Consider the following 56,268-nt stretch of genomic DNA (forward strand, 5'->3'; position numbering starts at 1 on the left):
ACCGATGCCACGTGCTTTTTCCAGAAGCACATCAGCGGCCAGTTGCCCGAGGGTCTGGAACGCGACGGCGAACACCTGCTGATCCGCTCTGTCGAGGGCGTGCTCGCGCTGGTGCAGCGCGGCGTGATCGAATTCCATACTTGGGGTGGCCGGGCTCCCCATCCCGATGAGCCCGACCGCATCACCATCGACCTCGATCCGGGCCCGGACGTGCCGTGGAAGGCTGTGGCCGAAGGCGCGCAACTGGCGCGCGGGCTGATGCGGGAAATCGGCCTCGCGCCGTTTCTCAAGACCACCGGCGGCAAAGGCCTGCACCTGGTCGCACCGATCCGTCCGACCCAGCCCTGGGAAACCGTCAAGGGCCTGGCGCACGCCCTGGCCGACGAGCTGGCCCGGGTCATTCCGGAACGCTTCACGTCCAATATGTCCAAGGCGCGCCGCCGGGGACGCATCTTCGTCGACTACTTGCGCAACGGCAATGGCGCCACGGCCATTGCGGCGTATTCCGCCCGGGCGCGCGCCGGCGCCCCGGTGTCCATGCCGGTCGGTTGGGATGCCCTGGAATCGGGCCGCGACCTGCGCGGCGCGGCCTACAACATCCGCAACGCGATGGACCTTGCACAGGAGTTGGGCGACCCATGGCGCGGCTACGAGGCCGCGCGCAGGACGGTGGGGCCGCGCATGCTGAAGAAGCTGGGGCGATAAGGCGGCCGCATGGCTGCGCCGTCCACGGCCTGCCCGCCCGCGCTTGCCGCTACTTCTCCGGCACGATCAGGGCGGGCGCCTCGCGGGAGGCCGGCGACACCGCCGGTGCCTCGCCCTTCACGGGGGGCTGTAATTTATCCGGACCGGCCGGCGTGCCGCGCTGGAGCACGCGGCTCATGGCCAGGTGCTCCGCCACGGTCGGCAAGGACCGCACGGCGAAATCCCGCACTTGCGGATCCTCGGATTGCCGGGCCGCCGTCTCGAACAGGCGATTGGCGTTGACGTGCGCATCCACCGCGGCCTTCTTCACATACACGACGTCGAAATCGGGGCCCTTCCTGCCGCGCAGTGCTTCCAACGTGCCGCGGTCCGGCTCGGACGGGCGGTCGGGCAGCGTCACCTGTTTCTGCAAAGCCAGCGTCTTGATGTCGCCGTTCATGGCGCGATGCTGCTCCAGCATCTTCGCCGCGTAGGCCTTGATTTCGCTGCTGTCGGCGCGTTGTTGCGCCAGCTGCGCGGCTTCCATCTCGAACAGCCCGGCGCCGGCCGCCGCCTGCAGAAAGCGCGCGTCCGCTTCGGCCAGGCCCTGCGCGTACGCGGGCCCTGGGGCGGCCGCCAGCGCCAACAACAACACCGCCGCCGCGCCGCGCATCCATAAGGTCTTGCTCATACTGGTCTCCTGGCGCCGTCACTGCGCCGGCGCTGCGTACATCTCACCCCGCCAGCGACGGCGTGTCCGCGCGCCGCGGCGGGGTCAAGGGATCGAAATCCTCCCACTTGCCGTCCAGCCAGCGGCCCTGCGCCCGTTCGATGTCGCGGCCCCCGGCCTGGCTCAGCACCGTTCTCGCCAGCGCATCGCGCTCGGGAGACACATGCAGGGCCAGCATCACGCCGGCCTGGCGCAGATCCGGATGCACGTCCGGGGCTGGCGGCACGCCGGGCTGCGCGCGGCGTCCCCTGCCGATCACCCACAGGGCGCCGGCGAGCGCGCCCAGATAAGCGCCGACGCCGGCGGCGGCGATCACCAGCAGGATGGAAGCCGCCAGGCGCGCCGCGATCAAGCCGCCCAGGAGCGCGAAGAGCAGGCCCAGCGCCGACGCGCCGGCCACGGCGCCGAAGTGTCCGCCTCGCGCGTCGGGATCCGCCGCGCGATCCCCGCCTATCGGGAAGCGCGCGTGTTCGCCCGCCGTGTTGAGGTAGAAAGTATGGATGTCGTCTTCGGTGAATCCTTCCGCGAAAAGCCTGCGCGCGGCCTCGGCGGCTTGGTCGAAGGTGTCGAACCTGGCTGCGACAATCAAGGACATGGGGGATCTCCGGTGCATGGATGGCATACCGGAAGCCGCAGCAATTGCCATACCCGGGATCGGCACGCCGCTTGCCGCGAAGGTCGAAGCCCGCCACCAGGACAGCACCATGGCGATCCCGTCGCGCCCCGCCGGGCTGCCGTGGCTGGACTGGCCGCCCTACTTCCCGCCCGGGCGCTTTCCCGGGTACTGGCCCCCTTCCTCGTACTCCGGCCCTTTTTCGTTGGGCTTCCTGTCCGAGGCGCGCCCGGGAGGCGGCGGCTTGCCGAAGGCTGGCTTGTCCGCCCCGAACTGGCCGCTGCGGCGCGCGGCTTCGGCTTCGTCCTGCGGGGTATTGGCCTGCGATCCCGTGTCGGGTTTCTTGTCGTTGCTCATGCTCGTCTCCCGTTAGTTCCCGCGTGGAGGCCCCGGCCGCGGAGCAGGCTCGCCCGGCAGCACATAGCCAGCCGCGGCGTACTCTTCCAGGCGGTTGTATAGCGTCTTGGGGCTGATGCCCAGCATCGCCGCCGTCTGCTTTTTCACGCCGTTGCAGCGCTCCAGCGTGGCCAGGATGAGCCGCCGGTCGGCTTCCGCCAGGGTTTCGCCTACCGGCACACTCACCTGCCCGTCTTCCGCCGCGCCGGAAGGCGATATCTGCGGCACCAGCATGTCGGCGTCCAGCACGTCTGCGTCCGCCATGATGAAGGCGCGCCGCACGAAGTTCTTCAGTTCCCGCACGTTGCCCGGCCAGTCGTACTGTTTCAGCACCGCCAGCGCCCGCGGCGAAAAATCCTTGCGCTTGCCGGACTCCTGGTTCTGCGCGGCCAGGAAGCGCTGCGCCAGGAGCGCGATGTCGTCGCCGCGTTCGCGCAGCGGCGGCAATTCCACGGGGAAGACGCTCAGCCGGTAGTACAGGTCCTCGCGCAGCTTGCCTTCCCGCACCGCCTGCTCGGGATTGCGGTTGGTGGCGGCAATGATGCGGATATCGCAGGCAATCTCGCGGTTGGTGCCCACCCGCATGAACTGGCCCGTTTCCAGCACGCGCAACAGTTTTACCTGCAGATCCGGCGGCATCTCGGTCACTTCGTCCAGGAACAGGGTGCCGCCATCGGCGCGTTCGAAGTAGCCCTTGTGCTGGCGGTCGGCGCCCGTAAAGCTGCCGCGCTCGTGGCCGAACATCTCGCTTTCGATCAGGTTCGGCGAAATGGCCCCGCAATTGACCGCGATGAACGGCCGCTGCCGCCGCGGGCTGAGTTCATGGATGGCATGCGCCGCCAGTTCCTTGCCCGTGCCGCTTTCGCCGATCACCAGCGCGGTGACGCTGGTGGGCGCGACGCGCCCGATCTGGCGGTAGAGCTCGAGCATGCGCGCGGACGCGCCATACATCCTTCCGAAGCGCCCCGGCTCTTCGAACGGCGCGCCGGGCGTTTCCTCGCCCGCGCTGGCCGCGATGCGCGCAAGGATCTCGTTCAGGCGCTCCATGCAGATGGGTTTGACGAGATAGTCCGTAGCGCCCAGCCGCAATGCCTGCACGGCATTGTCCACGGTCCCGTGGCCGGTCATCACCACGACTTCCGCGCTGGCGGCCGCGGCGTTCTTGAAGATGTCCATGCCGCTGCCTTCCGGCAGGCGGACGTCGGTCAGGACCAGGTCGGGCACCTGCCGTTCGAGCTGGATCAACGCGTCCTTGATGCTTGCCGCCAACGCCACCGAAAAGCCGCGGTCGCGGCCGATCTCGGCCAGGGTCTCCCGTATCGCGGCGTCATCATCGACGATCAGCAGATGAGGCATGCTCTGCTCCTTGTTGGGCCACGGTTCAGCATAGCGGCTCGTGCGGCGGGGTAGGCAACTATTCGATGCTTTCCAACAATGTTTTCGAATACTTGCAACTCGTCGCATGCGATGCCTCGGGGTCCCGTACGATACTTTTACAGCTGCGGCCCGGCCGGGCCAAGGAATCAGCATGGCAAATCGCACCCTCAATACCGGACGCGACGCCGCACCCGCGCCCTTCACCGTCCTCATGGACGCCACCGGCCTGTCACCCGCGATGCAAAAGCTGGGCGCCCAGCTGAAGCTGGCGGCGGCGACGGATGCCAGCGTCTTCATCGTGGGTGAAAGCGGAACCGGCAAGGAAGTCGTCGCGCGCGCGATCCACGAGGCAAGCGAACGCAGCGACCAGCCGTTCGTGGCGGTGAATTGCGGCGCCATCAACGGCACGCTGGCGCACGCGGAACTGTTCGGCCATGAAAAAGGAAGTTTCACCGGCGCGGTTTCGCAGAACGCCGGGTACTTCGAATATGCCAGCGGCGGCACGCTGTTCCTCGACGAAGTGACCGAGATGACGCCGGATATGCAGGTCCATTTCCTGCGGGTGCTGGAAACCGGCACATACCAGCGCGTCGGCGGCTCCGACCTCCTGCGGGCCAACGTCCGCGTCATTTGCGCCAGCAACCGCGATCCGGCCGCGTCGGTTGCGGACGGCCGGCTGCGGCAGGACTTCCTGCATCGGCTTCTCGTCATCCCGCTGCGCGTGCCGCCGCTGCGCGAACGCGAGAACGACGCGCTGGTGCTGGCGCACCAGTTCCTGGATACCCTTAACCGCGAGAACGGCACCGGCAAGACGTTTGCCCCGCGCATGCTGGAGGCCATGGCCCTGCATGATTGGCCGGGCAATGTCCGCGAACTGCGCAATGCTGTGCAGCGCGCGTACATCATGGCGGATGACGAACTGGACGCCGTCATGCTTGCACGGGGACGTAGCGAACGGCGCGCCGAAATGCGCGAGGGCGCGCTGAACCTCCCTATCGGCACGCCATTGCTGCGGGCGCAACGCGAATTCATCCTCGCTACGCTGGCGCACTACGCGGGCGACAAGCGGATGGCCGCCGAAGCCCTGGGCGTGAGCCTGAAAACCCTCTACAACCGGCTGGACGCCTACGACAAAGACGCAACGGACGAGGCAGGCGGCTGAGCAATTCTTACCGCGCGCTTTGTAAGACCGGCGCAGCGCCACGCGCGCGCCTCCTGCCCCTGCCCGGCGGGGCCGATTGGCACGCTTCTTGCATGTATTCCCAGGGAGTGCGCCGCCAGCCGGCGGCCCTGTCCGGAGATTCGCTTGGGCTACCCTACGCAAGAATTGCGCCTGCGCCAGCAGATGACGCTGGCGCCCCGCCTGCAGCAGTCCGTCAAGCTGTTGCAGATGTCCGCGCTTGAATTCACCACCGCGGTCGAGCATGCGCTGGCGACCAATCCGTTCCTCGAAGACGCCGATGAACAGGATGCCGAACAGCCCGCCGCCGTGCTGTCTCCGATTCCCGATGCGCAGGCCCGCCATGAAGCGGCCCGGTCCGAAACGCCCGCGCCCGCCGCGGATAGCGAGGCGCCTCCGCCCGACGCGCCCACCTACTCTGGCGACTATCCCACCCGCGCGCCGGGCGATGGCGGCGCAGACCAGGCCCAATGGGCCTGTGCCTCGCTCTCGATGCGCCAGCTTCTGTCGCAGGAACTGGGCAATTATCCTCTCGGGCCGCGCGACCGCGTTCTGGCGGAATTCATCATCGATGCGCTGGACGACGACGGCTATCTGCGCACGCCGCTCTCCAGCCTGTGCGATGCCGCGCGCCCGGAACTGGACCCGGTCCCTGACGAGTCCGAATGGATGACCGCGCTGCACCTCGTGCAGCAATTGGATGCGCCCGGCCTGGCGGCGCGCGATCTGCCCGAATGCCTGACCTTGCAGCTTTCCGCCGCGGCCGGTGTGCCGCCCGAGATCCGTGCGCTGGCGCTGCGCATTGCGCGCGAACATCTGCAGCGGCTGGCAAAGCACGATTGCGCCGGGCTGCGGCGCGTGCTCGATTGCACGGAGGATGCCCTGCGCGCAGCCTGCGCGCTGATCCGCAGCCTGGACCCCAAGCCCGGCGGGCGCTACAGCGCCGATGCGCCCGTGTATGTGATTCCCGACGTGTTCGTGGACAAGTGGCAGGCGCGCTGGCGCGTGCTGCCCAACCGCAGCGCCATGCCACAGGCCCGGCTGCACCGCACCTATGCCGACCTGTTCCGGCGCGCGCGGCTGGACGACCGCAGCCCCATGGCCCAGGAACTGCAGGAAGCCCGCTGGCTGGTGCGCAACGTCGAGCAGCGCTACACCACCATACAACGCGTGGCCGAGGCGATCGTCAAGCGCCAGCAGACCTTCTTCGAATACGGCGACGTCGCTTTGCGGCCGCTGATGCTGCGCGAGGTGGCGGACGATCTGGATATGCATGAGTCCACCGTGTCCCGCGCCACCGTAGGCAAGTACATGGTGACACCCCGCGGTGTCTTCGAGTTCCGCCATTTCTTTTCGCGCGAACTGGCCACCGAATCGGGCGGTTCCTGCTCGGCGGCGGCGGTGCGCGCCTTGATCAAGGAAATGGTCGACGCCGAGGACCCGTCGATGCCGCTGTCGGATGTGGCGCTGACCCAGCAGCTTGCGGCCACGGGCATTCTGCTGGCGCGCCGCACGGTATCGAAATATCGCGGCCAATTGCGGGTGCCGCCCGCCGAACTGCGGCGGCAGCACTAGGGGGCCGGCCCAGGCTTGCCTTCCGCTTCCAGCATGCGCTGAACGCGCTCCCCCAACACATCGAGCGAGAACGGCTTGACGATCAACTCGATGCCGGGATCCAGGACGTCGCGGCCCCGCGCGGCATTCCCGGCGTAGCCCGTCATCAGCAGCACTTTCAAGCCGGGATAGGCCGCCCTCGCCGCGTCCGCCAGCTGCCGGCCGTTCATGCCGGGCAGGCCCACGTCCGTCACCAGCAAGTCGATGTCGCGCGTGGACAGCGCCAGTTCCAGCCCCGCCTGGCCGTCCGCGGCGGTAAGCACCTGCAGCCCCCGCTCCGCGAGGCATTCGTGCACCATGTCGCGCACGTTCGCGTCGTCTTCCACCACGACCACCACCGCCTGGCGCATCATGCCGCGCACGGGCTCCGCGGGCGGCTGATGCGCCGTCGCCTGTTCCATCGCGCCTTCGTAGCGAGGCAGGTACAACCTTACCTTGGTGCCCGCGTCCGGCGCGCTCTCCAGGGTAGCCACGCCTCCGGCCTGTTTGGCGAAACCGTAGATCATGGACAGCCCGAGACCCGTTCCCTCACCCTGCGGCTTTGTCGTGTAGAACGGATCGAACGCGTGGGCCAGGACGTCGGGCTCCATGCCGCAGCCCACGTCCGACACGCACACTTCGACGAACGCCCCGGGCGGCAAGTCCGTCACCAGGCGCAGGGACGGATCATCCGCCTGCGCGTTGCGCGCCGCGATGGTCAGCACCCCGCCCTCCGGCATGGCGTCGCGCGCGTTGATCACCAAGTTAAGCATCGCGCTTTCGAACTGATTCTTGTCGCAGCACACGGTCCACAGGCCGGACTCCAAGTCGAACGCCAGCCGGACCCGCTCTCCGGTGTAGCGGCGAAACAGGTCGGCCATGGACTGCAGCGCAGACGCTACGCTGAACGGCTTGGGATCGATCGGCTGGCGGCGCGAAAAGGTCAGCAGGCGCTGCGTCAGATGCGCCGCCCGATTCGCCGAATCCATCGCCACCGCGACAAAGCGCAGGGCCTGGCCGGGCGCGCCCGCCGCGAGCTTGCGCTCGATCAGGTAGAGAGCGCCGGAGACCCCCTGGAGCATGTTGTTGAAGTCATGCGCGATGCCGCCGGTCAGGCGCCCTACCGCCTCCATTTTCTGGGACTGCCGCAGGGCGTTCTCGGTTTCGCGCAAGGCCTCGGCCTGCGCCTTCAGATCGGTGTCGTCCCGGCCCGTCATGTACAGATTGTCTTGCGACGAGGACATGCTCCACGTCATCCAGCAATACCCGCCGTCACGCTTGAGCACCCGGTTCTCCAGATGCCGCACAACCTGCTGGGGCTCGTCGCTGGCGCCGCGCGTCCACGCCGCCAGCGTGGCGGCCAGGTCGTCCGGGTGTATCAATTCCGGCAGGCTCATCGTCAGGAACCGTTCCGGGCTCCAGCCCAGGATGGGCCGGACCGCAGGATTGACGCTCACGAAACGCCCCTTCCGGTCGACCACGGCCAGCAGTTCGGGCGACAGCCGCCAAATGCGGTCCCGTTCGGCGATCGCGGCCTCTACGCGCTGTTCCAGAATGCGCGCGTACTGCGAACGTTCGACCGCATTGCACATGTGCTCGGCCACGTCCTCGATGAAGGCGATGTCGCCATGCTTGAGCCGACTGCCTGCCTGCGGCCGCACCAAAATGGCGCCGCCCGGCCTTCCCCAGCGGCGCAACGGAACCACGATCGCCCACGGCCGGACATCGCCCTCGGCCTGGGCCAGGAAGGGTTGCAGATACGCGGTGCGTCCGCTGTCGAGGGCGGCATCGTACTCATCGCCAAGCCGCTCCAGCACCAGGGACGGTTCGCAATCCCGGTCCGCGCCGAAGTTCCAGCACATGGACAGCGCGGGCCGGGCGTCCTCGCTTGCCCTGTCCAGCACGGCGACCATTCCCAGCGCCAGGTGCTGGCCCAGCCCTTCGCAGGCGGCCTGCTCGATCGCCGCCTGCAGGTGCAATTCCCGCATCCGGTCGCCCAGCGCCGACAGGACGTTCTTGCGGTGCTGGCCTTCCCACAACTCGGCTTCCGCGATCTTGCGCGCCGTCACGTCCAGAAAGATCGTCATGATGCGGTCCGGCCCATCCTTGCGCACCCGCGCTTCGTACCAGGCCTCCTTGGGCGCCGGGGCGGTGAATTCGAACCTGGCCGGCTCGCCCGTCTCCACGACCCGAGCGAATGAATCCATGATCTGTCCGCGTACGCCCGGAATCATCTCGCGCAGGGTATGGCCAAGCGTATCCCCTTCCTTCATTCCGGTTTGCTGTTCGAAAGCCGGATTCACCTCCAGGAAGCGGAAGTCGACGATGCGGCCGTCCTCGTCGCGCAAGGCTTCGCTGAGAAAGAGCGCCTCCTGCATCCCTTCGAACATGCCGCGCCACCGCTCGTTGCTCTGGCGCAGCGCGGACTCGGTCAAGTGGCGTTCGATGGCCAGCGCAGCGCTGCGCGTCACCAGCGCAATCGCGTCGATATCGTGCGCCGAGGGGGAGCGGACGGTGCTGTAGTAGTTGGAGAAAACCCCCAGCAGCCTGCCGTCGGGCGCCTTGATCGGCGTGGACCAGCAAGCCCTCAGGCCATGCGCCAGCGCCAGGTCGCGCCATGGCTCCCAGTTGGGGCTGGACGCGATGTCTTCGACGTAGACCGGGCATCCGGTATGGGCCGCGGCTCCCCAGGACGCCACGGCAGGCCCGATAAATGCCCGGTCCACCGCCGCGTTATAGGCCTCCGGCAAGCTGGGCGCCGCGCCGTGCAGCAGGCACACGCCTGCCTCGTCCACCAGGGCGATCGAGGCCCGCAGTTCGACGCTGGACTGCGCTTCGATGGCGTGCAGCACATGCTCCAGGACCTGCGCCAACGGTACGCCGGCGGCAATGCGCTCCAACATGATGCGCTCGTCTTCCAGACGGGCCAGCGTATCCGTCCAGGGAAGCGCGACGCGGTCTCGCTTCGTCAGCATTTCGGCCCCCTTACCAGAACGACTGTATTGCGGGGGCCGGCCTCGTGCCGAAACGCTAGGTAACCTGACGCAACGTTTCCCGCTCCAGCCGCAGCGCGCTCAACGCCTCCGGCTTGTCGACCAGCACGCATTGCTTGCCGGTGCGGGCGCAGTGATCCTTCACGCGCCAGTAGGCGCCGTGGCTGACGCACCCCGTCTGGCAGATCACCAGGTCCGCTTCCACCAGGCTGGCCTCCAGCGCATCGGCATCCGCATCGCCGCCGCCGCTGTGGCCGAGATATCGGCCACCGGCCATTTCGACCATCTTGCGCGTCAGCGCGAGCGCCATGGCGTCCTCGCCCACGCACAACACCGATTTCCGGCGCAGCGCGATCGCCACGGGCGCCGGCGGCCGTCCGGACGGCTCGTTGCCGGGCGGTTCGGCTCCGCGCGCGCCGCCGCTACGCCCTTGCCAGGCCAGCCGTTCGCGCATCAGCGCCTGCACCCGCTCCATCAACTGCGTCACGGTGCGCGCCAGCGCGATGCGCTTGGGCAGCCCCGGAATGGAGACCTCCAGCGCCTTGCGGTCCTCGCGCGCCCAGGCCAGCGCCGTGTCGCGCACGATGACGGCGGCACGCAACTGCATCGCCTCTGTCTCCAGATAACGGATCCGCGCCGCCTGCGCGGCCAGCAGGCGGCTGCAATGTGATTGGGCCTGCCCGTAGGCGGCAAGCAGCGCGGCATGCTCGCGCCTCAGGTCGTGGCTGTCGGAGGAAGAAGGATGCATCGCGGCCCTCGAATCGGGAATGGAAACGGCGCGCCCCGCGCGCCTGGCCAACTGCAATAGTAAATGAGACTTACTATCTTTATTGCGATATCCCTACCCGCCGCATGGCACCGGGAAATCCACTAATGACGTCATCCGATCGCTTAAATATGATCGACAATCGGCACGCTGGCGCGCGCGTCAGGGATATTCCATGCCAAAGTCCACCGAACTCCTCCGCGACATCCACGAAACCAATCTGATGTACCTGCTGCTGTTGCAGCGCCTGGCGCGCGAGGGCAATACCCCGGCCCTGGGTGGTACGCCTGTCTCGGAACAGGCCTGCCGCTGGTTGGCCGGCCAAGGGCGCGAAGCGCTGGTCAAACTGGCGCAATCGAGCGTCCTGCTGGCACGGCTGGACCTGCCTCCGCACCTGCTGCTGTCCGCCTTGAGCCAAGGCCTGGATACCCCCCTCGCCGGCAGCCAGCCGGCCCCAGCCGCAGCCCCGGCCCGGTCTTGAGGCGGGCTCGCCGCCGCCATGCCTGCTGCTTCAATTCATGAAGCGCGCCCCACGGCCGCGGCGGCCGCGACGCGGCCCGTGCGCCAGTACAGCGCGGCGCTGATCGCCAGCGCCAACACCAGCAGCCCGCCCGTCATTTCCGCCACGCCGCGCCAGGCGCCGGCCGTCCAGAATTGGCCCCCCAGCGCGCCCAGGACACTCGATCCCACGTAGTACACCAGCAGGTAGAGCGAGGCCGCCAGCGCCTTGTAGCCGCGCGCCATCTGCCCTACCCAGCCGCTGGCCACCGCGTGGGCGGCGAAGAAGCCGAAAGTGAACACCACGATGCCCGCGATCAGGATGGGCAGCGACTCCGACAGTGTCAGCAGCAGCCCCGCGAGCGCCAGGCCCGTCGCCGCGCAAAGCATCGCGCCGCGGCCATGGCGATCCGCCAGCCGGCCGAAATAGGTCGACGCGAAAATCCCCACCAGATATACGACGAAGATGAAGCCGATGAAGGTCTGGCTCAAGGAAAACGGCGGCAACAGCAGGCGGAAGCCCACGTAGTTGTAGACGGTGACGAACGCGCCCATCAGCAGGCCGCCCAGGGCGAAGAGGCCGCAGAGCGGGCCGTTCTTCAGGTGGGCGCGGGCGCCGGCGCGCACGTCACCCCACACCCCTGCCCATCCCCTGCCCTGTTGCGGGACGAACCGGCGCGACGCGGGCAGCAGCCACACGAACAGCACGGCGGCCGCCATCCCCAGCACGCCCAGCGTGCCCAGCGCGGCGCGCCACCCGAAATGATCCGCCACCAGTCCGGTGATGACCCGCCCGGACAGGCCGCCAAAGGCGCTCCCGCTGATGTACAGCCCCATGGCGAATCCCAGGGTCTCGGGCTCGACCTCTTCCGCCAGGTAGGCCATGGCGACCGCCGGCACTCCGCCCATCGCCACGCCTTGCAGCGCGCGCAGCGCCAGCAGGCTGTGCCAGTCCGGCGCAAAGGCGGCCACCGTGCCCAGCACGGCGGAGGCGAACAGCGACAGCGCCATGACGCGCTTGCGCGGCAAAGATTGCGAAAAAAGGCCCACGAAGAAGATCGCCACCGCCAGCAAACCCGTGCACAGCGACAGGACCAGGCTGCTTTGCGCAGGTGACACGCCGAACGCGCCGGTGAAGAGCGGCATCAGCGGCTGCACGCAATACAACAGCGAAAAGGTGGAAAAGCCGGCCGCGAACAAGGCCCATTGGGCGCGGCGCAACCCGGGCGTGCCGCGGGCAGGGTAATGGGAGGAATCGGGGGAAGACGCAGCCGAAGGCACCGCCGGCGCGGCGGTTTCTGGCGAGGAACTGACTGGAGGGGTAGACATCTGAAATCTCGAAAGGCGCCGGGCAGCAGGCCTGTTCACACCGCAGGAGGCGTGGCAGAGGCCCTGACCCGCCCATTCAAGGTAGACTTTTCCGGTCCATATGTCCAATATATGAAACTGGTATCGACCATATTTAATAACGATAGCCCTCCATCGCCATGGAACTGCGCCACCTGCGTTACTTCACCGCTGTCGCGGAAGAGCTGCATTTCACCCGGGCCGCCACCAGGCTCGGCATCGGCCAGCCGCCCCTGAGCCAGCAGATCCAGCAGCTCGAGCGCGAAATCGGCACGCCGCTCTTCCTGCGGCTGCCGCGCGGCATCGCGTTGACCGAAGCGGGCACGCAATTCCTTGAAGACGCGCGCGCCATCCTGGCCAGCGCCGACCGCGCCGTGGACACTGCGCGCCGTCTGGGGCGCGGCGAACGCGGCGCAATCACCGTGGGTTTCACCGCCTCGGCCGTTTTCCATCCCTATCTGCCGCGCGCCATCCGCGCCTACCGCGACCGGTACCCGGGCGTGCGCGTCACCCTTACCGAAAGCAATACCATTTCCCTGCTGCGCGGCCTGCGGGCCGGCGACGTGGACGTGGCCTTCGTGCGCCCGCCCTACATGCTGGACCCGGAGTTCGAATCCGAACGCGTGCTGGACGAACCCATGCTGGTCGCCCTGCCCCCCGATCATCCCTTGAGCCGCAAGCGCGCCATACCGATGGCTGCGCTTGCGGACGAGGACTTCGTGCTGTATCCGCGGCCCATCGGCGCCGGCCTCTACGACGCCATCCAGTCCGCCTGCCAGCGGGCCGGATTCCTGCCGCGGGTGATTCAGGAAGCGCCGCAAATGGCGTCCATCGTGAGCCTGGTCGCCGCCGGGGTCGGCATATCCGTGGTGCCGGCCGCCATGCGGCACATGGGCGCGCAAGGCATCGAGTACCGGCCCATCAAGGGCGATGCCCCGCACGCGCTGCTGGACATGGCCTACCGCCGCCACGACCGGTCGATCGCCGCAGGCAACGCCGTGGACATGCTGCGCGAACTGGCGCATCCCGAGGCCTGATGCCCGCCGAGCGGCGCCCGGCAACGCCCTCCCGTATCGCCCTGTCGCGTTTGATACCTTCTGTAAACCTGCCGTCCGGACGGCAATGTACATTGGCGCGCTTGGCGAGCCGGCCCCGGTTCCGGCGGCGCCCCGACCCTCCAACCTGCCCTGAAAGGTGACCCTGTGCGACGTACCCTCCTGGCCTTGGCCCTTGCGACGATTCCCGGCCTGGGCGCGGCCGCCGGCCTGGCCTCTTCCATCGGCGCCGTGACCGTCTACCAGGACCGCGCCGTGGTGACCCGCGCCGCCAGCAGCGAATTGCCGGCCGGCGAACACGAGCTGGTGCTGGAAAAACTGCCCGCATCCCTGCAGGAGAACTCCCTGCAGGTGTCCGCCAAGAGCACCGGCCAGGCGACGCTGCTGGATGTGAAGGTGCGCGACGCCTATCAGGCCGACACCCCGAACGAACGCGTCAAGCAGCTGGAAGAACAGCTGCGCGGGCTGGAAGGCCGGCAGGCGCTGCTGGACGATGAAGCCACCGTGCTGGACAACCAGCGCGAGCTGGTGCTGATGATGCAGCGCGGCGCCACCGAACCCGCCAAGGATGGCGCGCGCCTGACGCTGGACGAGTTGAAAGCCATCCAGTCGCTGAGCGCGGACACGCTGTCCAAGACGCTCGCCGGCCTGCGCCGGGTCGCCGAGCAGAAGGCCGCCCTGGATCGCGACATCGCCGCGCTCCAGAACGAGCTGGGCCAGCTGCAGAACGCGCTCGGCCGCCGCACCAAGACAGTGACGCTGCGCGTGAACCTGGCCCGCGCGGGCAAGCTCGACCTGAACCTGTCCTACGCCGTCGCTGGCGCGCGCTGGACGCCCGCCTACGACGCGCGCCTGCGCTTGGCGGACCGCAGCGTGGAGCTGGGCTACTTCGGCGTCATCCGCCAGAACACGGGCGAAGACTGGAACAACGTCAAGCTCACGCTGTCCACCGCCCGGCCCGCGCTGGGCGGCGGCGCGCCCACGCTCCGGCCCTGGATCATCGACGTGGCGGCGCCGCCGCCTCCGCCCCGTCCCGCCGCCGCGCCCGTGGCCAAGATGCAGGCCGAAGTCGCGGCCGAACGCCGCGCGCGAAGCAGCCCGGCTTTCGCGGGCGGGGCGCTCGACGCGGCCCAACCCGAGCCCGAGGCCATCGCGGTGTCCACCGCCCAGGTGCAGAACGAAGCCACCAGCGCCTCGTTCCAGATCAAGAACCCCGCCACCCTGCTATCCGACAATGCCTCGCAGCGCGTGGCCATCACGACCGCCAAGCTGCCGGCCACGCTCCAGTACCAGGCCACGCCCGCGCTGCGCGAAGCGGTCTACCTGACCGCGCAGGCCAGCAACAACACGGACTTCCCTCTGCTGGCCGGCCCGCTGAATACGTTCCTGGACGACGCCTTCGTCGCCTCCAGCAACCTGAAGGCGGTAATGCCGGGCGAGAAGGTCGAACTGGCGATGGGCGCGGACGAGGGAATCTCGATCAAGCGCCAGCTGGTGAACCGCTACACCGAGAGCACGGGCTTTTCGGGCAGCGGCAAGCGCGTGACTTACGAGTACAAGATCACCGTGAAGAACAACAAGGCGACCAAGGAACAAGTGTCCTTCAAGGACCGCCTGCCCGTGTCGCGCAACGAGAAGATCGTGGTCAAGCTGCTGTCGCCCGCCGACCGCGAGATCAAGCGCGAAGACGACGGCAAGCTCGCCTGGGACTGGGAAATGGAGCCGGGCAAGTCCCGCGAAACCGTGTTGAAGTTCTCTGTCGAATATCCCGGCGACATCGAGGTGTCGGGCCTTTGAGGCCCGGCGCCTGGGCAACGCCTAGCTTGAGGCGGGCGCAAGCGCTAGCGCATCTGGAAGGCTTCCTGGTGGAAGAGTTCGCTCACCGGCATGCCGCGCCGGTGCAGCCCGTCCTTGAGCGCGTCCGCGAATCCCATCGGCCCGCAGAACCACACGCTGGGCCAGGGCGCGCCGGGCTTGTGGTCCGCCGCCAGTTCGGCCGCCGTCAGCGGCCGCTCGGTATCGCTATAGCGCACATGCAGCGTCACCTTCGGCACGCGGGCGCACAGCGCTTCGAGCCGCTCGGCGAACGGGGCATCATCGGCGTTGCGGGCGCAGTAGTACAGCGTGGCCAGCGGCGCGCTCTCGGGCTGCGACTGCAGCGATTCCATCCATGAAATGAAGGGCGTGACGCCGATGCCGGCGGCCACCCAGATCTGCGGGCGCCCGTCGCCGCGCTGGAAGTCGAAACAGCCGTAAGGCCCTTCGATCGTCACCGCCTGCCCCACCGCCAGGCTCTTCTGCAGGCGCCGCGTGTAGTCGCCCAGCGCCTTGATGGAAAACTCCACCCGTCCCGTGCCGTCATCCGCGCCCGACACCGTGAACGGATGCGCGCCTTCGCGGCGGTCGGCGGTCAGGAAGGCGAACTGCCCGGCGCGATGATGCCAGTTGCCCTCCACCCTGCAGGTCAGCGACAGGATGTCGTCCGAAAGCGGGTTGATGGACAGCACCTGGCCCTTGTAGCGCCGTCCGCGCCCAATGCTGCCGGTCAGCGCCATCAGGGCGCAGACGCCGCCCAGGGCCGTACAGGCACCCACCAGCCAGCCTGCCGGCTGCGACCACCAGGCCGCCGGCGTCAGCACCACACCGTGGAAGGCGACCACCAGGAAAATGACGGCGGAAATGCGGTGGACCTGGCGCCAGATGTGATACGGGAAGCGGCGCCAGAGCGTCAGTAGCACCAGGGCCGCCAGGATCCACACCGCCCATTCGCCGATGTCCTTGGCCGAGCCCCGGAACGCGTCGAGCAAGGCGGCCGTGCGCGGCGTCTTGGCCACGGGGTCGAACATGGCCAGCAGCACCGGCTTGCCTATCTTGATCAGGTAATGCGCCGCCGCCAGCACGGTGGCCAGGATGCCGCTCCATTTGTGCAGGCGGTACATCTGGTCCAGCCCATCAAGCCGCCTTTCCAGCCACATCGGGCGCACCGCCAGCAGCATGATCAGAGCCATCAGCGCATAGGCGCTCAGGCCCGTCAGCAGGATAAGCTGGTCGCGCGCGGTCCAGATATTGAGTTGCGCCGGCGGCTGGGCCCAGTAGGCGCCGGCCCACGCCAGCAGGGAAATCAATAGAACTGCCACCAGGATGCGTCGCATCGATTCATCACTCCATCTCGAACCGGCGGCCCCGCCAACTGGCCAGGCCGCCATGGATCAATGGTAGTTCCGCCGCGCATGGCGCTTGGCCGCGCCCGGCCGCCCGCTTGATCCGGGTCAATTTCCCGCGGAATCGAAACCGCCTGGAATCGCCCGGCAAGCGCCAGGATACCCGATGCCCCGGGCCCGGGTTCAGTGTTGGCGGCAGAAGTCGATGAAGGCGTCGGGCTCGAGCGGCACGGAAATGCCGTAGCCTTGCGCCACGTCGCAACCCAGCTCGCGCAGCAGCTGCACGTCGCGTTCGTGCTCGACGCCTTCGGCCACCACGCGGCGGCCGAGCACCCGCCCCATCTCGATCGCGGCGGCCACGACCGCGCGCGAAGCGGGCTCGCGGTGCATGTGCACGATGAAGTCGCGGTCTATCTTGAGCTCGGTGAACGGCATGGCCGAGAACAGGCGCATGGAAGCGATGCCCGCCCCGAAATCGTCCATCGCCAGTTCGAAGCCCCGCACCCGCAGCAGGTTCAGGACCGACGACAGGGCCAGCCAGTCGGTAACGGGCTCGTCCTCCGTCAGTTCGACCTTGACCAGCCGGGCCGGAAGCCCCGCCAGCCCGACGCGCTGTTCCAGCAGCCCCGGCAGGTCGCGCGTGCACAAGGTGGAGGCGGAGGCATTGATGGCGATGGGCACGGCGATGTCCTCGCCGTGCATGCGTTTAAGGACGTCGATCACGCGGTCCGTCACGCGGCTGAACAGCATGCGGTCCAGGCCCAGCCGGTGCGCGGCGGGCACGAAGTCCGCCGCCGAGATGATGCCCAGCTCCGGATGCTCCCAGCGCGACAGCGCCTCGGCCGCCAGCACGCGGCCCGTGGACAGGCTCATCTGCGGTTGCAGCACCACGCTCATGCCCGCGCCGGTGATCAGCGCGTGGCCGAGCGCCACCTCCATTACGTCGCGCCGCACGGCGTTCTGCCGCGGCGATGCCGCATCGTCTTCATCGACGCTGCGCAACGCGGCCTTGATCGCCTGCTGCATCGCCGTGCGCGATACCGGCTTGGACAGCGCCTGCGCGGAGGGGCACCCCGCCTGCAGGGCGAGGCGCACGTGCGACTGCAGCAGTTCATCGCTGAGGCTGCTGATCCAGATGATGGGCGGCATGCTCTTCAGCCGGCCGGCGTCCACCAGGCGCCGCAGCTCGTTGGGCAGGCGCGTGCCGTCGCCCTCGCCCATGACGATGTCGCTGACGACCACGTCGTAGAACTGGCGCGCCAGCGCGCTGATGGCCTCGGTGCTGCTGCCCAAGCCCGCGACCCGCCGGTAACCAAGCGCCAAAAGCAGGTTCTGCAGGTAGGCGCGTTCGACGGGATGGTCCTCCACCAGGAGAATCCGTCGGGTCGCGCCGGCGTTGGTCTTAGGCATCGTCTACCGTCCTAGTCATATAGGGCGGGCCCTTGCAGGCGGCCGCGGGAACTCTGTCACCACAATGCTAAGGCATCCGTGCGGCGCCTGTCCTTATCGCTAACGGGTTAATGCAGCAACATCGCCGATAGGCGTAGAAATGGCGTTATCAGCCGGACGGAGGCAACCGGCTGTCGCTGGGCGGCTCCCGCGGTGCGATAATGGCCGTCTTTCCCGCATCCACGGCACGGAGCTTCCCTTGACCCGCATTGACGATCCCCTGCACGACCGCGAGGTCGGCGCGGCCGACTCCACCCAGGACAACACTCGCACGGACGACACCCGCATCAGCGCGGTGCGGCCCCTGATTTCGCCCGCTCTCCTGCAAGACGAACTGCCTGTGTCCACCGAGATCCAGACGCTGGTCGAGTACAGCCGCGCTGAAATCGCCGACGTGCTGCACGGCCGCGACGACCGCCTGGTGCTGGTGGTGGGCCCCTGCTCCATCCACGACCATGGCCAGGCCATGGAATACGCCCGCCAGCTGCGCACCGCCGCCGACCAGCACAAGCAGGACCTGCTGATCGTCATGCGCGTCTACTTCGAGAAGCCCCGCACCACCGTTGGCTGGAAGGGCTACATCAACGACCCGCGGCTGGATGGCAGTTTCCGCATCAACGAAGGCCTGCGCCGCGCGCGCGAACTGCTGCTCGACATCAGCGGCCTGGGCCTGCCCATCGCCACTGAATTCCTGGACCTGCTCAGCCCGCAATACATCGCGGACCTGATCTCCTGGGGCGCTATCGGCGCGCGCACCACCGAAAGCCCCAGCCACCGCCAGCTCAGTTCCGGCCTGAGCTGTCCGCTCGGCTTCAAGAACGGCACCGACGGCGGCGTGCAGATCGCCGCCGACGCCATGGTCGCCGCCAGCGCCAAGCACGCCTTCATGGGCATGACCAAAATGGGCATGGCCGCCATTTTTGAAACCCGCGGCAACCAGGACACCCACGTCATCCTGCGCGGCGGCAAGCAAGGCCCGAACTACGACGCCGCCAGCGTCGACGCCTGCTGCGCCGCGCTGCGCAAGGCGGGCCAGCGCGAACAGGTCATGATCGACTGCTCGCACGCCAATTCGAACAAGTCGCACCTGCGGCAGGTCGACGTGGCCAACGACATCGCGGCCCAGCTCGCCCAGGGCGACGCCCGCATCACCGGCGTCATGATCGAAAGCCATCTCGAGGAAGGCCGCCAGGACCTCAAAGCCGGGGAACCCCTGCGCCACGGCGTGTCCATTACAGACGCCTGCCTGGGCTGGTCGCAGACCGCGCCGGTGCTGGACACGCTGGCGCAGGCCGTGCGCCGCCGCCGCGAAAAAGCGGCATCCGCCGCTCAGGCGTAACGATCCGCGCGGTAAGGCGCCGGATCCATGTCCGGCGCCTCGCCCGTGACCAGGCAGGCCAGCAGCTTGCCCGTCACCGGGCCCAGCGTGAAGCCGTGATGCGCGTGCCCGAACGCTAGCCACAGGCCGGGATGGCGCGGCGCCGGCCCGATCACGGGCCGCATGTCCGGCATGCACGGCCGGCACCCCATCCACGGCTCCCGCTCGACCGCCTCGCCCAGGGGCAGAAGCTGCGCGGCCAGCGCGCGCGTGCGCTGGATCTGGATAGGTGAAGGCGGCGCGTCGCGGGACGCGAACTCCGCGCCGGTCGTGAGGCGCACGCCCAGCGTCATGGGCGTCACGACGAACCCGCTCTCGATATCCGCCACCGGATGCGACAAGCTGGCACCGTCCTCCAGCGCGAAATGCTGGTGATAGCCCCGTTTGACCGCCATCGGGATGCGGTAGCCCAGCGGCCGCAGCACGTCCGGCGACCAGGGCCCGAGCGCCACGACCACGTCGCGGGCCTCGATCGTTGCGCCATCGCCCTGCACCCGCCAGCCCTTGCCCTCGCGCAGCAGGCTGCGCGCGTCGCCTTGCGCCAACACCCCGCCGCGCGCCACGAACAGCGCGGCATAGCCCTTCGTCACCGCGCCCGGGTCCGATACGTTGACCGGATCCAGCCAGTGCACCGCGCCCGCCATGCGCGAAGACAGCGACGGCTCCAGGGCCGCCAGCGCCTGCCGGTCCAGCACGCGGTAGTCCAGGCCATACGGTGCCAGCGCCTGCGCCTCGGCGATAGCCTGCGCCAGGCCGGCTTCGGTGCGGACGCCGTCGATCCAGCCGTTGCGGCGGAACAGATGGGCAATGCCCGCGTCGTCCTTGAGCGCGTCGTGCTCGGCCACGCTGCGTTCGATCAGGGGCAGCATCGCTTCGGCGGCCCGAGCCAGGCGCTCCGGCGCGGAATGCCACCAATACCGCAACAGCCAAGGCGCGATCCGCGGCAGGAAGCGCGGGTGATAACTGACGTCCGGCGTGTTGTTCCTGGCGTAGCGCCACAGGCTGCGCCAGTTGCGCGGAAACGCATAGGGGATCACGCTGGCCCGTTCGATCAGCCCCGCGTTCCCATAACTGGTTTCCTCGCCCGGGGCGCGCCGGTCCAGCAGCACGACCGAACGGCCGCGCCCAACGAGATGGAGCGCCGTGCTGACGCCCACGATGCCCGCTCCGAGAACCACAACGTCTGTTTTCATGCGCGGCATTCTGCGCTCGCCGCCCGGGTTCGGCAAGCCTGCGCGAGGGCGTAGAATCTTCTCCTGCGCGGAGCCAGGCCCAAGCGCGCCGCGCCTCAAAGGAACGCGCCATGACCTTGCCCTCCCTGCAGCCCGTCACGCTCGATGGCGGGATCGTCCGCCTGGAACCGCTGGCCCCGCGCCACGCCGGCGACCTCGCGCAGATCGGCCTGCATCCCGAGCTCTGGCGCCTTCAACCCGAACCCGTCGAGACGCCCGACGACATGCGGCGCTACGTGGACCGCGCCCTGGCCGCGCAACACGACGGAACCTGCCTGCCCTTTGTCATCGTGCGCCAGGACAACGGCCAAGTCATCGGCACCACCCGCTATATGGACATCGCGCTCGCCCATAAGCGGCTGGAGATCGGCGCCACCTGGCTGACGCCTTCCAGCCAGCGCTCGGGCGCCAACACCGAAGCCAAATTCCTGTTATTGCAGCACGCTTTTGAAACAATTGGTATCATACGCGTCGTGTTCAAAACGGAGTTGGGCAATGCGCAGTCCCGGCAGGCCATACTCCGCATCGGCGGCGTGGAGGAAGGCGTGTTTCGCAAGCACCTGATCGCGCAGTCCGGCCGCGCCCGCGACATGGTCTACTTCGCTATCCTCGACGAAGACTGGCCTTCGGTCAAAGCGCGCCTGTTGGCACGCCTGCGCCGTCCCGCCTAGGGCCTGTTCACACTGACCTGAGCCTTGCGCGGGCACCGGCGGCGCCTTTCGTTCTTTTCTCAGCTTGTCCGGGCCGACGCGCCCGCCCCTCGCACTCATTTCGTCAGGTATGGATCGCACACCCCCCGTCTTCGGCGCGCAGGCGCGCCCCACCATTTTCCTCTACACGGAAGAGCAGCGCGGCAACCAGTTGGTCGAGTCTCCGGTGATCGGCATGTTGTCCGACGTTTCCGGCTCGGACAAACTCATCGTCGTGCAGGATCCGCATAGCGGCTTGAAGTTTGTCTATCGCATCGACCACGACAGCAGCAACCTCGATGCCGCCGCGCTCACCGAACAGGAAGCGTCACTGTTCGACGGCAAGCACGCCGTCCAGATCGACGCCACCTCATACCGCCTTGGCACGGCTGAGAACGCCATGAAATTGCTGCGGGGCAAAACCCAGTGGATCCAGGACAAAGGCGCGGTGCTGTCGGTCCTGCTGCAGAACGCTGCGGCCCGCAAGTCGCGGTTCGCCGCGGTGCGCATCGAACGGGACCGCCTGCGCAAGGTGCCGCCCGGCGTTCCGGTGGAGCATCTGCCTACGTAAAAAGCAGGTATCCACAGCGTCGGTGTTTATCCACAATTTCTGTGGATAAACCGGCGTCGTACACACGGCTGATGGCCGTTCGGGCGATGCGGACCGGGCTGCTCATTTTTTGACCACCCCATGATTCTTCCGCGGCCAGATGGGATCCTTGATCCTCGCTGCGGCGCCGCAATGGCGTTGGTGATATTCTCCGCAGGCGCGGGCGACGCAGAGGCGACCAGGCCCAGCCAGCCCTGCGAGCGGCCCCGATAAGAAGCCTCATATGAAAGGAGCGGATAGCGTGTTTGCCCATGGAGCGCGTCGCGCGAAACCGCTGGCGCTGGCGTCGCCGTGACAATCATCATCGTCGATGACCACGGGGATTGGCGCGATACCATCGCCGAATACATCCACGGCCTAGGCGTGGACAGCGCCATTTTCACCGCCGGTTCCCTGGCGGAGCTGGATCGTCTGCTGCTGACCGCCACGCCGGACATCCTCGTGCTGGACGCCATGCTTCCCGATGGCGACGCGCTGACCCGCGTCTCGCACCTGCGCACGTCCTTCCCGTCCATGGGGATCATCATGCTCACCGGCCGCCTGCTGAGCGAAGATAAGGTGTCTGGCCTGAGCCTGGGCGCCGACCACTACCTGACCAAGCCGGTCAACCTGGCCGAACTGGGTGCCACCCTGGTGGCGCTATCGCGCCGTCTGCGCGTCGTTCCGTCCGGCGGCAGCACAGGGGCCAACGCCATCGGCTGGCGCTTCGATCCCTCGCGCCGCATCCTGCTGTCGCCCGAGCAGGTCAGCGTGGACATCACCGATACCGAGAGCCGGCTGATCGGCGCCCTGATCCAGGCGGCGCCCCTGCCGCTGTCGCGCACCCGCCTGATCGAAGCCCTGGGCGCCAGCGCCGAAGCCTACGACACCCACCGGCTCGACGCCCATATGCACCGCCTGCGGCGCAAGCTGCGCGCGCAGACAGGCGGCGACATCGGCATCCGCACCGTATACGGCGTGGGCTACGTGTGCACCGTTCCCGTGCAGATCGTCGGCAACGCCAAGCATTGAGGTCCGTCCCATGAATTCCGTCATCCGCCCCCGCCGCTCCGTCCTTTATATGCCCGGCGCGAACGCGCGTGCGCTGGACAAGGCGCGCAGTTTGAACGCCGACGTCCTGATCCTCGACCTGGAAGACGCCGTCGCGCCCGACGCCAAGGCGCTGGCCCGCGAACAGGTTGCCGCGGCCCTGCGCGCCGGCGGCTATGGGCGCCGCGAATGCGTGGTGCGCATCAATGCGCTGGACACCCCCTGGGGCCGGGACGACATCCAGGCCATCGCCCAGGCGGGCGCCGACGCGGTGCTGCTGCCCAAGGTGCAATCGGCCGCCGAGCTCGACGCGCTGGCGCAGGCGCTGGACGCGGCCGGCGCGCCCGGCAGCCTGCCCTTGTGGGCCATGGCGGAAACGCCTTTGGGATTTCTGCGGCTGGACGCCATCGCCTCTGGCCATCTCAGGCTGGCCGCCATCGTCGTCGGCACGTCGGACCTGGTGAAGGACCTGCATGCGCGCCACACCCCGTCGCGCGACGAAACCCTACTGGCCCGCTCGCTTGCCGTCATGGCGGCGCGGGCCCACGGCCTGGCCGTGCTGGACGGCGTGCACCTGGACCTGCGCGACGACGCGGGCTTGGCCGCGGCCTGCAAACAGGGACGCGACCAGGGCTTCGACGGCAAGACGCTCATCCATCCCAACCAGATCGCGGCGGCCAACGCCGCTTTCGCCCCCACGGAAGAAGAACTCGCCGCCGCGCGCAAGCGCCTGGACGCCTGGCTGGCCGCGCAGGCCGCCGGCCTGGGCGTGGCCGTGGTCGACGGCACATTGGTGGAAAACCTGCACGCGCGCGAGGCCGAACGCGTGCTGGCGCTGGCCGAAGCCATCGCGCGCGCCTAGCGCGCCCGGACGGAAGACGAAATCACCCGCGAAGGCTTCGCCGGCATGCGGGCGGGCAAATACGGCGGCGACAACCGCAGCAGTCGCTGTAATATCAGCTTTCAAATACATATTGCCGGTAACGCGCCGCCAGGCGCGGGCCGGTGAATCGGGGAGCGGTCGTGGCGCTGGTCTTGCGGCAAATGTCGATGTCATTATGCGCGGCGGCGCTATGGGCCGCCGCGGCGGGCTTGCCGGCAACGGCGCAGGCCCAGGCCGCCAATTTCCACCCCTGCAATTCGCAACCCTCCCTGCCGATGTGCCTGCATGGCTACGGTAAGCGCATCGCGGTCCAGCGCTGGGGCGCGCAGCCCGAACCGCAGGACCCGGACGCTGCCGCCAACGCCTCGCTGGTCACGCGCAACCCGGCCAAGGAAATCGAAAAGCTCAAGTCCAGCACGATCCTGGTCCAGGACATGGACACCTCCGAAGTGCTGTTCGCGCGCAACGAGGACGTCGTGCGGCCCATCGCGTCCATTACCAAGCTCATGGCGGCGCTGACGCTCGTCAAGGCCGGCTTGCCCATGGACGAAATCATCACCATCGACGCCAGCGATACCCGCTCCGCCAGTGAGTTGCCCTCGCGCCTGACGGCCGGCACCAAACTGAGCCGGGCCGATTTGCTGCGCCTGGCGCTGGTCCCTTCCGAAAACAGCGCCGCGCAGGCCCTGGGGCGCACCTATACCGGCGGCATGGCCGCCTTCGTCGCGGCGATGAACGCCGAAGCCCGCGCGCTGGGCATGACCGACTCCCGCTTCGCCGAACCGAGCGGCCTGTCCAACGAAAACCTGTCGTCGGCCAGAGATCTCGCCAAGCTGCTCGAGGCGATCTCCGCGCAGCCGCTGATCCGGCAATACACCGGCGAAACCAGCTACCAGGCCGCCGGCCAGACCTTCCGCAACACCAACATCCTGGTGGGCCGTCCGCAATGGGACATTCTTGTGTCCAAAACCGGCACCACCCGCGAAGCCGGCGACTGCCTGGTCATGGCGGTCAAGGTCGGCTCGCGCAACCTGGCCATGGTGCTGCTCAACGCGCAGGGCACCAGCGGCTCGCGCTTCGGCGACGCGGTTCGCCTGCGGCGGGTGCTGGCTAGCCGCCTAACCTTGCCGTCACCGACGGCATCGCGCGCGCCCGGCGCGCCCGGCCCGGTACAATAGCGCCCTTTACGCGGAACGAACGCCCGTCCGTCCGTCCGCCGCGCCACCTGTGCGCGCCCTCTTCCCCAATTATTTTGCGCTGCACCTGGCCGGCGGAAACCCTGCCGCGTCCCCTGTCGCACCATCCATGATCCGCTTCCAACAAGTTTCACTCGCGCGCGGCGTCAAGCCTCTGCTCGACAAAGTCGACCTGCTTCTGAACCCCGGCGACAAGATCGGCCTGATCGGCGCCAACGGCGCCGGCAAATCCAGCCTGTTCGGGCTGCTGCGCGGTACGTTGCACGCGGACCAGGGCGACCTGGACTTCCCAGCCAACTGGCGCATGGCCTACGTTGCGCAAGAAACCCCGGCGCTGGACCGTCCCGCGATCGAGTACGCCATCGACGGCGACGTCACGCTGCGCCGGCTGGAAGCCGAACTGGCGGCGCTGGAGGCCGAACCCGAAAGCGCAGAGAACGGCCTGCGCATGGCCGACATCTACGCCGCGCTCGCCGATGCCGACGCCTACACCGTGCACTCGCGCGCCGAACAGCTGCTGACCGGCCTGGGCTTCACGCAGGCGCAGATGCACCTGCCGCTGACCAGCTTTTCCGGCGGATGGCGGATGCGCTTGAACCTGGCGCAGGCGCTGATGTGCCCGTCCGACCTGCTGTTGCTGGACGAGCCCACCAATCACCTGGACCTCGATGCCATTATCTGGCTCGAAGACTGGCTCAAGCGCTATCCGGGCACGCTCATCGTGATCTCCCACGACCGCGATTTCCTGGATGGCGTAGTGAACGTCATCGTCCACATCGACGAACGCAAGCTCAAGCGTTATTCGGGCAACTATTCGTCGTTCGAGCGCCAGCGCGCCGCGCAGCTGGAGCTGGCGCAGGGCATGATGGAAAAGCAGATGCGCCAGCGCGCGCACCTGCAGTCCTTCATCGACCGCTTCAAGGCGCAGGCCAGCAAGGCGCGCCAGGCGCAAAGCCGCATCAAGGCGCTGGCCCGCATGGAAGAAGTGGCCCCGCTGCGCGCCGCCGCGGAGTTTTCGTTCGAGTTCCGCGAACCGCTGCGCGCGCCCAACCCGCTGCTGACCATGGACCGGGTCAGCGCCGGCTATCGCAACGGCGGCGGCGACGAGGCCCAGGCCGCCTCGGACAAGATCATCATCTCGGGCATCAACTTTTCATTGCAGGCAGGCCAACGCATCGGCTTGCTGGGCATCAACGGCGCGGGCAAGTCCACTTTCATCAAGACCATTGCCGGCGAGCTGGATGGCCTGGCTGGCGAGACCCAATTCAACAAGGGCCTGTCCATCGGCTACTTCGCTCAGCACCAGGTCGAAATGCTGCGCCACGACGAATCGCCGCTGTGGCACATGACCAAGGCGGCTCCTACCGTTCGCGAACAGGAGCTGCGCAACTTCCTGGGCAGCTTCAACTTCAACGGCGCCATGGCCACAAGTTCCATCGCGCCCTTCTCCGGCGGCGAAAAGGCCCGGCTGGCGCTCGCGCTGATCGTCTGGCAGCGCCCCAACCTGTTGCTGCTCGATGAACCCACCAACCACCTGGACCTGGAAACGCGCGAAGCGCTGACCCATGCGCTGGCGCAGTTCGAGGGCACGCTGATGCTGGTATCGCACGACCGCCACCTGCTGCGCGCCACCACCGACCAGTTCATCATCGTGGCCGACGGCAAGGTCAGCCCCTTCGACGGCGACCTGGACGACTACAAAGACTGGCTCTACAAGACCAAGCTGGCGGCGAAGGCGGCCTGAGCGCCCGGCCCGCGCCCTTTTTTCAGGCCGCCCGGTAGCCCAGGAGGAGACTCGCGGCCTCGGCTTCCCGGCGTACGGCTTGGGCGATCGGCCCATCGGGCGTCGCATCGAATCCGCCGGTCGCGCCCAATGCGGTAAGCGCCGCGCACGGCCGGCCGCTATGGTTCAACAAAGGCGCCGACACCGCGCTGATGCCCTTCAGATTGGTATCGCGCACCGTGGCGCAGCCCTGTTCGAGCACCTGCCGGCGCAGATGTCCGATGGGGTCTTCGGAATCGAGCTGCTCGCGCAATTCGGCCGGCGCGCGCGCCAGTTCGGCTTCCGCCAGCGCGCGAACCCGCGCGTCGTCCTGCAGGGCCAGGAACACGCGGCCCGTGGCGGACCACAGCATCGACAGCACCGAACCCATCCGCACGTTCACCGTCACGGGCAGGCCCGGCTCTTCAAAGCGCACGATGGTCGGCCCCTTGTTGCCCATGACAGCGACGAAGCACGTCACCTCCAGGTCTTCGCGCAAGCGGATAAGCCCGCCTTCGGATAACCGGATGGGATCGGCCTGGCGCAAGGCGGCCAGGCCCAGCAGCATCGCTTCCAGCCCCAGGAAGTACTGCTGGCTGGCGGCGTCCTGCGACACCAGCCCTTCTTCCATCAGGCTCGCCAGATAGCGGTGCACCTTGGCCGGGCTTTCGCCCACCTGGGAGGCCAGCAGCGTGAGGCTGGCGCGGCCGCCCAGCCGGCCCAGCCCTTTCAGCACGGCCATGCCGGTTTCCGCGGCCTGCACGCGCTGGCGCCGTTCCCGCGTGCGGGGAGGCTCGGCGGGGACGGCGGCGGAGAACGGGTCGGAAGTCTGGTTCATGTCGGCGATCGGATGGGTCTGCGGCCCGCGGCGGATGCTGCCCGGAGGTTACCCCAATTGATAATTTACGCTATGCGTATATGATTTACGCAATTGTAATGCGGAGTGATCGACATGGCACATTCTTCCCCAACCGAAGTTGCGGTCAACGGCAATGCCGGCGGCTGTCCCATCGACCACGCCGCCCTCGCGCGGGCCCAAGGCTGTCCCGTCAGCGCGCCAGCCGCCGAGTTCGACCCCTTCGGCGACGGCTACCAGCAGGATCCCCCCGAGTATGTGCGCTGGGCGCGGGACAAGGAGCCCGTGTTCTACAGCCCCAAACTGGGTTATTGGGTCGTGACCCGTTACGACGACATCAAGGCGGTGTTTCGCGACAACCATACGTTCAGCCCGTCCATCGCGCTGGAAAAGATCACCCCGACCGGCCCGGAGGCCAACGCGGTGCTGGCCAGCTATGGCTATGCCATGAACCGCACCCTCGTCAACGAAGACGAGCCGGCCCACATGCCGCGCCGCCGCGCGCTGATGGACCCGTTCACGCCGGAAGCCCTGAAGCACCACGAACCCATGGTGCGGCGCCTCACCCGCGAGTACGTGGACCGCTTCATCGACGACGGCCGCGCCGACCTGGTCGACCAGATGCTGTGGGAAGTGCCGCTCACCGTCGCCCTGCATTTTCTGGGCGTGCCCGAAGAAGACATGGACCGCCTGCGCGCCTACTCCATCGCGCACACCGTCAATACCTGGGGCCGGCCCAAGCCGGAAGAACAGGTGGCGGTGGCCCACGCGGTGGGCAACTTCTGGCAACTGGCCGGCAGCATCCTGGACAAGATGCGCCAGGATCCCGACGCCCCCGGCTGGATGCAGTACGGCATCCGCAAGCAGCAGGAGCTGCCCGATGTCGTCACCGACTCCTACCTGCATTCCATGATGATGGCGGGCATCGTCGCGGCACACGAAACCACCGCCAATGCGTCGGCCAACGCGATCAAGCTGCTGCTGCAGCACCCCGACGCCTGGCGCGAACTGTGCGAAGACCCGGGCCTATTGCCCAATGCGGTCGAGGAATGCCTGCGCCACAACGGTTCGGTCGCGGCATGGCGGCGGCTGGCCACGCGCGACACCGAGATCGCCGGCGTGGCGATCCCGGCGGGCGCCAGGCTGCTGATCGTATCGTCGTCGGCCAACCATGACGAACGCCATTTCACCGACGCCGACTTCTTCGACATCCGCCGCGAGAACGCCAGCGACCAGCTGACCTTCGGCTACGGCGCGCACCAATGCATGGGCAAGAACCTGGCGCGCATGGAAATGCAGATCTTCCTTGAAGAGCTGACCCGCCGGCTGCCGCACCTGCGCCTGGCCGAGCAGCAGTTCACCTATGTGCCCAATACCTCGTTCCGCGGGCCCGAGCACCTGTGGGTCGAATGGGACCCGGCGGACAACCCCGAACGCCGCGACTCCGCCCTGCTCTCCCAGCGCCAACCGGTGCGCATCGGCGAACCGTCCACGCACGCCATCAGCCGCAAGCTGCGCGTCGCGTCGGTCACGCGCGCGGCCGACGGCATCGCGCGGATCCGCCTGGAATCGCCCGACGGCAAGCCGTTGCCGCGCTGGACGCCGGGCTCCCACATCGACATCGAATGCGGCGACACGGGGCTCTCGCGCCAGTACTCGCTTTGCGGCGACCCGGCAGCCCCGGGCACGCTGGAGATCGCGGTGCTCCGGGAAGCACAGGGCCGCGGCGGCTCGGCCTGGATCCACGAGCACGTACGGCCCGGCGGCATCCTGCGGGCGCGCGGGCCGCGCAATCATTTCAGGATGGATGAAAGCGCGGCCAGCCTCGTCTTTATCGCCGGCGGCATCGGCATCACGCCCATCAGCGCCATGGCGCGGCGCGCGCGTGAATTGGGCATGGACTACCAACTGCACTACAGCGGCCGCACGCGCGGATGCATGGCGCTGCTGGACGAACTGGCGCAACTGCACGGCGAACGCCTGCATCTGCACATCAGCGACGAAGGCGGACGCAACGATTTCGCCGCCCTGCTGGGCCGGCCCACGCCTGGCGCCCAGGTCTACGCCTGCGGCCCCGAGCGCATGCTCGCCGCGTTGCAGCAGGCCTGCGCCGGCTGGCCCGAGGATTCCCTGCGCGTAGAACATTTCCATTCCACGCTCGCCACGCTGGACCCGTCCAGGGAACACGCGTTCGAGGCGGAGCTCAAGGATTCCGGCATCGTCGTGCAGGTGCCGGCCGGCCAAACCCTGCTCGCCGCATTGCGCGGCGCCAACATCGACGTGCAAAGCGACTGCGAAGAAGGGCTTTGCGGATCCTGCGAAGTGCGCGTGCTGGGCGGCGCGGTCGACCATCGCGACGTGGTCCTGACCCGCAACGAGCGCGCGGCGGGCAACCGCATGATGGCCTGCTGCTCCCGCGCCCAGGGCGGCCGCATCGTGCTGGAGCTATAGCGCGCCGCCGCCCCCGCCCAAAGGCGCAATCCGGCTGCCTGAAGCGCGCCTGAAAGCATTACAATTCACGCTTTGCTCACACGACGTCCCGCAACCAGGCGGGACGCGTTTTTTGTCTCCGGGCCAGTCCACGACAAAAAGCGCCCCGTCAGGGGAAGCAAGTCCGCGCTGCGGGCGCGGCGTGGGGGCATGTTTTGACGCCGCCGTCCCCGATGGAAGGCCTGCTCCACGCGGAGCCGGCTCATGCCGCGGACCAAGCGGGGTATTTTCTTAGCGCTCCTAGATGCCGATCAAAGACCAACTATTTCTCGCCAGCCAGTACCTCGCGCCCCACCACCTGGTGTCGCGCCTTTTCGGATATGCCTCCGACTGCCGGGAACCCGCGGTCAAAAACTGGATGATTTCGCGTTTCGTGCGCCGCTACGGCGTGGACATGCGCGAGGCCTTGCAGGAAGACCCGTTGGCCTACGACTGCTTCAATGATTTCTTTACCCGCGCCTTGAAGGAAGACGCCCGCCCGCTCGACGACGATCCCGGTTCGGTGGTCTGCCCCGCGGACGGCGCCATCAGCCAGATGGGCGCGATCGAACACGGCCGCATCTTCCAGGCCAAGGGGCACTCCTACGGCCTGGCCGACCTGCTGGGCGGCGACGCCGAGCGCGCCGCGCCGTTCCAGGGCGGTGAATTCGCGACCGTCTATCTGTCGCCCAAGGATTACCACCGCGTGCACATGCCGGCCGCCGGCACCCTGCGCGAAATGATCCACGTGCCGGGCCGCCTGTTCTCCGTGAACCCCCTGACCGCGCGCAACGTGCCGCGCCTGTTCGCCCGCAACGAGCGCGTCGTCTGCATTTTCGACACCGAGCACGGCCCGATGGCGGTGGTGCTCGTGGGCGCAATGATCGTGGCCTCCATCGAAACCGTGTGGGCCGGCCTCGTCACGCCGCACAAGCGCCGCGTCAGATCCGTCCGCTACGACGATGCCGCGCGCGCCCCCATCCATCTCGAGAAAGGCGCCGAAATGGGCCGCTTCAAGCTGGGCTCGACCGCCATCGTGCTGTTCGGGCCGGGCAAGATCCGCTGGGCCGACACGCCGTCGGTGCTGGGCCCCGTGCGCATGGGTGAACTGATGGCGCTGCCCGCCTAGGGCCATTTCCTCTTATTCGCAAAAAGCGAAATTGGATGTCGGAATTTATTCGCTTTATGCGATAGAGCTGCGTTGCTAGATTACGGGCTTTTGCGGGCCCGCCATGACATCTATCCTTACCTCCGCTGCCCTCGCGGGCACCGCTGCGGCCACCCGGCCGCTGCCCCGTTCGCTTGCGCGCCTGCTCTCGCTGGACGATTTCGAGGCCGCCGCCCGCCGGCGCCTGCCTCGCCCCATCTTCGGCTATATCGCTGGCGCCGCGGAGGATAACCAGTCGCTGCACAGCAACCGCCAGGCGTTCGCGCGCTACGCCTTCGCCCCGCGCGTGCTGGTGGACGTATCGCGCCGCACGCAGCAGACCGAACTCTTCGGACGCCGCTATGAATCCCCGTTCGGCATCGCGCCCATGGGCATCAGCGCGCTATCGGCCTATCGCGGCGACATCGTGCTGGCGCGCGCGGCGCGCGCGCAAGGCATTCCGGCCATCCTCAGCGGCACCTCGCTGATTCCGCTGGAAGACGTCATCCGCGAAGCGCCCGGGACCTGGTTCCAGGCCTATCTGCCGGGCGATCCGCAGCGCATCGACGCGCTGATCGAACGCGCCCGCCGCGCGGGCTACGAAACCCTGGTGCTGACGGTGGACATCCCCGTGTCGGCCAACCGCGAGAACAATGTGCGCACGGGTTTCTCCACCCCGCTCAAGCCCGGCCTGCGGCTGGCCTGGGACGGCATCACGCGGCCGCGCTGGCTGGCCGGCACCTTCCTGCGCACGCTGCTGGCCCATGGCATGCCGCATTTCGAGAACTCGTTCGCCACGCGCGGCGCGCCCATCGTGTCGGCATCGGTGCTGCGCGACTTCACCGCCCGCGACCACTTGAACTGGGAGCACGTGGCGCGCATCCGCCGGCAATGGCCCGGCACGCTCATCATCAAGGGCATCCTGCATCCGCAGGACGCGGCGCTGGCCAGGCGGCACGGCGCGGATGGCATCATCGTGTCCAATCACGGCGGGCGCCAGCTGGACGGCGCGGTCTCGCCGCTGCGCGCGCTGCCCGGGGTCGTCGCGGCGGCGGGCGGCATGACCGTAATGATGGACAGCGGCATCCGGCGCGGCAGCGATGTGCTCAAGGCCTTGGCGCTGGGCGCGCGGTACGTCTTCGTCGGCCGCCCGTTCAACTATGCGGCGGCGGTCGGCGCAGAGGCCGGCGTCTCGCACGCCATCGGCCTGCTGCGCGCCGAGGTCGACCGCAACATGGCGATGCTGGGCATCAACGATCTCCGCGAAATGAACGCAGACCTGCTGGCGCGGGAAGCGCTGCCGGCGGACTGAAACAGGCGCGGCTCCGGCCCGGCATAGAATGGCGTTTCTCTTGCCACGCGCACCCCGCCCTTACCCGCGGGCGTGCCTCCCGAGCCGCCAGTGTCCCTACGCCAATCTTCATTTTTCCTGCGCTTCCTGACCCTGGGCGCGCTGGCTCACGTTTACGTGGGCGCCCGCCTGATCCCCGACGCCATGCTGGGCGGCGAAGGGACCGCCGCCGCTATCCTCGCCCTGGTGCTGTCCTGCGTCCTGATCCCCCTGGGCATGCTGGGCCGCTCTTCCGTGCACCCGCCGTGGGGCGACCGCATCGCCTGGGTCGGGCTGTTCGCCATGGGCCTGTTTTCGTCCCTGTTCGTGCTGACCGTGCTGCGCGACGCGCTGCTGCTCGCGGCCTGGCTCGCCACGCTGCCGGTGGACGCCGCGCTGCCGTGGCCGCTGTTGCGCCAGGCCAGCGCCTGGACGGTTGCCGCGCTGGCGTTGGCCGGCACGCTGGTCGGCCTGTACAACGCGCGGCGCCGCGCGCGCGTCATCGACGTGGATGTCCCCATCGCCGGGCTGCCCGCGGACCTGGACGGTTTCACCATCGTGCAGATCAGCGACATCCACGTCGGCCCCACCATCAAGAAGCGCTACGTGCAGGCCATCGTCGACGCCGTCAACGAGCAATTGCCCGACATGATCGCGATCACGGGCGACGTGGTCGACGGCAGCGTCGAGCATCTGGCTGCCCAAGCCGGCCCGCTCGGTGAGCTGCGGGCGCCCTACGGCGTTTATCTGGTCACGGGCAACCACGAATATTATTCAGGCGCCACACCCTGGGTCGCGGAGTTCCGCCGCCTGGGCTTGCGTGTCTTGATGAACGAGCACGCCGTGATCCATCCCGCCGGCCTGCCGGTCGTGGTGGCGGGCGTGACCGACTACAGCGCCGGCTCCTTCGATCCGCAGCAGCGCAGCAATCCCCTGGCCGCGCTGTCCGGGGCGCCCGCCGACGCCCTGCCCAAGATCCTCCTGGCGCACCAGCCCCGCAGCGCGGCGGCGGCCGAGCCGCTGGGCTATACCCTGCAGCTTTCCGGCCACACCCATGGCGGCCAGTTCTTTCCGTGGGGATTCTTCGTGCGCTTCCAGCAGCCGTACACGGCCGGACTGCACCGGATGGGCAATATGTGGGTCTATACCAGCCGGGGCACAGGCTACTGGGGCCCTCCCAAACGCCTGGGCGCGCCCTCCGAAATCACGCGCCTGCGGCTGCGCGCGGCGCCGGCCCGCTGAGCGGGGCGCTCCGCGTCAGGCATTGTCCGGCAACGGACCGCGCTCCAGGTAGCTGGTCAGCGCGATATCGCTCGTGGTGTTCGTGATGCCTTCGATCTGGTGGATGCGCGCCAGCAGCAGTTCCAGCGCCTGAGTGTCGCGCACCCGCACCTTCAGCAGCATCGCGCTCTTGCCCGTGATGGTGTGGATCTCTTCCACTTCCGTCAGCTCCGCCAGCCCCAGCACCTGCTGCGTGATGCTCCAGTTGTTGGTGTCCACATGCACGAAAGCCAGCAGCGGCCGGCCGATCCTGGCGCCGTCCAGCTTGGCGGCGATGCCCTTGATCAATCCGTCGCGCTTGAGCCGCTTGACGCGTTCGTGCACCGCCGGGGCGGAAAGGTTCAGCATTTTGCCCAGCTCCGCGTAGCTGGGCGTGGCATCTGCGGCCAGCAGCGTTAACAATTTTCGGTCGCGGTCGTCTAGGTCTGACATTGGAATTGCATTCTGCCGAACGGCATTCGAACTTTTATGGAATAAGGAAATATAAGCGTTAACCCTTATTTTATTCCAATAAAATTCCGGGATGCATAACCGTAGCACCCGCAGCGCCCGCCCCGTTTCTTCCGTTCCCGCCCTGATGTTCGCCGTCAGCGTCGTCGGCTCCAATGGCCTGGCGCTGAGCCCCATCCTGAGCGATGTCGCGGCCTCATTCTCGACGTCCCCGCTGACCATCAGCACCGCCATTTCCGCGTACGGCGCGGCCACGGCGGCCAGCGCCTTCTTCCTCGCCGCGCGCATCGACCGCATCGGCATCCGGCGCGCGCTGCTGGGCGCCATGGCCGCCCTGATCGCCGCCCTGATCCTGTCCGCGGCGGCGCCGCACTGGATCGTGCTGACGTTGGCCCAGGCGCTGGCGGGCGCGGCCGCCGGCGTCATCCTGCCCGCCGCCTATGGTTCGGCCTCGCTGGTCGCGCCGCCCGGGCAGGAAGCGCGCACGCTGGGCCGGGTGATCGCGGGCTGGTCGGTGTCGCTGGTGGCCGGCGTGCCGCTATCCGCGCTGATCGCCGACGCCATGGGCTGGCGCGCGACCTACGCTACGCTGGCGCTGTGCGCCGCGATCGCCGTGCTGGGTTTGCGCAAGCTGCCTGAACGCCGCGCGGCCAATCCCGGCCCGCTGCGCCTGTCGCGCCTGCTGGCGCCCCTCTCGTACCGCGACGTGCCCGCCCTGCTGCTGGGCTGCCTGGCCTTTTCCTCGGCCTTCTACGGTGTCTACGCGTTCCTGGCCGACCACGTGCGCGCCTTGCTCGCGCTGTCCGCCGGACAGGTCGGCTTTATCGCCTTCGTCTACGGCGCGGGATTCCTGCTGGCCGGCGTCGCGGGCACGCCGCTGATCGAGCGCGTGGGTCCGCGCCGCGCCTTGCCGCTGGCCCTGGGCGTCATCGCGCTGGTCTATGCGGGCCTGCTGCCCGCGGCGCATTCGCTGGCCGCGGTGCTCGCGATCGCCACGCTGTGGGGCGCCGCGTCCCAGCTCAGCCTGAACCTGCTGGTGCTGCTGCTCTCCCGCGCCCGGCCGGACGAGCGCGGCGCGGTGCTGGGCCTGAATACCTGCACCACCTACCTGGGCGCCAGCGTCGGCACCGCGGTCGCCGGCACGATCTATACGCACGCCGGCTTCGAAACCCTGGGCCTCGTCGCGGCCGCCGCCCTGGCCGCTGCGGCCGTCGGCCTGCATTGGCGGCTGAACGGCGGGCGCGCCGCCCGCGGCGAAGCCGCCGCCTGAACGGCCGGACCACAGGCCTCAGACCCGATATTCCACCGCGCAGTCGCGTCCGGCCCGCTTGGCCTGGTAGAGCGCGAAATCGGCGCGCCGCAGCACGTCCGACGCGCTCGCGTCGCCGTCCGCAAACCGTGCAATGCCGCCGCTGACCGAAAGCGCCACCGCTTCGCCGTCGATATCCACGGGATGCTGCCGCAGGCTCATGCGCAAGCGGGTGCAGATCGCATGCGCCACGTCCATGTCGGCATCGATGAGCAGCACGAGGAATTCTTCGCCCCCCAGCCGCCCGATCGAATCGCCGTCCCGCACGCAGGCACGCAACTGGTCGCAGAAGTGCCGCAAGGCGGTATCGCCGCCCAGATGCCCGTAGCGGTCATTGACCTGCTTGAAGTAGTCCAGGTCCAACATCAGCGCCGTATTCAGGCCGCCCTCGCCGCGCCGGGCGCCGGCCAGCCGGTCCTCCACGCGTTTGAGGATCTCCGCGCGGTTCCAGCAGCCCGTCAGGCTGTCGACCCGCGCCATGCGCGCCAGCGCCGCTTCCGTGCGCCGGCTTTCCGTCATGTCCATGCCGATGTTGACCACCATGCCGTCAGGCAGGCGGACGTTCGACCACAGCACCGCGAGCCGCTCTCCGGAGCGCGTGCACGGATGCCATTCGCGGAATGCGCGGCTCGGCTGCGGCCCGACGCTATCGATCACTTGCGCCCGGATATGCGGGTCCGGATAGAACAGCGCCAGCGGGTCCTGGTATGCCTTGACCTCGGCCTCCGACCATCCGAAGCGCCGCTCGCAGGCTTCGTTCCACAGCGTGCACTGGCCGCCGGGGCCGAACGCGTTGATCAGCACGGGCGCCGCCTGGAACAGGGCCTCGTATTGGGCCACCACGTCGCGCAGATGCGTCAGTTCGCGCTTGCGCGCCATCGCCGGCAACACGGCGTGCTGGGCGAACGCGCCCAGCATGGCCAAGACATCGGCATAGGCCGATACGCTGGCCGGCGCTTGCTTAAAGGCAAAAGCGATATGGCCGCATACGGCTCCGTTCAGATCGCGAAGATTGCGCGCGACGCATGCGCGCACCCCCGCCTGGGCGATCCAGGGATGGTTCCCGGACATGCCATCCAGGCATTCGAATGACGCGCCGTCCGCCAGCCGGGATTGCAGAGCGGAGGCAGCGCCCTCGGGGCCGGCCGGCGCGCCGGCGCGGCAACTCGTGCTGGCGATCAGGTCCGCGCTGCCATCGCTGTCCAGCCGCACCCAGGCATAGTCCGCTCCCATGTCCTCGACCGCGCGGCGAACCAGCATCTCGAAATACCGGGCATCGGGCTCCACGCCCAGGATGCCGCTGGCAACGCTAAGGATACGGGCGTCTTCCGCAGGCAGCGCCTGGGCGCCGGCCGCATCATTGGACGATGAACTTCGCATGGCTCTGCAATCGATGGAAGGGCGGCGGACCTGCCTGCCCGCCTTGCGCGCCGCACAGCCCATGGCGGCGGCAATGCCGGAGCGTCCGGCTCGGACTCGCGGCCAGTATACGTGCGATGCCGGATCGCAACTGCCAAGAATCGTCAACGTCCGCCAGACGGCGGACCGCCGGCCCTACCAGGGGAAATCGATCAGGTCACCGTACAAACTGCGCAGTTTGGCCTTGACCTCGGGCGACTGCTGGTAGATCGAGATGAACTTCAGCAGGCGCGGATCCTGGGCGCCCGCGGGCGTGGCCACCCAGCGGATGGCGTAGCGGCGCACGTTGACCGGATCGGTGTTGTCGAACGCCAGGCCGTCCTTTTCGTTGATGCCCGCCTGCTTGGCGAACGTCGTATAGGTGACCGACGCTGTCACGTCGTCGAAGGTGCGCGCCGACTGCGAGCCTTCGATCTGCACGAACTTTAGCTTCTTGGGATTCGACACCACGTCTTCCAGCGTAGCCCGGTGGGTCACGCCCGGCTTCAGCTGGATCAGGCCGATGGACTCCAGCAGCAGCAAGGCCCGGCCGGTGTTGACCGGATCGTTGGGCACCGCGATCGTCGCGCCGTCCGGCACCGGATCGCCCTTCTTGAGCTTCTTGGAGAACAGGCCGATCGTGGTGGAATACCCATAGGCGATCGGCACCAGATTGGCGCCGCGGCGCTGGTTGAACAACTGCAGAAAGGGTTCGTGCTGGAAGAAGTTGGCGTCCACCGACCCATCGGCCACCGCGATATTCGGCAGCACCCAGTCGTTGAACTCCACCAGCTCGACATTCAGCCCTTCTTTCTTCGCCTGGGCAATCGCCAGCTCGGTGGCCGCGTTCGCCACACTGGCGATCACGCCGATCCGCAACGGCTTGGCCTGCGCCATCGCGCTCGTTCCGCAGGCCAGTCCCAGCGCGGCAATGGCCGCGCCGCGGATCAATGTCGAAAACAGTCGTCGCAAGAGCATGAAAACCATCCAGGTAGGAAAAACCGGGCGTCGCCCGGCGCAGCCGCTATTGTGCAGCAGGCGGCCTCCGCCGCCGGGAAAGGCCTTTGTCACGCAATGGCAATCCCGCCGCCCGGCCAGCGGCGCTAAGATGGCATCAGTACGTCCTCGGGAGACGCCAATGAGCGCCGTATTGACTTCCCCGTCCGCCGCCAGCCACCGCGACCAGGTGGAAGACCAGCTGGGCGCGCACAATTACCATCCGCTGGACGTGGTGATCGCCCGCGGCAGCGGCGTGTGGCTCTACGACGTGGACGGCCGCAAGTACCTGGACTGCCTGTCGGCATACTCGGCCGTCAATCAGGGGCACTGCCACCCGGCCATCCTGGCCGCCATGGCCGAACAGGCGCAGAAGCTCACGCTGACCTCGCGCGCCTTCCGCCACGACCAGATGGCCCCGTTCTACGAAGACCTGGCCCGCCTGACCGGCGCGCACAAGATCCTCCCCATGAACAGCGGCGCCGAAGCCGTCGAGACCGCCATCAAGGCCGTGCGCAAATGGGGCTACGAGGTGCGCGGCGTGCCCCTCGACCAGGCAGAGATCATCGTCTGCGCCAACAACTTCCATGGGCGCACCCTGGGCATCGTCGGCTTCTCCACCGACCCGGACGCCTATGGCCATTACGGGCCCTTCGCCCCGGGCTTCAAGGTCGTCCCTTTCGGCGACTACGAGGCCTTCGACGCGGCGATCACGCCCAATACCGTCGCCTTCCTGGTCGAGCCCATCCAGGGCGAGGCCGGCGTCGTCCTCCCGCCCGCCGGCTACTTCACCCGCGTGCGGCAGCGCTGCACGGAACGGGGCATTACCTTGATCCTGGACGAAATCCAGACCGGGCTGGGACGCACCGGCAGGTTGCTGGCCGAAGAGCACGAAGGCATCGAAGCCGACGTCACCCTGATCGGCAAGGCGCTCTCCGGCGGCTTCTATCCCGTATCCGCGGTGCTGTCCAACGCCGACGTGCTGGGTGTGTTCCAGCCGGGCCAGCATGGCAGCACATTCGGCGGCAATCCGCTGGCCTGCGCCATCGCCCGCGCCGCGCTGCGCGTGCTAACCGAAGAAGGCATGATCGAAAACGCGGCGGCCATGGGGCAATATTTCCTCGAACGCCTGCGTGCGCTGCCCGGCCCCGTGCGCGAGGTGCGCGGCCGCGGCCTGATGCTGGCCGTGGAACTGGAACCCGACGCGGGCGGCGCCCGCCTGTGGTGCGAACGCCTGCAGACGCGCGGCATGCTGGTCAAAGACACGCATGGCCATACCCTGCGCCTCTCCCCGCCCCTGATCGTGACGCGCGAGCAGATCGATTGGGCCTGCGACCAGCTTGCCGCGGTACTATCCGCCGCTCGATGACGCCCTTCGCCCCGGAGCCCGCAACTTGCAGAACACCGCCAAACTGCCCAACCTCATCACCCTCATCGGCGCGCCCACCGACATCGGCGCCGGCGCCCGCGGCGCCTCCATGGGCCCGGAAGCCCTGCGCGTCGCCGACCTGGGGCCCGTTATCGAAGCCCAGGGCTTCCAGGTGGCCGACCGCGGCAACCTGTACGGCCCCGCCAATCCCTGGCTGCCGCCAGTGGACGGCTACCGCCACCTGGACGAGGTCGCGGCCTGGAATCGCGCGGTGCACGATGCCGTCTACGGCGAACTGCGCCAAGGCAACCTGCCCATCCTGCTCGGCGGCGACCACTGCCTGGGCATCGGGTCCATCAGCGCCGTAGCGCGCCACTGCCGCGAGGCGGGCAAGGCGCTGCGCGTGCTGTGGCTGGACGCCCACGCGGATTTCAATACCAATGCCTTGACGCCCACCGGCAACATCCACGGCATGCCCGTCGCCTGCCTGTGCGGCTATGGGCCGGCGCAGATCACTGGCCTGTCCGGCCAGACGCCCGACATCGAACCGGGCTGGGTGCGGCAGATCGGCATCCGCAGTGTGGACCAGGGCGAGAAGCGGCTGGTCCACGAAGCCGGCCTGGAAGTCTTCGATATGCGCTACCTGGACGAAATGGGCATGCGCGCCACCATGGAGGCCGCGCTGTCGGGCTTGGACGCCGACACGCACCTGCACGTGAGCTTCGACGTGGACTTCCTGGATCCCGAGATCGCGCCGGGCGTGGGCACCACGGTGCCCGGCGGCCCCACCTACCGCGAAGCCCAGCTCTGCATGGAGATGATCGCCGACACGGGCCTCATGCGATCGCTGGACGTCGTGGAACTGAACCCCGCCTTCGACGTGCGCAACAAAACGGCGGAACTGGCCGTGGATCTCATCGAAAGCCTGTTCGGCAAGTCCACCCTGATGCGGCGCGGCGCCTGAACCGGCGCCCATAGGCGGCGCAATCCGGCTAGGTCTCCCGCTCCTGGCGGATCGCCTGCGCCGCCGCCGCCAGGCGGCGCACGTGCTCCTCGCGCCGCGCCTCCATGCGCGGCGTCGGCCCGGCCATGCACAATGCGTACCACTCCCCGCCCAGGTCCAGCGCCACCGCCAGCCCGGTCAGATCGGCGACGCTCTCGCCCACGTTTTCGGCCCATCCTCTTTCCGCCACACGCTCGACCTCGGCCAGCAGCGCCTGGCGGGTCACCAGCGTACGGTCCGTGTAGCGCGTGTATTCGGCCGGCGCCAGCGCGCTCTCGCGTTCGGCCGGCGACAGGCGCGCCAGGATGGCCTTGGCCACGGCGCTCGTGTGCAAGGGCCGGCGGGCGCCGGGCCTTGCGGCATAGCGTACCGGCTGCGTGGCCTCCACCACGTCCAGGTAGAGCACGTCGCCATCCTGGATCTTGGCCAGCATGACCGTCTCGTCGGCCGCGTCGCGCAAGGCGACCAGTTGCGGGCGGACCTGCTCCAGCCTGGGATCGCCCGTGAGGATCTGCGCGCTCAGGGCATGCAGCTTGGCGGTCGGGTAATAGCCGCCGCGGCGGCGCACCTCGTACAGGTAGCCGCGCGCCACCAGCGTGCGCGCCAGCGCCAGGCAGCTGGACATCGGCGCGCCCAGGCCTTGCGCCAGCTCGGTCAGCGGCAGCGGCCGCCGCACCTGGGCGAACAGTTCGATCAGTTCCAGCGTGCGCGCGACGAGCTTCACTTCCATGAGGGCCACCTATGTCCTGGTTCCCGGGCCGGACCGGGGCCTTCCCGCGCCGGCCGGCACTGGGTAATCCACTATGTTGACTTTCCCTGTATGGGAACATAAATTCTTGCACAGGAATTTCTATTCACCAACTAGAAATACCTTTCAGCCGGCTGGAGAACCGGCGGCCAGGCCAGATACCCCGCGTCAAACGACTATCGACAATTCGGCCCGCGCACGGGCTGGGAGACAAGCAGATGCGTATCAAACCCCTGTTGGCGGCGCTGGCTGCCGCCCTGGCCGCCACGGCGGCCCATGCCCAATCCGACGTGGTCCGTCTGGGCGTATCCAACGACCGCTCCGGCATCTACTCGGACCTGGGCGGGCTGGGTTCCGAAATGGCGGTCCGCATGGCCGTCGAGGACTTCGGCGGCAAGGTCGCCGGCAAGACCGTCGAGGTCGTGGGCGCCGACAACCAGAACAAGGCCGATGTGGCGTCCGCGCTGGTGCGCCGCTGGTTCGATACGCAGAATCTCGTGGCGGTGGTGGACGGCGGGGCCAGCTCGGCCGGCCTGGCCGCGCAGGGCGTGGCCCGCGAGAAAGGCGGCACCGCGCTGATCAGCGGCGGCTTCGCCGGCGACTTCAGCGGCAAGCAATGCAGCAACCTCAGCACCCAGTGGGCCCCCGACACCTACGCGCTGGCGAACGCGGTGGTCAAGAGCGTCGTCGAAGGCGGCGGCAAGTCCTGGTACTTCATCACCACCGACTACGTGTTCGGCAAGTCGCTGGAAGGCAACGCCACGCGCTTTGTGCAAAACGCGGGCGGCACCGTGCTGGGCAGCACGCGCCATCCCCTGGGCGCCATGGACTTCGCCTCTTTCCTGGTACAGGCGCAATCGTCCAAGGCCGACGTCGTGGGCCTGGCCAGCGCCGGCGGCGACCTGGTCAATCTCATCAAGCAGGCCCAGGAGTTCGGCCTGACGGGCGGCAAGCAGCGCATGCTGACCTTCCTGACCTTCATCAACGACGTCCAGGCAATGGGCCTGCCCGTCGCCCAGGGGCTGACTTTCCCCACCGGCTTCTACTGGGACGCCGACGACGACACCCGGGCCTGGACGCAGCGCTGGCAGAAGAAAATGGGCGTAACCCGCGCCCCGTCCATCGTGCAGGCGCTGAGCTATGTCGCCACCACCCACTACCTGCAGGCCGCGCAGGCGGTGGGCTCATTCGAGGGCGCCGCCGTCAACCAGAAGATGCGCGAGTTGCCCATCACCACCAAACTGATCAAGAATGCCCGGGTGCGCCCGGAAGACGGCCGCATCATCATGGATCTGTATCTGGTCGAAGTGAAGAAACCCGCCGAATCCAAGTATCCCGGCGACTTCTACCGCATCCTGTCCACGGTGCCTGGCGAAAAGGTCTTCGTTTCCCTGGCGGACAGCGAGTGCCCGACCGTAAAGAAGCAATGAAGTAATGCCCTGCCGGCGCCGCGCGCCGCTATGCGTAGCGGCGGTCCGGCAGGAACGACACGTCAAAAGGAGACAACCCATGAAGTGCTATTGCGTCGTGAACTTCCGCGAGCCCCTGCAGGAAATGAATCAGCCCACGCCCACGCCGCAAGGGTCGCAGGTGCTGCTGAAGGTCCGCGCGGCTGGCGTTTGCCACAGCGATATCCACTTGTGGGAAGGCGGCTACGACCTGGGCCAGGGCCGCACCTTGTCCCTGAAAGACCGCGGGGTTTCGCTGCCGCTGACCATGGGCCACGAAACCGTCGGCGCCGTGGTGTCGGCCGGCCCTGACGCGCAAGGCCTGGCGCCGGACCGCAACTACCTGGTCTATCCCTGGATCGGTTGCGGCAATTGCCCGTCCTGCCTTGCTGGAATGGAAAATCATTGCGCCGCTCCTGCCTGCCTGGGCGTGCACCGCGCCGGCGGCTACGCCGACCACATCCTGGTGCCGCACCCGCGCTACCTGATCGACATCGGCGACCTGGAACCGGCGCAGATCGCGCCGTACGCCTGCTCCGGCCTCACCACCTATTCCGCCCTGAAGAAGATCGGCGCTGACATCTACCGCGAACATCCGGTCGTCATCTTCGGCGCGGGCGGCCTGGGCCTGATGAGCCTCACGCTGATCAAGGCGCTGGGCGGCGCCGGCGCCATCGTCGTCGACATCGACCCGGCCAAGCGCCAGGCCGCGCTGGAAGCCGGCGCGCTGGCCGCGATCGACGGGGCCGCGCCCGATGCCGCCCAGCAGATCATCAAGGCCGCGGGCGGCAAGCCCGTGCAGGCCGCGATCGACCTGGTGGGCGCGCCCGCCACCACCTCGCTGGCCTTCGACTTCCTGACCAAGGGCGGCAAGCTGATCATCGTGGGCCTGTTCGGCGGGGCTTCGTCATGGCCGATCGCGCTGATCCCCATGAAGGCCATGTCCATTATCGGCAGCTACGTGGGCAACCTGGCCGAACTGCAGGAACTGATGGAACTGGTGCGCACCGGCAAGGTGCCGCCCATCCCCGTGCACCGCTACGCCCTCGCCGAGGCCGACAGCGTGCTCGCGTCCCTGCGGGCAGGCAAGGTGGTGGGGCGGGCGGTGTTGACAGCGTAACCCTTCCGGGTGTCTGACAGCGTAACCCTTCCGCGTGTCTGACACCCTTACGAGATAGTCTGTGTGCCGCACTGATGGTCCCGGGTGTCTGACACCGGCCGTATCTTCACGACCGTTCCAAACAGCGTTACCCCTCCCAGTGTCTGACACCCTTACGCGATGACCTGTGCGCTACACCGGTGGTCCCGGGTGTCTGACACCGGCCGTATCTTCACGACCGTTCCAAACAGCGTAACCCTCCTAGTGTCTGACACCCTTACGAGACGACCTGTGCGCTACACCGGTGGTCCCGGGTGTCTGACACCGGCCGTATCTTTACGACCGTTCCAAACGAGATAGCTTTGGAATCTAAGCATTTCTCCCTGGCGTGTCAGACATCGGCTGTATCTTGACGGCCGTTCCAAAGTCAGCCGGTGTCTGACACCCGGGACCACCGGTGCAGCGCACAGGTCATCGCGTACGGGTGTCAGACACGCAGAAGGGTTACGCTGTCAGACACGCAGAAGGGTTACGCTGTCAGACACGCGGCAGGGTTACCCCTAGCCTCGGATCATAGACAAACCGCTCTCGCCGCGCGACGTCAACCCGCTTGGCATCCGGATGCGCCGGATTGAGAAGAAAATTGCAGTCCGGCACTCCGCGGCACGCCACGATCGCGCTGGGCACCTGCAGCAGCGCCGACACGCCCGACGCGACCCAGTAGTCCCCCGCCTCCTGCGCCGCCTCGGCGAACGGCACGGCGTCCCAGAAGGGATAATCTTCCTGCAGCTGGTCCAGGGTCAGGATCTGCCTGCTTTCATAAACAGCGCGGGGCACCGACAGCTCGATCAGATAGCGGTTGGCCTGCTCGGACGCCCGCGCCGCGAAATGCACCACGGTTTCCAGCACCGCGAGGGCCACGCAGGACGAGGCATAGACCACCGCCGTGCCCGGGCTGTTGTAGCGGCCGCCGACGGCCGCCGCGCCCCCGCCGCTCAGGTCGTCCGCCCGGTACTTGCCGGCCGTGGTGCCGATACGCCATAACGAAACGTTGGCAGTCACAGGGCCGCCTTCATGCTGCGCGCCCGAGTCTTTTGCGGGCTCATGCGTAGACGCCGGCGGCCGCGCGGGCCAGCGTGTCTTCGACGATGCGGCTGCTGGCGTCCGACGTCAGCAGCGACAGCGGCTTGACGTTGCCCAGCGCGGGCACGGGCGTATTCAGCCACTGCACCGCTTCTTCTTCGCTGCCCAGCACCTGACGGGCCACCCGGACCACCCGCGCCACGCGGGCAAGGCGGTCGGATTCGCCGAGAGGCAACATATGGCCTTCGCGGGTCCAGCGGGACAGCGATGCCGCCTTGACCTCGGTGATCGCCATGATTTCCGATTTGGGCACCTGGAGATAGTCGGCGGCATCGTCGACCATCTGCGCAGGCAGGCCGCGGCTTACGTCGCGCGCCATTTCCATCAGCGGACTGTCCACCAGCCCGCGGAACAGCTGCTTGGTCCGCACCGCGGCATGGCGAGGCGGCCGCTTGGCGGTCGCGCCGCGCTTGGCGGGGGATTTTTCGGCGATGGCGATGGTCATGGCACGCTCCTGGACGGCCGCGGCCCTGAGGCTGCGAGTATTACCAAATTGAATTCATGATATCCCATTTGGTAATTCGAAGGCAAGGCCATCACGCCTGGCGACGGCCCTCATTGGCGTGCGGGCGTGCGCCGGATTTGGGCCTATCATAGGCGGCTGTAACACGATTAATCAGACTCTTCGACAAGGACAGGCAATGACGGACCGGCAGCTCACGATACTCGCGGCGTTGAACCTCATGGTGGCGGTGGGCGCCGGAGCCTTCGGCGCCCATGGCCTCAAGCGCATGCTGACGCCCGAACTGCTGTCCGTCTGGCAGACTGGCGTGCTCTACCATCTGATCCATGCGCTGGGCCTGCTGGCCGTCGCCCTGCTGGGCGCCCGCTACGGCTCGCCCTTGCTGTCGGCGGCCGGCGTCGTGATGTTCGCGGGGATCGTGCTGTTTTCCGGCAGCCTGTATATCCTGTCCCTGACGGGCACGCACTGGCTCGGCGCCGTAACGCCCTTCGGCGGAGCCGCCTTCCTCGCCTCGTGGGCCATGGTCGCGCTGGCGGCCTATCGCGCCCAGGGCTGACACGGCCCTGGAACGGGCCGCGCTTTTTCCATCCCATTCCCAACGGCGGCAGGAACCGCCGATTTTCCAGGCTGTAGATGTCCACCTCGACCGCATTGCCCGCCACCCAGACTCACTCCGCCGCCGCAGGGATCGCCTGCGTGGTGGGCGGCATTTTCTTTCTGACCCTGAGCGACGCCAACGCCAAATGGCTGGGCTCTGCCTACAACCCGCTGCAGATCCTGTTCCTGCGCGCCCTCATCGCGCTGCCTTTCGTCATGACGCTGGCGCTCTGGCTGGGCGGACGCCGGGTGCTGCGGACCACGCACCCCGGGCTGCACCTCACGCGCGGAGCCATCAACGTGGTGTCCGCCTGTTGTTTCTATCTGGGCCTGCGCGCGCTGCCCCTGGCCGAAGCCACGGCCATCGCCTTCGCCGCACCGCTGTTCGTAACGGCGCTGTCCGTGCTGATCCTGAAAGAACGCGTGGACGGCAAACGCTGGCTTGCGGTGCTGGCAGGCTTCGCCGGCGTGCTGATCGTCGTCCGTCCGGGCACGGCGGCCTTCCAGGCGGCCACCCTGCTGCCGCTCACGACCGCCCTGCTCTACGCGGTCATGATGATCACCGCACGCGGCATCAGCCGCGGCGAAGGCATGCTGACGACGACCTTCTACATCGTGCTGGGCCAGTTGGTATGCAGCGCGGTGGGCCTGCCCTGGGTCTGGCGCACGCCTGCCATGGACGACCTGCCGTACTTCGGCGCCGTGGCGCTGTTCAGCACGCTGGGGCTGGCCTTGATCACGCAGGGCTTCCGCATCGGCCCTGCCTCGGTGGTCGCGCCCTTCGACTACACCGGCCTGATCTGGGCCACGATCCTCGGCTGGCTCTTCTGGCGCGAAGCGCCCGACGCCTATGCCTACCTGGGTGCGCTGTTCATCGCCGGCAGCGGCGTCTACATCGCCGTGCGCGAAGCGCGCGCCAAGGCCAGGACGCGCCGGCCCGCCGCGGGCTGACCCGCCGCTACTCCGTGGGCGGCGGGAAATGCCGGCGCAGCACGCGGGCCACGTTCGGCTCCTGCGCAGCCTCGCGGGCCACCGCGGTCAAGGCCGGGCAGACCGACTCGAACCACGCCTGCCCCGGACGCCAGCGCGTCATCACCGTCACGTACAGGTCCAGCGCCGAAAACCGCCGGCCGAGCATGTGCGGCGCGCCGGCCTGGCGTTCCAGCTCCTGCCACAACTCGGCCCGCCGCATGTGCACGCGCTCGCGCAGCAGGTCGGCGGGCGCGCCGGCGGTGGTCCATTGCGGCGGATTGTCGCCATACGTGAACGTGGGATAGATCGCGCCCACCAGGCGGATCAGCAGGTTCAGGAAACGCGCCCGTTCCGGCTTGTCGGCGGGCGGCGCCAGCCCGGCCTGCGGCGCGACGTCGTGCAGGTGCAGGATCATGGCCGCGCTCTCGGTCATCACATCGCCATCCGGCATGACCAGCGTCGGCACCTGGCCCAGCGGATTCAGCTGCAGCAGGCGGTCGCGCTCCGGCCCGGGCTTCAGGTAGGGAACGTCCGTCAGCGTGTACGGCACGTTGGCCAGCACCAGCGCCATTTCGACGATGGCGGACCCGCAACCCGCGGACCCGATCAGTTCATATGGTTTCATGGCATTCACCCTCCGGAGTCCGCCGGCGCCACCCGCAGCAATTCGCCGGGCGAGGCGTCGGTCAGCACGTACACATAACCGTCCGGCCCCTGCCGCACATCGCGTATGCGGTTCTTGCGGTCGACCAGCAACCGCTCCTGCGACACCACGCGGTCGCCGTCCAGGGTCAGGCGGATCAGGTTCTGGTTGGCCAGCGCACCGATGAACACCGAATTGCGCCACGCCGGAAACCGGTCGGCGTCATAGAAGGCCATCCCGCTGATCGCGGGCGACTTGGGCCACCAGAACAGCGGCGGCTCCATGCCGGGCAGTATGTCGCCCTTGGCTTCGGGTATCGGCAGGCCGGAATAGTTGATGCCATGGGTCGCCAGCGGCCAGCCATAGTTCTTGCCCCGTCGGACGAGATTGATCTCGTCGCCGCCGCGCGGCCCGTGCTCGTTTTCCCAGAGCTCGCCCGACCAGGGATTCAGCGCCATGCCCTGGGGGTTGCGGTGCCCGTAGGACCAGATTTCCGGCCGGGCGCCGGCCTGGCCCACGAAGGGGTTGTCCGGCGGCACGGAGCCGTCGGCCTTCAGCCGCACCACCTTGCCTTGCAGCTTGCCCAGTTCCTGGGCGGTGGGCCGCTGGTTGTTCTCGCCCAGCGAGATATAGAGATAGCCCTGGCGGTCGAACACCAGGCGCGACCCGTAGTGCAGGCCGGACGACAGCTTGGGCTCCTGCCGGAACAGCACGCGGAAATCCTCCAGGGCCGTGCCGTCGTCGGCCAGGCGTCCACGGCCGACGGCGGTGCCGCTGCGGGATCCATCGGCTTCGGCATAGGACAGGTAGACATAGCGGTCCGTGGCGAAATCCGGAGAAAGCACGACATCGAGCAGGCCGCCCTGCCCCTGCGCCGCCACCTTCGGCAGGCCGCCCAGGGGCTTGGACAGCCCGCCCGCCGCGCGCAGCAGGCGCAGGCTGCCGGAACGCTCGGTGATCAGCATGTCGCCGCCGGGCAGGAAGGCCATCGACCAAGGATGGTCAAGCCCACTCGCCACGATAGTGACGCGGGCCACCACGGAAGGCGGTTCGGAAGCCGCCTGCGCTGGCGCCGCGAATGCCGCGGACAGCGTCAGGAGCAGGAAGAAAACGCGCGTGCTCGCGGCGGGGCGTAGCGGCATGGACATCTCCGGCGGGGCAACTGGTTCGAATGCGTCGTGGCGGGGCGCAGCGCATGGCCCGGCACGGCGCGAGGCCCGCGGGCAGACGCGCGGGTGGCGTACCATATCGGCCACGGACGGGAGCTCCCGTCCTTCCTCTCAGGAGACTCCATCACATGAAACTGTACTACATGCCCGGCGCGTGCTCGCTCGCTTCCCACATCGTCCTCGAATGGATCGGCAAGCCCTACGAAGCGCACAAGCTCAGCCGCGATGAACTGAAAGGGCCGGAGTTCCTGAAGGTCAATCCGCTGGGCGCCGTGCCGGCGCTGTCGGACGGCGACTGGACGGTCACGCAGAACGCCGCCATCCTGGAGCACCTTGCCGAACAGGCTCCGCAGTCCAAACTGATGGGCGACGGCTCGTCCCGCGCGCGCGCCGAAGTGCGCCGCTGGCTCGGTTTCATCAATTCCGACGTCCACAAGACCTTCTCGATGATCTTCGGCGCGCCGCGCTTCCTGTCCGAAGAAAGCGCGCAGAAGGAACTGGCCGGTTCCGCCTCGAAACTGCTGACCAAGCTGTTCTCGCAACTGGACGCGCAACTGGCCGGTAAGCCCTACCTGACGGGCGATGCGCCCTCCATCGCCGACGCCTACCTGTACGTGGTGCTGCGCTGGGCGCGCGCCAAGGAAGTGGATCTGTCGGGCCAGGACAACCTGGCCGCCTTCTTCAAGCGCATGGAAGCCGACAAAGCCGTGCAGACCGCGCTGGCGGCCGAAGGCCTGTAATCGGCACGGGGCCGCGGCGATCGCGGGCCCCCTTCAGCCGGCGGCGCCCGGCGCTCCCGCCAGATCGGGGGGCGCGCCTTCCTCCAGCGTCTTCTTCACGGCCGCCAGAAAGCGCCTTGCCAGCAGGGGCGGCGCGCTCAGGTTCGAATGCGTGGCCCAGATGTCCACGCTGGCCGCCGGCGATATCGGCCGCAGTACCATGTGCGCGGCCTGATCGGGCGTGACGCACCAGGCGTCCACCAGGGCCGGCCCCAGCCCCTGCTGCACGAACGAGCAGGCGGTCACCGGCGAATGCACCTCCACCGCGGCCGGACAGGCCCTGCCTTCGTCGAAGAACGGCTTGAGCGCGCGGGCCAGCGGCGTATCGCGCGGATAGCCGATCCACGCCGCCGTCGAAAAATCCTCCGGGCGCACCACCTCGAGGCCGGCCAGCGGATGCGCGGCCGGCAGCACGCAGATCACCGGCACCTGCGCCAGCCGCAGCGACGTCAGGTTGGGATGGTCCGGAGGCTGCATGGAGATGCCGATGTCCGCCTGCCCCGACAGGAAATAGGCGGCCAGTTCATCGAAGGTCACGCTGCGGTAGTCGACCCGCGCGTCGGCATTGCGGTTGCGGAAGCGGTCCAGCGCCGTCGGAATCAGGCGCTGGCCGAAGCTGGCGCTGGCGACGATCTTCAGCATGCCCGCGCCCGATTGCGCCAGGCTGGCGGCCAGGTCGTTCACGCGCTGGATGCCGCCATACACCTGCTCCACCTCCGCGTACAGCCGCCGCGCCTCGGCGGTGGGCGACAGCCGGCTCTTCACCCTTTCGAACAGTCGGTAGCCCAGGCGGCTCTCGGTCAGCGCGAGCACCCGGCTAACCGCCGGCTGCGACACGTGCAGCATCCGCCCCGCGCCGCTGATCGAACCCGACATCATGATGGCCCGGAACACCTCGATCTGCCTCAGGTTCAGCGGGCGTCCGGCAGCCGGCCCCACCTCGTCCTCATAGGCGTACATATCCACTTTTCCCCCGCGCCAGTCATACCGAATCGATAACGGCTGATTATAGGTTTTCGACATTTTTCGATGACGGCCCTGCGCGGCCCCGGGTGTAACCTGCCGGCCTCGACCACAACAGAACCAGGGGAAAACATCATGCGCAACCTATTCTTCCGCGGCCTCTCCGCGCTGGCGCTCGGCGCCGCGCTGTCGGCCACCGCCGCCGGCGCCTATCCCGACAAGCCCGTCACCTTCGTGGTGCCCTCCGCGGCCGGCGGCTCGCCCGACGTGCTGTCGCGCCTGATCACGACCCAGATCGCGCGCGACACCGGCGCCACGATGGTCATCGAGAACCGTCCGGGCGCGGCCGGCAATATCGGCATAGCCCTGGTCAAGCGCGCCGCGGCCGACGGCTACACAGTGGGCTACGGCAACATCAACACGCTGGCGGTGAACCGCTCGCTGTTCAAGCGCCTGCCCTATGACGTGGACCAGGACCTGACGCCCGTCGCCCACCTGTTCGACCTGTACAACGCGCTGATCGTGCCGGCCGACTCGCCCATCAAGAGCGTGCAGGACCTGATCGACCGCGCCCGCAAGGAACCCGGCCGCCTGTCCTACGGCGCCTCCGGCGTGGGCACCACCGGCCACATGGGCGGCGAGCTCTTCAAGAGCATGGCCAAGGTCGACGTGATGTTCATCCCCTACAACGGCGGCCCAGCCGCCATCCAGGATCTCCTGGGCGGCCGCCTGGACTACCTGTTCGTGAACACGTCGGAAGCCGCCCCGCTCGTCAAGAGCGGCAAGGTCCGCGCCATCGGCGTCAGCAGCCTGAAACGCCTGCCGCTCATGCCGGAAGTCCCGACCCTCGACGAAGCCGGCGTAAAGGGCTACGAAACCGTCTCCTGGGGCGGCGTGGTGGCGCCCAAGGGCACGCCGGACGACGTGGTGGCTACGTTGAACGCCGCCATCCAGAAGGCGCTGCAAGCCCCCGAGGTGCGCACCGGCCTGGCCACGCTGGGCGCGGAACCCGCCAGCGGCTCCCCCGCCGAATTCAAGCAATTGATCGACCGAGAAACCGCCAAGTGGCGCCAGATCATCGAATCCGCCGGCATCGAGAAGCTCGACTGAACATGGCCGCTCACCGCTTGCAGGCAGACTTCATCGTGGCGGGCGCCACGCTCATCGACGGCTCGGGTGGCCCCGCGCGCCAGGGCGACCTGGCCGTGCTGGGCACCCGCATCGCCGCCGTGGGCGATTTCGAGTATCCCCCCGGGGTGCCCGTCATCGACGCCCGCGATCGCGTCCTGGCGCCCGGCTTCATCGACTCCCATACCCACGACGACGGCTACCTGCTGGCGCACCCGGACATGCTGCCCAAAGTGTCGCAGGGCATCACCACGGTCGTCACCGGCAATTGCGGGATCAGCCTGGCGCCGCTGGCGCGCACGGAGATTCCACAGCCGCTGGACTTGCTGGGGCCCGCCCCGCTATTTCGCTATGGCACGTTCCGCGCCTGGATGGACGCGCTGCGCGATACGCCCGCGGCCGTGAACGTGGTGCCGCTGGTGGGCCACACCACGCTGCGCGTGGCGGTCATGGAAGACACCTCGCGCGCCGCCGACGGCAACGAACGCGCCGCCATGCGCGAACTGCTGCGGGAAGCGCTGGATGCCGGCGCCTTCGGCGTTTCCACCGGGACGTTCTACCCGCCGGCCAGTGCCGCGCCCACCGAAGAGATCATCGACGTCTGCGCGCCGCTGCGCGGACGCCCCGGCATCTACGCCACCCATTTGCGCGACGAGGCGGACCACATTGCTCCCGCCATGGAGGAAGCCCTGCTGATCGGCCGCAAACTGGGCTGCCGCGTCGTGTTTTCGCACCACAAGCTGGCGGGCGAGCGCAATCACGGCCGCAGCCGCGAAACGCTGGACCTCATCAGCCGCGCCGCCGCCACGCAACCCGTCTGCCTGGACTGCCACCCCTATCCCGCCACCTCCACGATGCTGCGGCTGGACCGGGCCCGGCTGGCCAGCCGCACGATGATCACCTGGTCCAAGGGCTATCCGGAAGCCACCGGGCGCGACTTCAACGAGGTCATGGCCGAACTGGGGCTGGACGACGCAGCCGCCATCGCCCGCCTGGCGCCGGCGGGCGCTATCTATTTCCTGATGGATCCGGCGGACGTCGAACGCATCTTCGCGCATCCCCTGACGATGGTGGGCTCCGACGGCCTGCCCTTCGACCCGCATCCGCACCCCCGCCAATGGGGCACCTTCACCAACGTACTGCGCACGATGGTGCGCGAGCAGCGGCTGCTGTCCCTGGAGGCCGCCATCCACAAGATGACCGGCCTCGCCGCGGACCAATACGGCATCGCCGAGCGCGGCCGGCTGCGCGAGGGGTATCATGCTGACTTGGTGCTGTTCGATCCCGCCACCGTGACAGATGTGGCCACTTTTTCAGCTCCCATTCAGGCAAGCCAGGGTATTCAAGCGGTTTGGGTCAACGGCAAGCGCGTCTGGGACGGGGAACGGACCGGCGCCGAACGCCCGGGCCAGGTTCTGGCGCCCGGCGCGGCATTACCTCGGAGTGAATAACGTGATTACCTATTCCCAGGGTTGTTACCTGGGTGTATTGGGCGGTATGGGGCCCATGGCCGGCGCGGCCTTCGCCCTTCGCCTCGCGGCGCTGACGCCCGCCGATGTCGACCAGCAACACATCCCCACCCTGCTGCGCAACGATCCCCGCATTCCCGACCGGTCCAGCGCCTACATGGCCGGTGGTGAAAATCCCCTGCCTTATATGGTCGAAGGCGTGCGCTTCCTGGAGCAGGCCGGCGCGCAACTCATCGCCATCCCGTGCAATACGGCGCATCTCTGGTTCGACCAGATCGCCGCGTCCACGCGCCTGCCCGTGCTGCACATCATCCAGGCCGTCATCGAAGACCTGCGGCGCCTGGGCCTGCCCAAGGGCCGCATCGGCCTCATGGGCACGGCCGCCACGCTCAAGCTGGGCCTCTACCAGCGGCATCTGGAAGCGCAAGGCTATGAGTGCATCGTGCCAGACGACGACGAAGTCGAACGCTATTGCATGGGCTCGATCCGCGCCGTCAAGGGCAACCAGCTCGAAGACGCCTTCGCCCCGGCCGCCGAATGCATCGCCCGCCTGAAGGCGCGCGGCGCCGACGCGGTCGTGCTGGGCTGCACCGAACTGCCGCTGGCCGTGCCCCACGCCCTGCGCCCGAGCCTGGGCGTCACGCTGACGGACTCCATCGACGCCCTGGCCCGCGCGGCCATCGCCCACTACCTGGAAGAACAGGCGCAGGAACAGGTCGCGGCGTAGATAGCCAGCGCCGCCACGCCAAAAAAAAGGCGCACCTTCCGATGCGCCAGCCTCCCTTCGCGGAGTAGCGGTCAACCGCCCAGGTACGCCTTGCGCACCTGGTCGTTGACCAGCAAATTGGCGCCCGTGTCCTGCAGCACGACGCGGCCGTTTTCCAGCACGTAGCCGCGGTCGGCCACGCCCAGCGCCTTGTTCGCGTTCTGCTCCACCAGGAACACGGTCACGCCCTGTTCGCGGATTTCGCGGATGATGTCGAAGATCTGCGCGATCACCAGCGGCGCCAGGCCCAGCGTGGGCTCGTCCAGCAGCAACAGGCGCGGGCGCGTCATGAGGGCGCGGCCGATCGCCAGCATCTGCTGCTCGCCGCCCGACATCAGCCCGGCCCGCTGGCTGGAGCGCTCCTTCAGGCGCGGGAACAAGCCGTAGACGTGGTCGATGCCCGCCTCGATCTCGTCGCGCTTCGAGAAGAAGCCCCCCATCATCAGGTTCTCGGCCACCGTCAGGTCCTTGAAGACCCGCCGCCCTTCGGGCGAAATGGCGATGCCGCTGCGCATGATGCGGTGCGTGTCCTTGTGGGTGATGTCCTCGCCCTCGAAGGTGATCGTGCCTTGCTTCGCGCGGGGGTTGCCGCAGACCGTCATCAGCAGTGTCGTCTTGCCGGCGCCGTTCGCGCCGATCAGCGTAACGATTTCGCCCTGGTTGACGTCGACCGACACCCCATTCAGCGCCTGGATGGCGCCGTAGTAGGTATGTATGTTTTCCAGCTTAAGCATCATTCCTCCCCCAGGTACGCCTTGATGACGCGCTCGTCGTTGCGCACCTGCTCGGGGGTGCCGGTAGTGATGGGCTTGCCGTGCTCCATGACGAGGATGCGGTCGGAAATGCCCATGATCAGGCTCATGTCGTGCTCGATCAGCAAGACCGCGACGCCGAACTCGCGCCGCAGCTGGTCGATCAGCGATTGCAGGTCGCGCTTCTCCTGGGGGTTCAGGCCCGCCGCCGGTTCGTCCAGCATCAGCAGGCGCGGCTTGGTGATCATGCAGCGCGCGATCTCCAGGCGCCGCTGGTGGCCGTAGGCCAGGTTGCCCGCCTCGCGGTTGGCGAACTCGCGCAGCCCCATGAAGTCCAGCCACTGGGCCGCGCGCGACAGCGCGTCGGCTTCGGACTGGCGATAGGACTTGAGCTTGAGCAGGCCCGGCAACAGCCGGGCCTCCACCTGGGTGTGCTGGGCGACCAGCAGGTTCTCCAGCACGGTCAGCTGCTTGAACAGCCGTACGTTCTGGAACGTGCGCACCAGGCCATGGCGCGCCACCTTGTGGCTCGGCAGGCCGGTAATGGCATTGCCGTCCATGGTGATCTCGCCCGCGGTCGGCGAATAGAAGCCGCCCACGCAGTTGAACACCGTCGTCTTGCCGGCCCCGTTGGGGCCGATGATGGCGAACACCTCGTCGGATTTGACCTCGAACGCCACGCTGTCCACGGCCAAGAGGCCGCCGAACCGCATGGTGAGCCCGGAAACTTTCAGCAATGCCTCGCTCATTTGGCCAGCTCCACATGGGGACGCTTCATGGGCAACAACCCCTGCGGACGCCACATCATCATCAATACCATCACCAGGCCGAACATCAGCATCCGGTACTCGGCGAATTCGCGGGCCACTTCCGGCAGCACCGTCAACAGCACGGCCGCGAGAATCACGCCCACTTGCGAGCCCATGCCGCCCAGCACCACGATGGCCAGGATGAGCGCGGATTCAATGAACGTGAAGGACTCGGGGTTCACCATGCCCTGGCGCGCCGCGAAGAACGCGCCGCCGAAGCCGGCGAACATCGCGCCCAGCGTGAACGCCGACAGTTTGATGCGCGTGGGGTTCAGGCCCAGCGAACGGCATGCGATCTCGTCTTCGCGCAAGGCTTCCCAGGCGCGGCCGACTGGCATGCGGATCAGCCGCGTCGACACGAATAGCGTAGCCAGCGCCAGCAGCAGCGCCATCAGGTACAGATAGACCACCATATGCTGGTTCTGGAACGTCCATCCCATGAATTCATGGAACGTCGTGCCGCCCTCTTCGCTGGCGCGGCGCGTCATCTCCATGCCGAAGACCGTCGGTTTCGGAATGCCGGAAATACCGTCCGGACCGCCGGTCAGCGTATTCAGGTTGATCAGCAGCAGACGGATCATTTCGCCGAAGCCCAGCGTCACGATAGCCAGATAGTCGCCGCGCAGCCGCAACACCGGGAAACCCAGGATGAAGCCGAACAGCGCCGCCATCGCGCCCGAGAACGGCAGCGCTTCCCAGAAGCTCCATCCGCCCCAGTGGTACAGCAAGGCGTAGGTATAGGCGCCCACCGCATAGAAACCAACGAAGCCCAGGTCCAGCAGGCCCGCGAAACCGACCACGATGTTCAGGCCCAGGCCCAGCATCACATAGATCAGCACCAGCGTGGCGATGTCGACCGAGCTGCGGCCGGCGAAGAATGGCCAGATCACGGCCACCGCCAGAAGCAGCAGCGCCAGCGGCTTGTGCGTCTTGGCCGGCGCGGCCGGCAAGGTGGGAAGGCCGGTTTTCAGCTTCTGGAACGGTTTCGCGATCCAGGGCCGCAGCAGCTGGAACACGAACACCACCGCGGCGGCGATCGCCACCAGCGACCAGTGCGTTTCCATGGTGGTGCGCGCGCCCTGCCGGATCAA

Annotated in this window: 51 protein-coding genes (2 of these 51 running past the window's edge); 28 read left to right on the top strand and 23 right to left on the bottom strand. The window is 67.9% G+C overall.

Annotation, left to right across the window (positions count from 1 at the left end):
- A protein-coding gene (ligD, locus tag AGI3411_RS14040) for a DNA ligase D (protein WP_129527974.1) crosses the window boundary here: on the top strand, positions 1–705 show its final stretch. The gene continues 1,695 nt to the left of window position 1, outside the view; only the last 705 of its 2,400 coding nucleotides appear in the window; its start codon lies off the left edge, out of view; the stop codon is at positions 703–705.
- A gap of 49 nt (positions 706–754) precedes the next feature.
- On the opposite strand, the gene AGI3411_RS14045 is transcribed toward ligD, so the two are convergent.
- The 4 genes from AGI3411_RS14045 to AGI3411_RS14060 form a co-directional block, all read right to left on the bottom strand.
- On the bottom strand, positions 755–1,375 hold the full coding sequence (locus AGI3411_RS14045; protein WP_129527975.1) for a DUF4142 domain-containing protein: 621 nt from the start codon (positions 1,373–1,375) through the stop codon (positions 755–757).
- Positions 1,376–1,418: 43 nt separating this feature from the next.
- On the bottom strand, positions 1,419–2,009 hold the full coding sequence (locus tag AGI3411_RS14050) for a hypothetical protein (protein WP_129527976.1): 591 nt from the start codon (positions 2,007–2,009) through the stop codon (positions 1,419–1,421).
- A gap of 159 nt (positions 2,010–2,168) precedes the next feature.
- On the bottom strand, positions 2,169–2,384 hold the full coding sequence (locus AGI3411_RS14055) for a hypothetical protein (protein WP_129527977.1): 216 nt from the start codon (positions 2,382–2,384) through the stop codon (positions 2,169–2,171).
- 12 nt (positions 2,385–2,396) lie between these two features.
- Positions 2,397–3,779, bottom strand: a complete 1,383-nt coding sequence (locus AGI3411_RS14060; protein ID WP_129527978.1) for a sigma-54-dependent transcriptional regulator — start codon at positions 3,777–3,779, stop codon at positions 2,397–2,399.
- Between the two features lie 232 nt (positions 3,780–4,011).
- On the opposite strand from AGI3411_RS14060, the gene AGI3411_RS14065 reads away from it, so the two are divergent.
- Entirely contained in the window at positions 4,012–4,962 is a 951-nt protein-coding gene (locus AGI3411_RS14065) for a sigma-54 interaction domain-containing protein (protein WP_279638350.1), read from the top strand.
- 144 nt (positions 4,963–5,106) lie between these two features.
- Entirely contained in the window at positions 5,107–6,555 is a 1,449-nt protein-coding gene (locus AGI3411_RS14070; protein WP_129527980.1) for an RNA polymerase factor sigma-54, read from the top strand.
- On the opposite strand, the gene AGI3411_RS14075 is transcribed toward AGI3411_RS14070, so the two are convergent.
- Together AGI3411_RS14075 and AGI3411_RS14080 are read right to left on the bottom strand one after the other, a co-directional pair.
- On the bottom strand, positions 6,552–9,548 hold the full coding sequence (locus AGI3411_RS14075; RefSeq protein WP_129527981.1) for a PAS domain S-box protein: 2,997 nt from the start codon (positions 9,546–9,548) through the stop codon (positions 6,552–6,554). The two genes, AGI3411_RS14070 and AGI3411_RS14075, sit on opposite strands and share 4 nt — an antisense overlap.
- Before the next feature lie 55 nt (positions 9,549–9,603).
- Positions 9,604–10,314, bottom strand: a complete 711-nt coding sequence (locus AGI3411_RS14080) for a DUF2325 domain-containing protein (RefSeq protein ID WP_129527982.1) — start codon at positions 10,312–10,314, stop codon at positions 9,604–9,606.
- Between the two features lie 193 nt (positions 10,315–10,507).
- Between AGI3411_RS14080 and AGI3411_RS14085 the strand changes: the two genes are divergently transcribed.
- Positions 10,508–10,813, top strand: coding sequence for a flagellar transcriptional regulator FlhD (locus AGI3411_RS14085; protein WP_129527983.1), 306 nt, complete (start codon positions 10,508–10,510; stop codon positions 10,811–10,813).
- 35 nt (positions 10,814–10,848) lie between these two features.
- Here the strand turns inward: AGI3411_RS14085 and AGI3411_RS14090 are convergent, their stop codons facing one another.
- On the bottom strand, positions 10,849–12,159 hold the full coding sequence (locus tag AGI3411_RS14090) for an MFS transporter (RefSeq protein WP_129527984.1): 1,311 nt from the start codon (positions 12,157–12,159) through the stop codon (positions 10,849–10,851).
- Between the two features lie 158 nt (positions 12,160–12,317).
- Between AGI3411_RS14090 and AGI3411_RS14095 the strand changes: the two genes are divergently transcribed.
- The gene (locus AGI3411_RS14095; protein ID WP_129527985.1) at positions 12,318–13,214 is read left to right on the top strand and encodes a LysR family transcriptional regulator; all 897 of its coding nucleotides are present in this window, start codon (positions 12,318–12,320) and stop codon (positions 13,212–13,214) included.
- Positions 13,215–13,379: 165 nt separating this feature from the next.
- The gene (locus AGI3411_RS14100; RefSeq protein WP_244240353.1) at positions 13,380–15,029 is read left to right on the top strand and encodes a mucoidy inhibitor MuiA family protein; all 1,650 of its coding nucleotides are present in this window, start codon (positions 13,380–13,382) and stop codon (positions 15,027–15,029) included.
- Positions 15,030–15,073: 44 nt separating this feature from the next.
- Here AGI3411_RS14100 and AGI3411_RS14105 read toward each other — a convergent pair whose 3' ends face one another.
- Entirely contained in the window at positions 15,074–16,384 is a 1,311-nt protein-coding gene (locus AGI3411_RS14105; protein ID WP_129527986.1) for a ferredoxin reductase family protein, read from the bottom strand.
- Positions 16,385–16,576: 192 nt separating this feature from the next.
- Positions 16,577–17,803, bottom strand: a complete 1,227-nt coding sequence (locus AGI3411_RS14110) for an EAL domain-containing response regulator (RefSeq protein WP_129527987.1) — start codon at positions 17,801–17,803, stop codon at positions 16,577–16,579.
- Between the two features lie 238 nt (positions 17,804–18,041).
- Here AGI3411_RS14110 and AGI3411_RS14115 point away from each other — a divergent pair, with 238 nt between their 5' ends.
- Positions 18,042–19,181 (top strand): 3-deoxy-7-phosphoheptulonate synthase, encoded by a 1,140-nt coding sequence (locus tag AGI3411_RS14115; RefSeq protein WP_129527988.1) that lies wholly within the window; start codon positions 18,042–18,044, stop codon positions 19,179–19,181.
- On the opposite strand, the gene AGI3411_RS14120 is transcribed toward AGI3411_RS14115, so the two are convergent.
- Positions 19,172–20,413, bottom strand: coding sequence for an NAD(P)/FAD-dependent oxidoreductase (locus tag AGI3411_RS14120; RefSeq protein WP_129527989.1), 1,242 nt, complete (start codon positions 20,411–20,413; stop codon positions 19,172–19,174). The genes AGI3411_RS14115 and AGI3411_RS14120 overlap by 10 nt on opposite strands.
- Before the next feature lie 110 nt (positions 20,414–20,523).
- Here AGI3411_RS14120 and AGI3411_RS14125 point away from each other — a divergent pair, with 110 nt between their 5' ends.
- From AGI3411_RS14125 to AGI3411_RS14150, 6 genes are all read left to right on the top strand, one after another.
- On the top strand, positions 20,524–21,123 hold the full coding sequence (locus AGI3411_RS14125) for a GNAT family N-acetyltransferase (protein WP_129527990.1): 600 nt from the start codon (positions 20,524–20,526) through the stop codon (positions 21,121–21,123).
- Between the two features lie 109 nt (positions 21,124–21,232).
- Positions 21,233–21,712: a hypothetical protein gene (locus tag AGI3411_RS14130; protein WP_129527991.1), complete on the top strand. Its 480-nt coding sequence runs from the start codon at positions 21,233–21,235 to the stop codon at positions 21,710–21,712.
- 330 nt (positions 21,713–22,042) lie between these two features.
- Positions 22,043–22,762, top strand: a complete 720-nt coding sequence (locus AGI3411_RS14135; RefSeq protein ID WP_129527992.1) for a response regulator transcription factor — start codon at positions 22,043–22,045, stop codon at positions 22,760–22,762.
- A 10-nt stretch (positions 22,763–22,772) separates the two neighbouring features.
- On the top strand, positions 22,773–23,642 hold the full coding sequence (locus AGI3411_RS14140; RefSeq protein ID WP_129527993.1) for an HpcH/HpaI aldolase/citrate lyase family protein: 870 nt from the start codon (positions 22,773–22,775) through the stop codon (positions 23,640–23,642).
- A gap of 182 nt (positions 23,643–23,824) precedes the next feature.
- Positions 23,825–24,841, top strand: a complete 1,017-nt coding sequence (locus tag AGI3411_RS14145) for a serine hydrolase (RefSeq protein ID WP_244240354.1) — start codon at positions 23,825–23,827, stop codon at positions 24,839–24,841.
- Between the two features lie 127 nt (positions 24,842–24,968).
- The gene (locus AGI3411_RS14150; protein ID WP_129527994.1) at positions 24,969–26,603 is read left to right on the top strand and encodes an ATP-binding cassette domain-containing protein; all 1,635 of its coding nucleotides are present in this window, start codon (positions 24,969–24,971) and stop codon (positions 26,601–26,603) included.
- Between the two features lie 22 nt (positions 26,604–26,625).
- On the opposite strand, the gene AGI3411_RS14155 is transcribed toward AGI3411_RS14150, so the two are convergent.
- A complete protein-coding gene (locus AGI3411_RS14155; RefSeq protein ID WP_129527995.1) occupies positions 26,626–27,459 on the bottom strand; it encodes an IclR family transcriptional regulator in 834 nt (277 codons plus the stop codon).
- 114 nt (positions 27,460–27,573) lie between these two features.
- Here AGI3411_RS14155 and AGI3411_RS14160 point away from each other — a divergent pair, with 114 nt between their 5' ends.
- From AGI3411_RS14160 to AGI3411_RS14175, 4 genes are all read left to right on the top strand, one after another.
- Positions 27,574–29,928, top strand: a complete 2,355-nt coding sequence (locus AGI3411_RS14160) for a cytochrome P450/oxidoreductase (RefSeq protein ID WP_129527996.1) — start codon at positions 27,574–27,576, stop codon at positions 29,926–29,928.
- Positions 29,929–30,211: 283 nt separating this feature from the next.
- Positions 30,212–31,075 (top strand): archaetidylserine decarboxylase, encoded by an 864-nt coding sequence (gene asd / locus AGI3411_RS14165; protein WP_129527997.1) that lies wholly within the window; start codon positions 30,212–30,214, stop codon positions 31,073–31,075.
- A gap of 103 nt (positions 31,076–31,178) precedes the next feature.
- Positions 31,179–32,405: an alpha-hydroxy acid oxidase gene (locus tag AGI3411_RS14170; protein ID WP_129527998.1), complete on the top strand. Its 1,227-nt coding sequence runs from the start codon at positions 31,179–31,181 to the stop codon at positions 32,403–32,405.
- A gap of 90 nt (positions 32,406–32,495) precedes the next feature.
- Positions 32,496–33,665, top strand: coding sequence for a metallophosphoesterase (locus AGI3411_RS14175; protein ID WP_129527999.1), 1,170 nt, complete (start codon positions 32,496–32,498; stop codon positions 33,663–33,665).
- A gap of 15 nt (positions 33,666–33,680) precedes the next feature.
- Here the strand turns inward: AGI3411_RS14175 and AGI3411_RS14180 are convergent, their stop codons facing one another.
- A complete protein-coding gene (locus tag AGI3411_RS14180) occupies positions 33,681–34,136 on the bottom strand; it encodes an Lrp/AsnC family transcriptional regulator (RefSeq protein WP_129528000.1) in 456 nt (151 codons plus the stop codon).
- A 91-nt stretch (positions 34,137–34,227) separates the two neighbouring features.
- On the opposite strand from AGI3411_RS14180, the gene AGI3411_RS14185 reads away from it, so the two are divergent.
- Positions 34,228–35,424, top strand: coding sequence for an MFS transporter (locus tag AGI3411_RS14185; protein WP_129528001.1), 1,197 nt, complete (start codon positions 34,228–34,230; stop codon positions 35,422–35,424).
- An 18-nt stretch (positions 35,425–35,442) separates the two neighbouring features.
- Here AGI3411_RS14185 and AGI3411_RS30390 read toward each other — a convergent pair whose 3' ends face one another.
- Positions 35,443–36,843 (bottom strand): GGDEF domain-containing protein, encoded by a 1,401-nt coding sequence (locus AGI3411_RS30390; protein WP_244240355.1) that lies wholly within the window; start codon positions 36,841–36,843, stop codon positions 35,443–35,445.
- A 174-nt stretch (positions 36,844–37,017) separates the two neighbouring features.
- Positions 37,018–37,839, bottom strand: coding sequence for a MetQ/NlpA family ABC transporter substrate-binding protein (locus tag AGI3411_RS14195; RefSeq protein ID WP_129528002.1), 822 nt, complete (start codon positions 37,837–37,839; stop codon positions 37,018–37,020).
- Positions 37,840–37,999: 160 nt separating this feature from the next.
- On the opposite strand from AGI3411_RS14195, the gene rocD reads away from it, so the two are divergent.
- Positions 38,000–39,226: an ornithine--oxo-acid transaminase gene (gene rocD / locus AGI3411_RS14200; protein ID WP_244240356.1), complete on the top strand. Its 1,227-nt coding sequence runs from the start codon at positions 38,000–38,002 to the stop codon at positions 39,224–39,226.
- Between the two features lie 25 nt (positions 39,227–39,251).
- On the top strand, positions 39,252–40,190 hold the full coding sequence (rocF, locus tag AGI3411_RS14205; RefSeq protein WP_129528003.1) for an arginase: 939 nt from the start codon (positions 39,252–39,254) through the stop codon (positions 40,188–40,190).
- Positions 40,191–40,218: 28 nt separating this feature from the next.
- Here the strand turns inward: rocF and AGI3411_RS14210 are convergent, their stop codons facing one another.
- Entirely contained in the window at positions 40,219–40,959 is a 741-nt protein-coding gene (locus tag AGI3411_RS14210; protein WP_129528004.1) for an IclR family transcriptional regulator, read from the bottom strand.
- A gap of 236 nt (positions 40,960–41,195) precedes the next feature.
- On the opposite strand from AGI3411_RS14210, the gene AGI3411_RS14215 reads away from it, so the two are divergent.
- Together AGI3411_RS14215 and AGI3411_RS14220 are read left to right on the top strand one after the other, a co-directional pair.
- Positions 41,196–42,407, top strand: coding sequence for an ABC transporter substrate-binding protein (locus AGI3411_RS14215; protein WP_129528005.1), 1,212 nt, complete (start codon positions 41,196–41,198; stop codon positions 42,405–42,407).
- Positions 42,408–42,486: 79 nt separating this feature from the next.
- Complete coding sequence (locus tag AGI3411_RS14220; RefSeq protein WP_129528006.1) at positions 42,487–43,545, top strand: alcohol dehydrogenase; 1,059 nt, start codon at positions 42,487–42,489, stop codon at positions 43,543–43,545.
- A 516-nt stretch (positions 43,546–44,061) separates the two neighbouring features.
- On the opposite strand, the gene AGI3411_RS14225 is transcribed toward AGI3411_RS14220, so the two are convergent.
- Positions 44,062–44,586, bottom strand: coding sequence for an RES family NAD+ phosphorylase (locus tag AGI3411_RS14225; RefSeq protein ID WP_129528007.1), 525 nt, complete (start codon positions 44,584–44,586; stop codon positions 44,062–44,064).
- Positions 44,587–44,626: 40 nt separating this feature from the next.
- Positions 44,627–45,112, bottom strand: coding sequence for a type II RES/Xre toxin-antitoxin system antitoxin (parS, locus tag AGI3411_RS14230; RefSeq protein WP_129528008.1), 486 nt, complete (start codon positions 45,110–45,112; stop codon positions 44,627–44,629).
- A 196-nt stretch (positions 45,113–45,308) separates the two neighbouring features.
- Here parS and AGI3411_RS14235 point away from each other — a divergent pair, with 196 nt between their 5' ends.
- Complete coding sequence (locus AGI3411_RS14235) at positions 45,309–45,686, top strand: DUF423 domain-containing protein (RefSeq protein WP_129528009.1); 378 nt, start codon at positions 45,309–45,311, stop codon at positions 45,684–45,686.
- A 77-nt stretch (positions 45,687–45,763) separates the two neighbouring features.
- On the top strand, positions 45,764–46,678 hold the full coding sequence (locus AGI3411_RS14240) for a DMT family transporter (RefSeq protein ID WP_129528010.1): 915 nt from the start codon (positions 45,764–45,766) through the stop codon (positions 46,676–46,678).
- 7 nt (positions 46,679–46,685) lie between these two features.
- Here AGI3411_RS14240 and AGI3411_RS14245 read toward each other — a convergent pair whose 3' ends face one another.
- Positions 46,686–47,324 carry a glutathione S-transferase family protein gene (locus tag AGI3411_RS14245; protein ID WP_129528011.1) on the bottom strand — a complete coding sequence of 213 codons (639 nt, stop codon included), beginning with the start codon at positions 47,322–47,324 and terminating at the stop codon, positions 46,686–46,688.
- 5 nt (positions 47,325–47,329) lie between these two features.
- Entirely contained in the window at positions 47,330–48,484 is a 1,155-nt protein-coding gene (locus AGI3411_RS14250; RefSeq protein WP_129528012.1) for a PQQ-dependent sugar dehydrogenase, read from the bottom strand.
- Positions 48,485–48,639: 155 nt separating this feature from the next.
- Between AGI3411_RS14250 and AGI3411_RS14255 the strand changes: the two genes are divergently transcribed.
- The gene (locus AGI3411_RS14255) at positions 48,640–49,251 is read left to right on the top strand and encodes a glutathione S-transferase family protein (RefSeq protein WP_129528013.1); all 612 of its coding nucleotides are present in this window, start codon (positions 48,640–48,642) and stop codon (positions 49,249–49,251) included.
- 33 nt (positions 49,252–49,284) lie between these two features.
- On the opposite strand, the gene AGI3411_RS14260 is transcribed toward AGI3411_RS14255, so the two are convergent.
- Positions 49,285–50,256 carry a LysR family transcriptional regulator gene (locus tag AGI3411_RS14260; RefSeq protein WP_129528014.1) on the bottom strand — a complete coding sequence of 324 codons (972 nt, stop codon included), beginning with the start codon at positions 50,254–50,256 and terminating at the stop codon, positions 49,285–49,287.
- A 132-nt stretch (positions 50,257–50,388) separates the two neighbouring features.
- Between AGI3411_RS14260 and AGI3411_RS14265 the strand changes: the two genes are divergently transcribed.
- The 3 genes from AGI3411_RS14265 to cuyB are packed head-to-tail and all read left to right on the top strand — an operon-like array spanning position 50,389 to position 53,577.
- Complete coding sequence (locus tag AGI3411_RS14265) at positions 50,389–51,363, top strand: Bug family tripartite tricarboxylate transporter substrate binding protein (protein WP_129528015.1); 975 nt, start codon at positions 50,389–50,391, stop codon at positions 51,361–51,363.
- Between the two features lie 2 nt (positions 51,364–51,365).
- On the top strand, positions 51,366–52,832 hold the full coding sequence (locus tag AGI3411_RS14270) for an N-acyl-D-amino-acid deacylase family protein (RefSeq protein ID WP_129528016.1): 1,467 nt from the start codon (positions 51,366–51,368) through the stop codon (positions 52,830–52,832).
- 1 nt (position 52,833) lies between these two features.
- The gene (gene cuyB / locus AGI3411_RS14275) at positions 52,834–53,577 is read left to right on the top strand and encodes a cysteate racemase (protein WP_129528017.1); all 744 of its coding nucleotides are present in this window, start codon (positions 52,834–52,836) and stop codon (positions 53,575–53,577) included.
- 71 nt (positions 53,578–53,648) lie between these two features.
- On the opposite strand, the gene AGI3411_RS14280 is transcribed toward cuyB, so the two are convergent.
- The 3 genes in view from AGI3411_RS14280 to AGI3411_RS14290 are tightly spaced (each overlapping or abutting the next) and all read right to left on the bottom strand, a layout consistent with a single transcriptional unit that may run on beyond the window.
- The gene (locus AGI3411_RS14280; protein WP_129528018.1) at positions 53,649–54,350 is read right to left on the bottom strand and encodes an ABC transporter ATP-binding protein; all 702 of its coding nucleotides are present in this window, start codon (positions 54,348–54,350) and stop codon (positions 53,649–53,651) included.
- Positions 54,350–55,117, bottom strand: a complete 768-nt coding sequence (gene livG, locus AGI3411_RS14285) for a high-affinity branched-chain amino acid ABC transporter ATP-binding protein LivG (RefSeq protein ID WP_129528019.1) — start codon at positions 55,115–55,117, stop codon at positions 54,350–54,352. The genes AGI3411_RS14280 and livG overlap by 1 nt, the downstream gene beginning before the upstream one ends.
- Positions 55,114–56,268 carry the 3' portion of a high-affinity branched-chain amino acid ABC transporter permease LivM gene (locus AGI3411_RS14290; protein ID WP_165359175.1) on the bottom strand. Its footprint extends 81 nt past the window's final position, so only the last 1,155 of its 1,236 coding nucleotides appear in the window; its start codon lies beyond the right edge, outside the window; its stop codon occupies positions 55,114–55,116. Before AGI3411_RS14290 ends, livG begins: the two co-directional genes overlap by 4 nt.

It is taken from the genome of Achromobacter agilis, from assembly GCF_900496965.1.
GTDB lineage: Bacteria > Pseudomonadota > Gammaproteobacteria > Burkholderiales > Burkholderiaceae_B > Achromobacter > Achromobacter agilis.

Coding starts and splice junctions, on each gene's coding strand:
- AGI3411_RS14215 (WP_129528005.1), top strand. CDS start 41,196: ATGCGTATCAAACCCCTGTTGGCGGCGCTGGCTGCCGCCCTGGCCGCC.
- AGI3411_RS14235 (WP_129528009.1), top strand. CDS start 45,309: ATGACGGACCGGCAGCTCACGATACTCGCGGCGTTGAACCTCATGGTG.
- AGI3411_RS14150 (WP_129527994.1), top strand. CDS start 24,969: ATGATCCGCTTCCAACAAGTTTCACTCGCGCGCGGCGTCAAGCCTCTG.
- AGI3411_RS14055 (WP_129527977.1), bottom strand. CDS start 2,384: ATGAGCAACGACAAGAAACCCGACACGGGATCGCAGGCCAATACCCCG.
- AGI3411_RS14105 (WP_129527986.1), bottom strand. CDS start 16,384: ATGCGACGCATCCTGGTGGCAGTTCTATTGATTTCCCTGCTGGCGTGG.
- AGI3411_RS14185 (WP_129528001.1), top strand. CDS start 34,228: ATGCATAACCGTAGCACCCGCAGCGCCCGCCCCGTTTCTTCCGTTCCC.
- parS (WP_129528008.1), bottom strand. CDS start 45,112: ATGACCATCGCCATCGCCGAAAAATCCCCCGCCAAGCGCGGCGCGACC.
- asd (WP_129527997.1), top strand. CDS start 30,212: ATGCCGATCAAAGACCAACTATTTCTCGCCAGCCAGTACCTCGCGCCC.
- AGI3411_RS14095 (WP_129527985.1), top strand. CDS start 12,318: ATGGAACTGCGCCACCTGCGTTACTTCACCGCTGTCGCGGAAGAGCTG.
- AGI3411_RS14155 (WP_129527995.1), bottom strand. CDS start 27,459: ATGAACCAGACTTCCGACCCGTTCTCCGCCGCCGTCCCCGCCGAGCCT.
- AGI3411_RS14170 (WP_129527998.1), top strand. CDS start 31,179: ATGACATCTATCCTTACCTCCGCTGCCCTCGCGGGCACCGCTGCGGCC.
- AGI3411_RS14120 (WP_129527989.1), bottom strand. CDS start 20,413: ATGAAAACAGACGTTGTGGTTCTCGGAGCGGGCATCGTGGGCGTCAGC.
- rocD (WP_244240356.1), top strand. CDS start 38,000: ATGAGCGCCGTATTGACTTCCCCGTCCGCCGCCAGCCACCGCGACCAG.
- AGI3411_RS14125 (WP_129527990.1), top strand. CDS start 20,524: ATGACCTTGCCCTCCCTGCAGCCCGTCACGCTCGATGGCGGGATCGTC.
- AGI3411_RS14240 (WP_129528010.1), top strand. CDS start 45,764: ATGTCCACCTCGACCGCATTGCCCGCCACCCAGACTCACTCCGCCGCC.
- AGI3411_RS14160 (WP_129527996.1), top strand. CDS start 27,574: ATGGCACATTCTTCCCCAACCGAAGTTGCGGTCAACGGCAATGCCGGC.
- AGI3411_RS14245 (WP_129528011.1), bottom strand. CDS start 47,324: ATGAAACCATATGAACTGATCGGGTCCGCGGGTTGCGGGTCCGCCATC.
- AGI3411_RS14140 (WP_129527993.1), top strand. CDS start 22,773: ATGAATTCCGTCATCCGCCCCCGCCGCTCCGTCCTTTATATGCCCGGC.
- AGI3411_RS14255 (WP_129528013.1), top strand. CDS start 48,640: ATGAAACTGTACTACATGCCCGGCGCGTGCTCGCTCGCTTCCCACATC.
- livG (WP_129528019.1), bottom strand. CDS start 55,117: ATGAGCGAGGCATTGCTGAAAGTTTCCGGGCTCACCATGCGGTTCGGC.
- AGI3411_RS14060 (WP_129527978.1), bottom strand. CDS start 3,779: ATGCCTCATCTGCTGATCGTCGATGATGACGCCGCGATACGGGAGACC.
- AGI3411_RS14210 (WP_129528004.1), bottom strand. CDS start 40,959: ATGGAAGTGAAGCTCGTCGCGCGCACGCTGGAACTGATCGAACTGTTC.
- AGI3411_RS14075 (WP_129527981.1), bottom strand. CDS start 9,548: ATGCTGACGAAGCGAGACCGCGTCGCGCTTCCCTGGACGGATACGCTG.
- AGI3411_RS30390 (WP_244240355.1), bottom strand. CDS start 36,843: ATGCGAAGTTCATCGTCCAATGATGCGGCCGGCGCCCAGGCGCTGCCT.
- AGI3411_RS14080 (WP_129527982.1), bottom strand. CDS start 10,314: ATGCATCCTTCTTCCTCCGACAGCCACGACCTGAGGCGCGAGCATGCC.
- AGI3411_RS14130 (WP_129527991.1), top strand. CDS start 21,233: ATGGATCGCACACCCCCCGTCTTCGGCGCGCAGGCGCGCCCCACCATT.
- AGI3411_RS14110 (WP_129527987.1), bottom strand. CDS start 17,803: ATGCCTAAGACCAACGCCGGCGCGACCCGACGGATTCTCCTGGTGGAG.
- AGI3411_RS14280 (WP_129528018.1), bottom strand. CDS start 54,350: ATGCTTAAGCTGGAAAACATACATACCTACTACGGCGCCATCCAGGCG.
- AGI3411_RS14180 (WP_129528000.1), bottom strand. CDS start 34,136: ATGTCAGACCTAGACGACCGCGACCGAAAATTGTTAACGCTGCTGGCC.
- AGI3411_RS14090 (WP_129527984.1), bottom strand. CDS start 12,159: ATGTCTACCCCTCCAGTCAGTTCCTCGCCAGAAACCGCCGCGCCGGCG.
- AGI3411_RS14065 (WP_279638350.1), top strand. CDS start 4,012: ATGGACGCCACCGGCCTGTCACCCGCGATGCAAAAGCTGGGCGCCCAG.
- AGI3411_RS14265 (WP_129528015.1), top strand. CDS start 50,389: ATGCGCAACCTATTCTTCCGCGGCCTCTCCGCGCTGGCGCTCGGCGCC.
- AGI3411_RS14085 (WP_129527983.1), top strand. CDS start 10,508: ATGCCAAAGTCCACCGAACTCCTCCGCGACATCCACGAAACCAATCTG.
- AGI3411_RS14145 (WP_244240354.1), top strand. CDS start 23,825: ATGTCGATGTCATTATGCGCGGCGGCGCTATGGGCCGCCGCGGCGGGC.
- AGI3411_RS14270 (WP_129528016.1), top strand. CDS start 51,366: ATGGCCGCTCACCGCTTGCAGGCAGACTTCATCGTGGCGGGCGCCACG.
- AGI3411_RS14250 (WP_129528012.1), bottom strand. CDS start 48,484: ATGCCGCTACGCCCCGCCGCGAGCACGCGCGTTTTCTTCCTGCTCCTG.
- AGI3411_RS14050 (WP_129527976.1), bottom strand. CDS start 2,009: ATGTCCTTGATTGTCGCAGCCAGGTTCGACACCTTCGACCAAGCCGCC.
- AGI3411_RS14045 (WP_129527975.1), bottom strand. CDS start 1,375: ATGAGCAAGACCTTATGGATGCGCGGCGCGGCGGCGGTGTTGTTGTTG.
- AGI3411_RS14220 (WP_129528006.1), top strand. CDS start 42,487: ATGAAGTGCTATTGCGTCGTGAACTTCCGCGAGCCCCTGCAGGAAATG.
- AGI3411_RS14195 (WP_129528002.1), bottom strand. CDS start 37,839: ATGCTCTTGCGACGACTGTTTTCGACATTGATCCGCGGCGCGGCCATT.